We start from the raw sequence: 54944 nt of genomic DNA, 5'->3' as shown, positions 1-54944 counted from the left end.
ATGCGGCCGTAACGGTCCACCGCCGCCTGCACGATGGCGGCCGCACCGTCGCGCGTGGCCACCGAATGGGTGTCGGCCACCGCCTCGCCGCCGGCCGCCACGATCTCCCGCGCCACCTGCTCGGCCGGCCCCGCGTCCTGGCCCTCGCCGCTGCCGCTGGCGCCCAGGTCATTGACCACCACCCTGGCGCCCAGTGCGCCCAGCAACAGCGCCGTCGCCCGGCCAATGCCGTTGCCGGCGCCCGTGACCACCACCACCTTGTCTTTCATCGCTCGTTCTCCCTGTGTCTGCTGTTCGGTGCGCGCCCAGAGGCACTCACTCCGTCTTGATCTTTCCGACCCGAATCACCTGGGTCCAGCGGTCCTTCTCGGCCTGCACGAAGCGCTCGAAGTCCTCGGGGCTGCCGCCCACGGCCGTGCCGCCCTGCTGGGCAATGGTCTTGCGCACCTCGGGATCGGCCAGCACCTTGTTGAGCTCGGTGTTCAGCGCCCGCACCACGGCCGGCGGGGTCTTGGACGAAACGAACAGCCCCAGCCACACCGACACGTCGAAATCCGGGTAGCCCAGCTCCATCAGCGTGGGCACGTCGGGCAGCTCGGCGCTGCGCTCGCGCGTGGTGACGGCGATGGGGCGGATCTTGGCGCCGCGGATCAGCGGCAGCGCGGTGATCAGGTTGTCCACCATGTAGTCCACCTGGCCGGCGATCAGGTCGGTCAGCGCCGGCGCTGCGCCCTTGTAGATCACGTCCACCGCGTGGATGCCGGTGCGCTGGTTCAGCAGCGCGCCGGCCAGGTGCCCGGACGAGCCACTGGTGGACACGGCTATCGACAAGCCCTGCGGCCGCGCCTGCGCATACTGCTTCAGCTCGGCCACCGACTTCACCGGCAGCTTGGGGTTGACCACGACCACATCGGGCATGGACAGCACATGAACCACCGCCGTCATGTCCTTGTAGGCATAGGGCAGCTTGCTCTGCAGCTCGTAATTGGCCGCGTTTGGCCCCAGGCTGCCCATCACCAGCGTGCGGCCGTCCGGCTCGGCGCGCAGCATGGCCTGGATGCCCAGCACGCCACCGGCGCCCGGGTGGTTTTCCACGATCACCGGCTGGCCGGTCTTCTCGCCCAGCGACTTGGCCAGCAGCCGGCTGGTCAGGTCCAGAATGCCGCCGGGCGAGCTGGGCGCAATGATGCGGAAGGGCTTGCCCGTGGGCAGGTCGGCCGTCTGCGCCAACAGGCTGCAGGGCAGCGCGGCGGCAAGTACCGCCGCCACGGCCATCGCGAATGGACGTCGCTTCATCTTTGTCTCCTTGAGGAAGGGCTTTGCCCTTATACTGTCCGCCTAGCGGATTTATATATCCGTCTAACGGTTATTTAAGGCCATTTTCTGCAGACCGTCAATATCGCGGGCGGGGGTGGCACTTTGGGTATCGTTAAGGGGCCCTTTGCCTGGGTTCGCCAGACCCGCACGCCGGTGCGCTCAGACGCCTGCGAGCGGCGGTCCGGCAAGGGCGCAGAAAGACAGACCATGACCAATCCGGAAAACGAAGGCTTTGTGCGCGCGTTCGCGCGCGGCCTGTCCGTCATCGAGGCGCTGGGCCAGAGCGGCCCGCACACCGTGGCCAGCGTGGCCGCGTCGTCGGCGCTGCCGCGCACCGTGGTGCGGCGCATCCTGCTCACGCTGTGCGAGCTGGGCTATGCCGTGCTGGCCAAGGACAAGAGCTTCCACCTGACGCCCAAGGTGCTGAACCTGGGCACGACCTACCTCACCTCGCTGCCGTTCTGGGGCCATGCGCAGCGCGTGCTCGAGAACCTCTGCGCGCAGCTGCAGGAGTCCTGCGCGATGGCGGTGTTCGACGGCAGCGAGGCCGTGTTCGTGCTGCGCATCCCGTCCACCAAGATCATGTCGCTGCGCCTGGGCATGGGCAGCCGGCTGCCGGCCTACGCCACCGCGCCGGGGCGGGTGCTGCTGGCCCACAGCGAACCCGAAGTGCTGGCGCGCTACCTCGGCGGGCACGAGCTCAAGCCGCTGACCCCGGCCACGCTGGCCACCGAGCAGGACCTGCTGGGCGCGCTCGACCGCATCCGCCACGATGGCTTTGCCTGGGTCGAGGGCGAGTTCGATCCGCATGTGGCCGGGCTGGCCGTACCCATCTACGACGAAAGCAACCGGGTTGCCGCGGCCATCAGCGCCAACCTGCTGCGCTCGGACTTCAGCCGCGAACAGGCTGTGCAGGGCGTGCTGCCGGCGCTGCGCAGCGCCTCAATGCAGCTCGCCAGCCTGGCGCCGGCCTTTCTGCGCGCGCCGGGCTAATCAGCCGCGTTTTGCTGCCGCATCGCACCAGCGCTGGGCCACGCCCGGCGAGGTGGTGCAGACCACGCCCAGCGTGACGGTGGTCACGGCGCGCTCCAGCAGCTGGATGTCGGCCTCGTGCTGGCGGGCCACATGCGGGTCCTCGAAGAAGATGGCGCGGTGGCAGCGGCCCTCGAGCACCAGGTCGGCGATCTGCGCGTCGCCGCCCAGCGGGCCACTGTTGTAGCGGTCCACCCAGGGCTGGCCCGCGGGCCAACCCTTGCTCCAGGCCATCTCATTGAGCCTGCTGCCCGTGGTGCCGGTGCCCACGCGCCGGCGGAACCGCGACAGCAGCGCGAAGTTGCGCTCGGCAAACTCCAGCATCGTGGGCTTCATCGCATCGTGGGCGATCAGCGCCAGTGTCTGGTTCTCGTAGTCGTGCAGGCCATCGGCGCCGCGGTCGCGCGGCAGGCCGGCATGGATGCGCTCCATCTCGATCCAGTCGCGCGCGCTGGCCACGGTGGAGAGAAAGGGCTTGCCGTGGATCACGCACTGGCGCTTGAGCGCCAGCGCCTCGGGAAAGATCGACGACGGGTCCACCGGGTCCATCAGGTAGATGGCGCCGTCCAGCGTGCGGCCCTCGCCCATGCCCACCACCTCGGCCACCAGTTTCATCAGCCCGCCGTCGCGGCCGTAGGGCATGCGCACCAGGCCGGCATAGCCCTGCAGCATCTGCGCAGCGGCGATGGCGTCGTAGGTACGGCCCACCGCGTGCAGGCCCAGCTGCAGCTCGCGTATGCCGTGCTCGCAGGCGCGCAGCAGCGCGAACAGCGCGCCGTCCTCGTTGTGGTGGTGCAGGCGGTTGGCGGCAAGTCCCAGAAGCATGGCGGTCCTCAGGCAGGAAAGAAAAGGGAGTTTTTAGAGCGCAGCAGCCTCGGCCAGCGCCACGCGCGGACCAAAGCTGCCGATCGCGGGCAGCGTGGCATTGTGGTGCGCAATGATCTGCGGCGCGGCGAGCGCCGCATGGCCGACGGTGGTGTGGCCGTCGCTCACCAGCGTGACCGGGTAGCCGTGGCGCAGCGCGGCGCGGGCCGTGGTGTCCACGCAGAACTCGGTCTGCATGCCGCAGACCACGAGGCGCTTCGCCCCCAGTGCCTGCAGCCGCGCCAGCAGATCGGTTTTCCAGAACGCATCGGGCGTGGTCTTGCCCACGCGCTGGTCGCCGGGCTCCACCTGCAGGCCCTGCGCCAGCTGCCAGCCGGCGCTGCCGTGGCGGAACGCGCCGTCGGCCTCCTCGTGCTGCACCAGGATGACGGGCACGCCGCGCCGGCGCGCCTGGGCGGTGACCTGGTTGATGCGGGCGATGGTGCCCGCGCCGTCCCACACGGCCTGCGCGCCTTCGCACAGGGCCTGTTGCACATCGATCACGATCACGGCGGTATCCGGGGGCACGTCCACTCCTGTTGCGTCCATCCAGGCCGGATTCTGCCTGATGCCGCAGCGCTCAGACGCCGAAACCGCCCGCGACCGAGATGGTCTGCCCCGTCACGTAGTTCGCCCGCTCCGACGCCAGGAACACCGCCGCCTGGCCGATGTCGCGCGCCTGGCCCCAGCGCTTGAGCGGCAGCATGGCCTTGACCGCCGCCTCCCACTCCGGCGTGAAGGTGCCCGCCGCCTGGCCGGTCTTGAACTGGCCGGCATCGATCACGCCGACCAGGATGGAGTTGGCGCGGATCTCGTGCCGCCCCTCTTCCTTGGCGATGCCCTTGACCAGCGCCTCGTTGGCCGCCTTGGGCACCACCGACAGCCCGTCGAGCTGCGGCCACCAGTCGTGGCCGGCCGAGCCCAGGTGCACGAAGGAGCCACCGCCCTGCTCGCGCATATGGCCCAGCGCCGCATGCACGGCGCTGGCAAAGCCGAAGGCCTCGATGTGCATGGATTCGCGGAAAGTCGCCTCGTCCCAGGTGGAGATGGGCTGCTGCGGCACGACCGGCCCCGCGCCCCAGACCACCGTGTGGATGCGGCCGTGCGCGGCCACGGCGGCGGCAAAGGCGGCCACCACCTGCGCCCGCTCGCGCACATCGACGGGGTGGACGGACGCGGCCACGCCCAGCGCGCGGAGTTCGTCGGCCAAGCGCTCGGCCCGCTCGCGGCCGGCGCGGTAGCCGATGGCCACGGCCGTGCCGGCGCGGGCGAACTCCCGCGCCACGCCGGAGCCAATGCCGCCGCTGCCGCCATAGACGAACACAGCGCCGTCGGGAAAATCTCGTGGAATGCTCATGCTACTGTCTCTCTCCAGGGAAATTAATTGGTGCTCATCGCGCTGCCGGCGCAGCGCCGGCCGAGGCCGAGCGCCCGGCCACCACCACGCGGTCGCGGCCGTCGGCGTCGCCCTCGCGCACCAGGGTCGAGAGCTTGCGGCTCAGGCTGCGCGTGATGCGCCAGCCCTCGGGCGTGCGCACGAATTCGTCCTCGTACCAGACGGCAAGCTGCGTCTGGCGGTGGTTCAGCGTGTCGATTTGGAAGAAATGCAGGTCGAACCAGCCGCGCGCGGTGTCGCCATCGACCTCGACGATGTCGTTCTGCCCATGGTGGGTGTCGACGATGTGCGGCACGCAGCCGAATTGCTGGTACAGCGCCACGAAGGCATCGCGGCTGGTGAACAGCGGGAAGTCCTCGTAGTCGATGACGGCGTCGGGCACGAAGCAGGCCCGCACCGCCTCGGGCTGCTTGCGGTCGCAGGCGCGCAGGTAGCGCCATTTCAGCTGCCGGATCGCCTCCCGGTCTTCGATGCGCGCGATCCGGCGCTCCAGCTCAACGTAGGGTTCACTCGCCATGCCTTGTCTCCGTAGGCGGTGCAGCACTGCACCGTTTCGCGGCGATTAAAGCACATTTATGCAAATTTGTGACATTACACGTGGCTGTGCTCGCGCTCCAGCAACTGCTGCTTGCGCTCCACGCCCCAGCGGTAGCCCGAGATGTCGCCGTCGCGGCGCACCACGCGGTGGCAGGGGATGGCCACCGCCAGCCGGTTGGCGCCGCAGGCCTGGGCCACGGCGCGCACGGCGCGGGGCTGGCCGATGCGCTCGGCGATCTCGGCATAGCTGGCCGTGCGGCCGGCCGGGATCTCGCGCAGCGCCTGCCACACCCGCTCCTGGAAGGCCGTGCCGCGCACGTCGAGCGGCAGCGCCAGTCCCAGCGACGGCTGCTCGACGAAACCCACCACCTGGGCCACCAGCTGCTCGAAGCCGGCATCGGCCCCCACCAGCTCGGCCTGCGGGAACTGGTCCTGCAGGTCGCGCACCAGCGCCTCGGGGTCGTCGCCCAGGAAGATCGCGCAGATGCCGCGCGCGCTCTGCGCCACCAGGATGGCGCCCAGCAGGCTCTGGCCCACGGCGAAGCGGATGCGCGCGCCGCGACCGCCCTGGCGCCAGGCGCTGGCGTCCATGCCCAGCCGCGCGCCCGAGGTGGCGTAGAAGCGGCTGCTGGAGTTGAAGCCCGCGTCGTAGATGGCGTCGGTGACGGTGGCGGCGTCGCCGGCCAGGGCCTCGCGCAGCCGCCGCGCCCGCTGGGCCGAGGCGTAGGCCTTGGGCGTGAGCCCGGTCTCGGCCTTGAACACGCGGTGGAAGTGGAACGGGCTCATGCCCACCTGGGCGGCCAGCGCATCGAGGCTGGGCGGCTCGTCGGCGGCCTCGATGCGGCGGCAGGCGGCCGCCACCAGCGCCGCGTGCTGCTCGGCCACGGCATGGCGGTCGCTGGCGCTGCGGCGGCTGGGCCGGTAGCCGGCGGCCTGCGCCTGTTCTGCGCTGGCGAAGAAGGCCACGTTCTCGCGCCGGGGCAGGCGTGCCGCCGTGCTAGGCGCGGCGTAGACGCCGGTGGTGCTGACGGCGTAGACGAAGTGCCCGTCGGCCGCCGGGTCGCGCGCCTGCAGGGCGGCCCAGCGCTGCTCGTCGGTGGCGAAGGCCAGGGGTTCGGTGCTCATGGCAAGTCCTTGGAGTTGGCAATGGTGCCAGCTTAGAAAAACATTGCAGCGCAAGCACCCTTGTTCTTGCGCTGCAATTGGGCCTGGCATTGGTTGCGATCCGCAAGTATTATGGAATTGCGACTCGCAACCTTTATCCCGCCACCGGAGATCCCCATGGACACCACCACCACCCCACCCCGCGACCAGACGGTGCAGGAGCTGCGCGCGCTGTCGCGGCAGCTGGTGCGGGAGCTGGGCTTCATGCGCACCACGCTGGCCGACAGCGGGCTGGCGCCGTCGGCCGTGCACGCCGTGCTGGAGGTGGGCGCGGCGCCCGGCATCCAGGCGCGCGACCTGGCCGGCATCCTGCGGCTGGACAAGTCCAACACCAGCCGGCAGCTCGCCAAGCTGGAGGCGCTGGGCCTGCTGGAGCGGCGCCGCGCGGACGGCGACGCCCGCTCCGCCGCGCTGCAGCTGACCGCCGCCGGCCAGGCGCTGCGCCAGAAGATCGACCGCTTCGCCACCGACCAGGTCTCGGACGCCCTTCAGCGCCTGGTGCCCACCGAGCAGCAGGCGCTGCTGCGCTCGCTGGCGCTGTACGCCGGTGCGCTGGCGCCCGCCTCAGGCCCCACCGAGCCACGCGGTACCGCCATCGTCGAAGGCTATGTGCCGGGCTGCATCGGCGACGTGGCGGCGCTGCATGCGCGCTTCTACGCGCAACATGCCGGCTTTGGCGTGTATTTCGAGCAAAAGGTGGCCAGCGAGCTGGCGACCTTCGCCGGCTCGCTGCCCGATGCGCGCAAGGGGCTGTGGCTGTGCGTGGCGGGCGGCCGCACGCTGGCCTCGCTGGCCATCGACGCGGACATGGCCGACGACGGCAGCCGCCTGGCCCACCTGCGCTGGTTCATCGTCGACGACTCGCTGCGCGGCACCGGCATGGGCCGCGAGCTGCTGGCGCGCGCCATGCGCTTCGCGGACGCGCATTTCGACGCGACCTACCTCTGGACCTTCCGCGGCCTGGATGCCGCCCGCCATTTGTACGAATCGGTGGGCTTTGCACTCACCGACGAGGCCGAAGGCGACCAGTGGGGCGCGCGCGTGACCGAGCAGCGCTTTCTGCGGCGCAGGCCGGCGGCTTGATCGAATTTGATAGCTTTTAGCGCTTACTACAAGCCATATTCAAATAGTTTTGACGTGAAAATCAAGACACAGAAAGCGCTAGCAGCTATCTATTTCGATATCCGCAAAACCCGCTAAGCTTGGCGCCCATGTCCACCGCCCCGCTGTCCACCCCCCGCGCCGCGCGCGCCCGCGCGCTGCTGGGCCAGCTCAGCGACATGGACCTGCGGCTGCTGCAGGTCTTCAAGAGCGTGGTCGAATGCGGCGGCATGGCGGCCGCCGAGCTGGAGCTGAACATCGGCACCTCCACGCTCAGCCGCCACATGAAGGACCTGGAGACGCGCCTCGGCATGGTGCTGTGCCGGCGCGGGCGCGCGGGCTTCGCGCTCACGCCCGAGGGGCACCAGGTCTACGAGGCCACGCTGCAGCTCTTGGGCGGGGTGGACCTGTTCCGCAGCCGCATCGACGACATCCACGCCCGCATGGGCGGCAACCTGGAGATCGCCGTCTTCGACAAGACTGCCGGCAACCCCGAGGCGCGCATCCACCAGGCGCTGCGGCTGTTCCACCTGCAGGCGCCCGACGTGAACCTGCAGCTGCACGTCAGCTCGATCAACGCCATCGAGCGCGGGCTGATGGACGGGCGCTTCCACATCGGCATCATCCCCGCGCACCGCAGCTCGGCCAGCCTGGTCTACCGCGACCTGTTCGGCGAGAACATGCTGCTGTACTGCGCGCCCGGCCATGCGCTGTTCGGCGGCGACCACGCCGCGCTCGACTGGGAGGCGCTGCGCCGCTACCCCTTCGCCGGCCTGGGCTACCACTCGCCCAACATGGAGCTGAGCCACCAGGTGCGGCTGGCGCGCCAGGCCACCGGCTTCGACCAGGAATCCATCGCCACGCTGATCCTGTCGGGGTGCTTCCTGGGCTTTTTGCCCGACCACTATGCGCGCAGCTTCGTCGAACAGGGCCAGATGCAGGCCGTGCGGCCCGAGCTGTTCCACTACCACTGCCAGTTCGTCGCGCTGTGGCGATTGTCGCCCGCGCCCAGCCGGGTGGCCCAGGCCTTCATCGACTGCCTGCAACAGACCCATTCCGTCGCGTAGCTGGCGATTTATACACAGATTTGGCGCAGCGGCTGTGGATTGTTCCTCCATAGCTGGCTGCTCCTGTGTTGCAAGTGCATATGTTCGGTTTTCCCACAAAGTTATCCACAAGTTGAAGAGTTATTCAACAGCCGCGAAAATGGCAAGCGCCACGCGGATTTGACTGCCTGCCGGGTCCGTCTGGGTTACGCTGTCGCCCTTTCCCTCCAGGTTTTCCCGTGCCGCCCACCGCTCCCGCCCCAGCTCCACGCCGCGCCGCGCCGGCGCGCGCCACGATCGCCGACGTGGCGGCGCAGGCCGGGGTGTCCAAGGCCACGGTGTCGCGCTTCCTCAACGGCCGCACCGAGCTGCTCACGCCCGACATCGCCGAGCGCGTGCGCGCCGCCATCGCCGAACTGCATTACCACCCCAGTCCCATGGCCCAGGCGCTCAAGCACGGGCGCTCGCGGCTGATCGGCCTGGTGGTGGCCGATGTGACCAACCCCTTCTCGGTGGCCGTGCTGCAGGGCGCCGAGAAGGCCTGCCAGGCCGCCGGCTACCTGCTGGTGCTGTTCAACCTGGGCAACGAGCCAGGGCGCGAGCGCGAGGCCCTGCAGGCGGTGCAGGCCTACCAGCTCGACGGCCTGATCCTGAACCGCGTGGACACCAACGTGCAGCTATGGCAGCCCGCCACCGAGCACGGCAAGCCCATCGTGCTGGTGGACCGCTTCCAGGCCGGGCTGGATGCCGACTTCGTCAGCGTGGACAACGCCGCCATCGTGCACCTGGCGCTGGAGCACCTGCTGGCCAACGGCTTCGGCGAGCTGCTGCTGGTGAGCGAGCCGACCGAGGGCGTCAGCTCGCGCGCCGAGCGCCGCACCACGTTCGAGGCCGCCCAGGCGGCCCAGCCCGCCCCGGGCCGCTGGCGCGGCGACTACTGGGAAAGCCCCGGCAACGAGCCCGCCGACGTCGCCCGCCTGGCCGAGCGCCTGCGCCGGCTGGTGGACCAGGGCCGCGCGCGCGGTGCGATGCCGGCGGTGCTGGCCAGCAATGCCATCGCCACGCTGCGCGTGGCCACCGCGGCGCAGCACGCGGGGCTTGCGCTGGGGCGCGACCTGGGCTTCGTCGGCATCGACGAGACCGACTGGGCCGGGCTGATCGGCCCCGGGCTCACCACCATCGCCCAGCCCACCGACGCGCTGGGCCAGGCCGCCGCGCGCTGCCTGATCGAGCGCCTGCACGGCCTGCAGGAGCCGGCGCGCACGCTGGCGTTACCGGGCACGCTCATCGCCCGCGGCTCGTCGCAGCCGCTAAACCATTGATTTTCTTCGGCTCATTTTTCGATAGCGACCCAACCCAGGGTAAATACCAGTAACACCCTGGTAACCCGCGGTCTTAAACTTTGCGCTACTGAAACCGGTTTCAACACCATCCCCATGACCTACCAATTCCAGTTTGACCAGGTGCTGGCCGCATGGCCCCAGCTCTTGCACGGCACCTGGATCACGATCCAGCTCTCGCTGACGGCCACGGTGCTGGGCCTGGGGGTGGCCATCGCCTGCGCCTGGGGCAAGACCTCGGGGCCGGGCTGGCTGCGCTTCGTGATCAACGCTTACATCGAGCTGATCCGCAACACGCCCTTCCTGGTGCAGCTGTTCTTTTTCTTCTTCGCGCTGCCGGCCATCGGCCTGCGCTGGACGCCGCACACCGCCGCGCTGGTGGCCATGGTGGTGAACCTGGGTGCCTACGCCACCGAGATCATCCGCGCCGGCATCGAGGCCATCCCCAAGGGCCAGATCGAGGCGGGCCTGGCACTGAACCTCAAGCGCTGGGAGATTTTCCGCTTCATCATCCTCAAGCCCGCGCTCAAGACCATCTACCCGGCGCTGACCAGCCAGTTCATCCTGCTGATGCTGAGCTCGGCCGTGGTCTCGGTGATCTCGGCCGACGACCTGACCTCGGTGGCCGCCAACATCCAGTCCGAGACCTTCCGCAGCTTCGAGGTCTACATCGTCGTCGCCGCGATCTACCTGCTGCTGTCGCTGCTCTTCAACGCGCTGTTCAAGCTGGTCTACCAGGCCTGCCTGAACTACCCCGACCGCCGCTGAACCCGAGGAACAAGACATGCGTACTTTTGGCTGGCCCGAGTTGTGGTTCATCGTGGAAGCGGCGAAGTGGACGCTGGCGCTGTCCGTCATCGCCTTCGCCGGCGGCGCCATCGTCGGCCTGCTGGTGGCGCTGGCGCGCACCGGCGGCAACGCGGCGCTGGCGCGCATCGCCACCGTGTTCACGCAGATCTTCCAGGGCACGCCGCTGCTGCTGCAGCTGTTCCTGGTGTTCTTCGGCGCGCCCATCCTGGGCTTCGAGATCAACCCCTGGATCGCCGCCGCCGCCGCGCTCATCCTCAACAGCGGCGCCTTCCTCGGCGAGATCTGGCGCGGCTGCATCCAGGCCGTGCCGCGCGGCCAGTGGGAGGCCGCCGAGGCGCTGTCGCTGTCGTATTACTGGCGCATGCGTTCGGTGGTGCTGCCCCAGGCGCTGAAGATCGCCGTGCCGCCCACCGTGGGCTACCTGGTGCAGATCATCAAGGGCACCTCGCTGGCGGCCATCATCGGCTTCACCGAGATCACCCGCGCCGGCCAGATCATCAACAACGCCACCTTCCAGCCGCTGATCGTGTTCGGCGTGGTCGGCGCCGTCTACTTCATCCTCTGCTGGCCGCTGTCGCTGTGGGCCGGGCGCCTCGAAAAGCGCCACGCCAAGGCCCTGGCCCGCTGATTTCCCCCGTTTTCCGCCCATCCACCTTCAGGAGACACGCATGTTGAACCCCCAACGCCGCCACTTCACCCTCGGCATGGCCGCCCTGGCCGCCGCCGGCCTGCTGCCGGGCATGGCCTCGGCCCAGAGCCTGGCCGACCTGAAGAAGAAGGGCAAGATCACCATCGGCATGCTGGTGGACTTTCCGCCCTACGGCATCATGAGCAGCAGCAACCAGCCCGACGGCTACGACGCCGACGTGGCCAAGCTGCTGGCCAAGGACCTGGGCGTGAACGCCGACATCGTGCCCGTGACCGGCCCCAACCGCATCCCCTTCCTGCTCACCGGCAAGGTGGACATGCTGATCGCCTCGCTGGCCATCACGCCCGAGCGCGCCAAGCAGGTGCTGTTCTCCAAGCCCTACTCGGCCGCCTCCATCGTGCTGTACGGCAATGCCAAGACGCCCATCAAGACCGCCGCCGACCTCAAGGGCCAGCGCGTGGGCGTGGCCCGCGCCTCGACCCAGGACGTGGCCGTGACCAAGGCCGCGCCCGAGGGCACGCAGATCCGCCGCTTCGACGACGACGCCTCGGCCATGCAGGCCCTGCTGTCGGGCCAGGTCGATGCCATCGGCTGCTCGGTGACCGTGGCCGCGCAGATCGCCAAGCGCGCGCCGGCCGGCCAGTTCGAGACCAAGTTCCAGCTGCTGCAGCAGAACATGGCCGTGGCGCTGCGCCCGGGCGAAGACGAGGTGGCCAAGGCCGTCAACGACTTCATCGCGAAGAACACCGCCAACGGCGAGCTGAGCAAGCTCTACCAGAAGTGGCTGGGCGCCCCGCTGCCCAAGCTGGACTGACCGCTGTTTTCCCCGCTGGAGCCCGCATGACCACCCCCACCGCGCAAGAGCCCATCATCCGCCTGCAAGGCGTAGAGAAATGGTATGGCAGCTTCCAGGTGCTGACCGACATCAACCTGGAGGTGCGCGCCGGCGAGCGCATCGTGATCTGCGGGCCCTCGGGCTCGGGCAAGTCCACGATGATCCGCTGCATCAACCGCCTGGAGGCGGTGCAGAAGGGCAGGATCACCGTCGACGGCATCGACCTCACCGCCGGCGGCCACAACGTGGACAGCGTGCGCCAGGAAGTGGGCATGGTGTTCCAGCAGTTCAACCTGTTCCCGCACCTGACCATCCTGCAGAACTGCACGCTGGCGCCGATGCGCTCGCGCGGCCTGTCCAAGGCCGAGGCCGAGGAGCGGGCCATGCAGTACCTGACCCGCGTGCGCATCCCCGACCAGGCGCACAAGTACCCGAGCCAGCTCTCGGGCGGCCAGCAGCAGCGCGTGGCGATCGCGCGCGCACTGTGCATGTCGCCCAAGATCATGCTGTTCGACGAGCCCACCTCGGCGCTCGACCCCGAGATGGTCAAGGAAGTGCTGGACACCATGATCGGCCTGGCCGAGGACGGCATGACCATGCTCTGCGTGACGCACGAGATGGGCTTCGCCCGCAGCGTGGCCGACCGCGTGATCTTCATGGCCGACGGCAAGATCATCGAGCAGGGCCCGCCGGGCGAGTTCTTCGGCAACCCGCAGCACCCCAAGACGCAGGCCTTCCTGGGCCAGATCCTGAGCAATCACCACGCCTGAGCCGGTGGCACGCCTACTCCTCGATTGATAGCTGCCAGCGCTTGACCATCAAGCGCTGGATGCCAATTTGACTGATATATGTCCCTCTCCACCTCCGCCACCGATTTCCCGGCCCTGATCTCGCTGACCTCGTTCGGCGCCGCCGAGGTGCTGCGCCACGGCCAGCCCTGGTTCGCCCGCCTGTCGCAGGCCGCCGGCGCCGATGGCGTCGAGGTGCGCGAGGAGCTGCTGCGCGACGCCGCCCGCGAGCTGCCCGAGCTGGCAGCCTGGGCGCGCGACGCCGCCATGGAACTGGTCTACTCGTGCCCGCAGCCGCTGTATGCGGAAGGCGGCACGCTGGCGCTGGCCACGCTGCAGCACGCCATAGACGCCAGCCACCGGCTCGGCGCCGGCTGGCTCAAGATGTCGATCGGCGGCTTCGGCGCGCCATCGCACGGCTTTGATGCCATCAAGCAAGCGCTGGCCGGCAGCGGCATCACGCTGCTGATCGAGAACGACCAGACCGTGGCCGCCGGCACGCTGCAGGCGCTGGAGCGCTTCTTTGCCGCGGCCGACGCCGCCGGCCTGCCGCTGCCCCTGACCTTCGACATGGGCAACTGGGCCTACCAGGGCGAATGCGCGCTGCAGGCCGCCCAGCGGCTGGGCCCGCGCGTGGGCTACGTGCATGCCAAGGGCGTGCAGCGCCTGCCCGCCAAATGGGTGGCGGTGCCGCTGGCCGAATCGGCCCTGCCCTGGCGCGCCACGCTGCGCGCGCTGCCGGCCGGCGTGCCGCGCGCCATCGAATACCCGCTGGTCGGCGACGACCTCGAGGCCGTCACCCGCCGCGAACTGCAGATCCTGCGCGATGCCACCGCCCTGCTGGCGTAGCATTGCATTCCCACCCCACGCCCTCCTGATTCCCCATGACCACCGCCGCCAAAACCTTCGATGTCGCCGTCTTCGGCGAAGCCATGCTGCTCTTGATCGCCGACCGCTCCGGTCCGCTGGAGCTGGCCGAGGCCTTCACCAAGCGCATCGCCGGCGCCGAGATCAACGTGGCCACCGGCCTGTCGCGCCTGGGCTTCGACGTGCACTGGGCCAGCCGCCTGGGCGCCGACTCCATGGGCCGCTACCTCGTCAACCAGATGAAGAAGGAAGGCGTGAACTGCGACCACGTGGTGCTCGATGCCGCGCAGCGCACCGGCCTGCAGTTCAAGAGCCGCGTCGATGACGGCAGCGATCCCTTCGTCGAATCGCACCGCAAGGGCTCGGCCGCGAGCCTGATGGCGCCGGCCAACATCGACGAGCCCTGGCTCGCCGGCGCGCGCCACCTGCATGCCACCGGCGTGTTCCCGGCGATCTCCGAGACCGCGCTGGCCACCGCCAAACGCACGCTGCAGATCGCCCGCGCCAGCGGCAGCACCATCTCGTTCGACCCCAACCTGCGCCCCGCGCTGTGGAAGAACGAGGCCACCATGCGCCGCGAACTCAACGCGCTGGCCGCCGGCGCCGACTGGGTGCTGCCCGGCGTGGCCGAAGGCGAGCTGCTGACCGGCCACAAGAGCCCCGAGGCCATCGCGCGCTTCTACCGCGACCAGGGCGCGAGCCTGGTCGTCGTCAAGCTCGGCGCCGAAGGCGCCTACTACGACCACGCCACGCTGGGCTGCGGCCATGTGCCGGGCAGCCCGGTCGAGAAGGTGGTGGACACCGTGGGCGCGGGCGACGCCTTCGCCGTCGGCGTGATCAGCGGCCTGCTCGACGGCCTGGCCGTGCCCGACGCCGTCAAGCGCGCCTGCTGGATAGGCGCCCGCCAGGTGCAGGTGCTGGGCGACTCCGAAGGCCTGCCCACCCGCGCCGAGCTGCAGGCCGCTGGGTATTGAGGCTTGTACACCCCCTTCTGTCTGCGCCTGGGGCGTGGCGTTTGCGGGGTGGCATGCGCGTCGGAGCGCGCATGCTTCGTCATCTGACTCGCCGCGGTTGTCCGAACGGAGCGCCTTTGGGCGCGAAGAGAGTTCTGCGGCGCACCCCGCAAACGTCACGCCACAGGTTGCCCCAACGCATGGCGTTGGGGTCGCAGACAGTCGGGGCGTGTTCTTTGCCTACTTTCTTACACGAGTAAGAAAGTAGGTCGCCCGCCGGGGCGAGTCCCGGCCTCTGCACGCAAATTCTGAGAGCCACCCCATGACCCCCCAATCCACCGCTTCCAGCCAGCAGGTACTCGTCTTCCGCGAACTGCCCGACGACCTGCTGGTAAAGCTGCAGGCCGCGCACGACGTGACCGTGGCCAATCCGCGCAAGCCCGAACAGCATGCCGCCTTCATGGCCGCGCTGCCCACAGCCGAGGCGCTGATCGGGTCGAGCTATCCCATCACCGACGAGCTGCTGGCCCAGGCCCCGCGCCTCCAGCTCATCTCCAGCATCTCGGTGGGTGTGGATAACTACCCGCTGGCCTCGCTGAAGGCGCGCGGCATCGCGCTGTGCCACACGCCAGGCGTGCTGACCGAAACCACGGCCGACACCATCTTCACGCTGGTGCTGGCCACCAGCCGCCGCGTGCTCGAACTCGCCAGCCTGGTGCGCGAGGGCCGCTGGACCAGGAACATCGGCGAGGAGCTGTTCGGCTGGGACGTGCACCACAAGACCATCGCCATCCTCGGCTTCGGGCGCATCGGCCAGGCCGTGGCGCGGCGCGCGGCGCTGGGCTTCGGCATGCAGGTGCTCTACACCAACACCAGTCCCGTCGATCTACCCGAGCTGCAAGGCCACGCGCGCCAGGTGCCGCTGGCCGAGGCGCTGGCCGGCGCCGACATCGTGGTCAGCACGCTGCCGCTGACGCCCGCCACACGCCACCTCATCAACGACGCCACGCTGGCGCAGATGCGCGCCGGCGCCTTCTTCATCAACGGCTCGCGCGGCGGCATCGTCGACGAGGCAGCGCTGCTGCGCGCGCTCGACAGCGGCCGGCTGCGCGGCGCGGGGCTCGACGTGTTCGAGCCCGAGCCGCTGCCGCTGGATTCACCGCTGCGCACGCACCCGCGCGTGACGCCGCTGCCGCATGCCGGCTCGGCCACGCACGAGACGCGCCGCGCCATGGCCGGGATGGCGGTGGCCAACCTGCTCGCGGCGCTGCGCGGCGAGCGGGCGGCGGGGGCGTTCGATCTGTCGAGGATCTAGTCAAAAACAGGAGCTTCCAGCGCTTTGCATGCAAGCAATTCAAATAGTTTTGAATAGCAATTGACCATACAGCAATCGCAGGCAGCTCTATTTTTTATAGTAACGCCGCACTCGCGGAACGCGCCTGCGCATACTCCTGCGCCAGCGTGTCGACCAGCTCGGCCACCGGGCGCACGCGGTCCACGCCCGACACGCTGTGGCCCGCGCTCCAGATGTCCACCCAGCGCCTGGGGCCGCCCGCGGCCTCCTGGCCATGCGCGCCGAACAGCTCACGCGCCCGCTCGGGCGAGACCTTGCCCTGCAGCGCCTGCGGGTCCAGCCCGGCCGCGACGATGGAGGGCCGCAGCATGTTCGCGTCCAGCCCGGTGAAGGCCTGGGTCAGCAGCACGTCGTCGAGCCGGCTGTCCACCAGCATGTGCTTGTAGGGGTCGGAGCCCAGGCTCTCGGGCGTGGCGATGAAGCGCGTGCCCATCATGCCCAGGTCGCAGCCCAGCGTGCGCGCGGCCCACAGCGCGGCGCCGTCCGACATGCCGCCCGACAGCACGATGGGCCCGTCGAACATGCGGCGCACCGCGCGCACGAAGGCGAAGGGATTCGCCCAGCCGGTCTGCCCGCCGGCGCCGGCGGTGAGCAGCACCAGGCCGTCGGCGCCCACCTCCAGCGCCTTCTCGGCGTGGCGGATCGAGGCCACGTCGGCCAGCACCAGGCAGCCGATGTCGTGCAGCGGCTTGACCACCGCCTCGGGCGAGCCCACGCTGGCGATCACCATCTCCACGCGGTGGCGCAGCAGCACCTGCAGGTCGTCGACCAGCGTGGCCTGGCGGCGCATGATGATGTTGGGGCAGATGGGCGCGACCGGGCCGTCGGCCTCGGCGCAGTCGGCCTTGATCTGGCTCAGCCAGGCGTCGAGCTGTTCGGCGCCGCGGGCATTGACCGTGGGAAAGGCGCCGACGACGCCGCTGCGGCAGGCGGCCGCCACCAGCGCGGGGCCGGACACGCGCAGCATGGGCGCGGCGATCAGCGGCAGGCGCAGCCGCGACGCCAGGGAGGAAGGCAGGCTCATGCGGTGCGCTCCCTCAGACCGTGTAGCCGGTCTTGTCGATCAGCGCGGCGAAGCGCTTGCGCTCCTCCTGCACGTAGGCGCGGGTCTTGTCGGCATCGAAGTCGATCAGCTCGGAGCCGGCGCTGGACTTCTCCATGTAGCTCACGTATTCGGGCGACTTGAGCGCAACGGAGAAGGCCCGGTACAGGCGCTGCACCACCTCGGGCGGCGTGCCGGCCTTGACGGCGTAGCCGATCCACACATAGGCCGTGAGCCCCGGGTAGCCCAGCTCGCGGAAGGTGGGCACGTCGAGGAAGGCCTGGGGCCGGCTCTCGTGCGTCAGCGCCAGGATCTGGGTCTTACCGGCGCGGAAGAATTCGCGCGCGGCGCCGGCGTCGATGACCATGGCATCGACGTTGCCGCCCACCACGTCGGCCATCGCGGGCGCCGGGTCCTTGTACTGCACGCTGTTGAGCTCGATGCCCAGCTCGTGCTGGATCAGCAGCGCCAGCAGCTTGTAGTAGTGGCCGCCATAGGTGGCCACCGACAGCTTGCCCGGGTTGGCCTTGGCGTCGGCGACGAACTCCGCCAGCGTCCTGTGCCTGCCGGCCTTCACGATCAGCGCCGCGCCGCCGCGCACCGACAGGATCACGGGCTGCAGTTGGGTCTCGGGCTTGAACGCCAGCTTCTTGTTGACCAGCGGCACCAGCACCATGTTGCTGGGCGAGATCAGCAGCACGCGCGAGCCGTCGGTGGGGCCGTTGAGCACATGCTGGGTGGCGATCATGGTATCGGCGCCGGGCTTGTTCTCGAGGATCACCGAGCGCTGCAGCTCGCGCGAGACCACATCGGCCAGGATGCGCGTGCTGGTGTCCACACCGGTACCGCCGCCCACCGGCATGATGATGCTGATCGGCGACTTGTCCTGCGCCCACAGCGGCGCATGCATGGCCAGCGCCGCGGCCGCGCCGGTCTGCAGAAAGCTTCGTCTTTGCATGTCTTGTCTCCTGTTCTGCTTGGCGATGGCCGGCGCTACTCGCCCGACCAGACTGGTGCGCGCTTGGCGGCGAAGGCCTGCAGCCCCTCGATGCGATCCCTGGAGTTGAGCGCGGCCTGGGCGATGGGCATCTGGTTCTCCCAGGCCTCCAGCTCGGGCCACTCGAAGGCCTTGGACATGATGCGTTTGGACGCGGCCAGCGCCGTCGGCCCGTTCACCAGCAGCAAGCGGGCCAGCGCCAGCGCGGCCTCCAGCGCCGCGCCCGGCTCGACCACGCGGTTCAGGATGCCGTAGGGCTGCAGGAAGCCGGCGTCGTGGATCTGACCGGTCAGCGCCATCTCGAAGGCGACGTTGTACGGGATCTTCTTGGGCAGGCGGAACAGCGCGCCACCCACCGCGACCAGGTTGTGCCGCACCTCAGGCAGGCCGAACTTCGCGCTCGAGGCCGCGACCACCATGTCGGCCGTCAGGCACAGCTCGAAGCCGCCGCCCACGGCATAGCCCTCCACCGCGGCAATCAGCGGCTTGCGCAGCGGGTGCACGAAGCAGCCGAAGCCGCCGCGGCGCAGCTTGCTGCGCTTGACGCCGCTGGCCGCCTCCTTCAGGTCGGCGCCGGTCGAGAAGTTGCCGCCGGCGCCGTGGATCACCGCGGCGAAGCAGCGCCTGTCCTCGTCGATCTCGTCCATGATGTCCTGCAGCGCCACGGCCATGGCGTTGTTGCAGCAGTTCTTGACCTCGGGCCGGTTCAGCGTGATGACGGCGATGCCGTCGTGTTTTTCCAGCAGGGCAGCGGGTCCGGTGCTCATGGCGCGCTCCTCACAGGTTGAACGAATACCCGCCGTTGACGGGGTAGGTCTGGCCGGTGATCCACGAACTGGCATCCGACGCGAGAAACAGCACCATGTTGGCGATGTCCTCGGGCTGGCCCACGCGGCGGATCACGTAGTTGGACAGCACCTTCTTCTTGCGCTCGGGATCGGCCTCCAGGCGCGCCGCGATGGCCGGCGTGGACGTGGCGGAGATGGCCACGCAGTTGGCGGTGATGCCGTAGCGCCCCAGGGCCTTGGCCGCGCCGCGCATGAAACCCGCCGCCCCGGCCTTGGCGCCCGAATAGACCTCGAGGTGGGCCTCGCCCACGCGGCCCGCGTCGGAGATGATGGTGATGATCCGGCCGGCGTTCTTGTCGATCATGCCGGGCACCGCCGCCGCCGTGCAGTTGATGACGCCATAGAAGTTGACGCGGATGAAGCTGTCCCATGCGGCCTCGCCCACCTCCCAGAAGTGCTTGCGCGCATCGGGGTCGGGGTTCACGCCCGCGTTGCCGGCGTTGTTCACCAGGATGTCGATGCTGCCGCCGGCCGCCTCGGCCGCCTGCGCGAACGTGGCCTTGACCTGGTCGTGGCTGGTCACGTCGCAGACGGCGGCCACGGCCTTCACGCCCAGCGCCTCGATCTCCTGCACCACGGACTGGGCGCGCTCGGCATAGAAGTCGTTGACGATGATGGCGCTGGCGCCGCTCTTGGCGAAGTGCAGGGCCACCTCGCGGCCCACGCCCTGGCCCGCGCCGGTCACGGCGGCGATCTTGCCGGTCAGGCCGGTGATGTTCAAAGTCATACGTTGCGCTCCTGGTGGTTCCAATGGGGTTGGCGAAGCTCGCGCTTCAGGATCTTGCCGACGGCGTTGCGCGGCAGTTCGGCGACGTGCACGAAATCGCGCGGCCGCTTGTACGAGGCCAGGTGCGCCTGGCCCAGCGCGGCCAGCTCGCCCTCGGCGATGGGCTGGCCGCTCTTCGATTCGTAATAGGCGACGACCTTCTCGCCGAACTCCTCGTCGGGCAGGCCGACCACCGCGATGTCGAGCAGGCCCGGGTGCTGGTAGAAGGCGGATTCGATCTCGGCCGGGTAGATGTTGACCCCGCCCGAGATGATCATGTCCTTGGCGCGGTCGGTGATGTAGAGGAAGCCGTCCTCGTCGAGCCGGCCCATGTCGCCGGTGCGAAAGAAGCCGCGCGCATCGCGCGTGTCCTCACCCAGCGGCGGCGCGTTAAGGTAGCTGGTGATGACCACCGGCGTGCTGACCCAGATCTCGCCCACCGCGCCGCAGGCGCAGCGCCGGCCGGCCTCGTCGCGGATCTCGATCTCCACGCCCTCGTAGGGCTGGCCGCTTGCGCCCGGCTTGCGCAAGTGGTCCTCGGGCTTCATGCCGGCCACCATGCCGGTCTCGGTGGAGCCGTAGCCCTCGTGCAGCACCGTGCCGAACACGTCCTGCACCCAGCGCTTGATCGCCATGGGCACGGGCGCGGCGCCTATGCCCATGCTCCTGAGCCGCGGCGCGCGCCGGCCGCTGGCCTCCTGGTAGCTCTTGAGCCGCTTGTACATGGTGGGCACGCCGGTCCAGTGCGTCACGCCATGGCGCTCGGCCAGGTCGAACCACTGCGCCGCGTCAAAGCGCCTTTGCAGCACCAGCGTGGTGCCGTTCTTCATCGCCATGCGCACCTGCGACGGGCCGGAGCCGTGGTGCAGCGGCATGGACACCAGGGCCACGTCGCTGGCCTGGTAGCGCTTGTAGCCGCCGACCTGGGCCTCGAGGTAGCGGTTCAGGCGCTCATTGCCCGGCTCGGGCCGCGAGTTCAGCTGCACGCCCTTGGGCCGGCCGGTGGTGCCCGAGGTGTAGATGATCTGCTCGCACAGCGCTTCCATGGCGAGGGGCGGCCCGCCGGCGGCGGTTAGCGCGCCCCAGTGGCTGTCCGGCCAGGCCTTGGCCACGGGGAGGATGGCCTCGCGCGGCAGCGCGGTGATCGCGTCCATCAGCGCCTGCGGCTGCTCGTCGTCCAGGATCAGCAGTTGGGCGCGGGCGTTCTCCAGCACGTAGTCGACCTCCTCGGCCACCAGGCGCCAGTTGACGCCTAGCAGCCGCGCGCCCAGCTTGGACAGCGCCAGCATCAACGCCACCCACTGGGCGCCGGTCTGCATGCGCAGCGCCACCACGTCGCCGGCGGCCACGCCGCGCCGCGCCAGCTGGTGGGCGAGGTGGTCGGCCAGCGCATTGAGTTCGCGCCAGCTCAGGGTTTCGTCGTCGGCCAGCACGGCGGGGCGCTCGGGCTGGATGCGGGCCCAGTGCTCGGGCAGGGTGGGGGTCGTGGTCATAGCGGTTTCCATGGCTCAGCGGAACAGGTGGCGGGCCAGCACGTGGTACTTGTGCACCTCGGTCGGGCCTTCGTAGATGCGGGCGGGGCGCTGCGAGCGCCACCAGTGGGCGATGGGGTTGTCCAGCGAGACCCCGGCCGCGCCGAAGATCTGCACGCCGCGGTCGAGCACGCGGCCGACCACCTCGGTGGCCTGCATCTTGATCAGGCTGGCCTCCACGCGCGTGTCGTGGCCGGCGTCAGCCTTGCGCGCGGCGGCGTACATCATCAGACGGCACTGGTTGATGTCCACCCACGAGTCCACCACCATGGCCTGCACCGCCTGCTTGTGCGACAGCGGCGAGCCGAAGGCCTCGCGCTGTCTGGCGTAGCCGGCCATCATCTCCAGCGTGCGCATGGCAATGCCCAGGGCGCGCGCGCCCACGCTGAAGCGGGCCTGCGAGAGGATGATCTGGGCGTTGCGGAAGCCCTCGCCGCTGCCGCCGATCAGGGCGTCCGCTGGCACCTCGCAGTCGTCGAAGACCAGCTCGTTGATGACCGAGCCATCCAGCACCGGGATGTCGCGCGAGATTTTCATGCCGGGGTTGGACTTGTCCACCGCGAACATGGAGATGCCGCCGCGCTGGCGCTTTTCGGGGTCGGTCACCGCGACGACAAAAACCACCTCGGCCGGGCCGACGTTGGAGATGAAGACCTTGGTGCCGTTGAGCACCCATCTGTCGCCGCGCTGCACGGCCCGCGTCTGGATGGCGTTGCCCGGATCGGCCCCGCCCGAGGGCTCGGTCTGCGCGAAAGCGTACTGCAGCCGGTCGTGCAGGCAGGGATCGAGGTAGCGCTCCTTCTGCACGCCGACGGCGCCCAGCAGGAAGGGCGGCACCCGCCCGCCGATGCGCAGCGGCACCAGGCACTTGAAGTTCTCCTCGGTCACCGCGAGCTGCTGCACCACGGTGAGCCGGGCGCCGCCCACCTCCTCGGGCAGCGACAGGCCCCACAGGCCCACCTCCTTGGCGGCCCGCGTGCCGGCGCGCAGGTCCTGCACGGTGATCTCACCGCCCTGCAGCTTTTTGGCCTCGAGCGGCATCTGGTGCTCGCGCACCAGCCGGGCGGTGAGATCCACGATGGCGCGCGTGTCCTCGTCGAACTCGACCATGTAGTCGATCATGGGTAGTCTCCTGGAATGCGGTGTTCTGGTTTCAGATGCCCAGCACGTGGGCGTAGCAGACCGCGCCCACGCCCACCATGTGGGCCAGGCCGGTGCGGGCGCCGGGCTGCTGGCGCGCGCCGGCCTCGCCGCGCAGCTGCAGCGCGATCTCGGCGATCTGGCCCACGCCGGTGGGGCCGATGGGGTGGCCCATGGCGATGAGTCCGCCCGAGGGGCTGACGGCCACCCGGCCGCCGATGTCGAACTCGCCGGCCTTCAGCGCGGCAATGGCCTGGCCCGGCTTGCACAAGCCCATGGCCTCGACGTAGAGCACCTCCTCGATCGAGAAGGCGTCATGCAGCTCCACCACGTCGAGCGCCGAGGGCGCGACGCCCGCCTCGCGCAGCGCCTGCAAGCAGGTAGCCTGCGTGAGCAGCTCGTCGAAGGCCGTGGCGTCCTCGTAGACCGCCTGGCTCTGCGCGGCCGACGACAGCACGCGCACCGCGCGGCCGGGGGCTATGCCATGCGCGCGGATCGCGTCCTCGGACATCAGCACCACCGCCGCCGCGCCCTCGCCCACCGGCGTGCACTGCAGCACGGTGAGTTCGCCCGACACCCGGCGGCCGGCCAGCACCTCGTCGAGCGAGCGCGCCTTCTGGCGCTGGGCGTTGGGGTTGAGCGCGCCGTTGCCGTGGTTCTTGACCGCGACCCGGGCGATGTCGCGCATGTCGGCGCCCGAGCGGTGCACATACTTGTCGGCCAGCAGCGCAAAGTGGGTGAACGGCGCGATGTAGTCGCTGGCCAGTTGCTCGATGCCGGCCTGCGACTCGCCGCGCACCACCGGCGCGCGCTTGTCCACGCCCAGCACCAGCGCGGTGTCGGCGATGCCGCTGGCCACCTCGATGCAGGCGTTGCGGAAGGCCGTGGAGCCGGATGCGGAAGCGTTCTCCACATGCGTGATGGGCAGGCCCGTTGCCCCCAGGTGGCGCAGGATGGGGCGGCCGCAGGCCATGCCCAGCAGCGCCTGCGCCACATAAGCCGTGTCCACGCCGGCCAGCGGTACGCCGGCATCGGCCAGCGCCTGGCGGGCCGCGGCAAGGCCCAGGGTGACATAAGAGGTGTCCGAAGGGTCCTGGTAGCGGTGCCAGCCTATGCCGACGACGTAGACGGGACGCAGGTCCTGGAGGTTCTTCTTCATGCCGCCACCCCGAAGCGGAATTCGAGCACCACGGGGTCCTGCCCGCGCTCCTTCAGCACGCCATGCACGCGCCGGCCATGCCAGTCGCCGGCCTCGGGGCCCACGTCGAGCAGCGCTCGCACCACCGGCCCGGCGTCGAGCCGGACCTCGGCCACGGTGAAAGGCACGGCCGGCTCGGGCTGGGTATGGATGTGGACCTGGCTGCTGCCCAGCACCACGCCCTGCGCGGCGAGCTCGACATCGGCCAGCGCGCCACTGCCGCAGCGCTCGCAGCCGTAGTGCTGCGGCGGAAACGCCACTTCGCCACAGGCCGTGCAGCGCACGCCCTTGAGCATGGGGTGGTGGTCGGCGTCCCAGCCGCAGAGGCTGGGCTTGCCGAGGGGAGGAATGGAGGGGTTGGTCTTCATACTTACCGTATGGTCAGTAAGTTTTATAATCGCGGCAACAGGGTTTCCACGTAATCTCGGGCCACGCGATCGCGCCCCCCATAATTCGTATCACCTGATATGCCCCGGCACAGCAGAATCCATCCAGCCATGACGACCACGACCCCCACGCCCACCCGCACCCGACGCACCCAGGAAGAGCGGCGCGCCAGCTCGGAACTCGCGCTGATCGACGCCGCCGTGAAGGTGATGCGTGTCAAGGGTGTCACCGGACTGACGCTGGCCGAGGTGGCCGAGATCGCGGGCGTCAGCAAGGGGCTAGTGGTGCACCTCTACGGCAGCAAGCAGGGCCTGCAGCTGGCCGTGCTCGACGCGCTGCGCACCGAATTCTCCAAGCGCCTGCGCGGCAACGAGCGCGGCGCGCGCAGCATGGAACTGCTGCGCAGCTTCATACGCATGTTCGTCGGCAGCCTGGGCAAGCCCACCTCCAACACGCGGGTGTTCTCGGCGCTGCTGTCCGAGGCGATCTTCCAGGACCAGGAGTTCGCCGCCGGCGTGGCCGCGATGAACGACGCGACGATAGACTTCGTGCGCGAATGCTTGGCGGCCGAGCAGGCGCGTGGCCTGCGCTTCATCGATGATGACCTGGACAGCCTGGCCACGCTCATCGTGGCCCACCTGCGCGGCATCGCGCAGATCTTCTCCATCAACGCCAGCGCCCAGACCCGGCCGCTAGACACGCAGAAGCTGCTGCAGCTGAGCGAGGCCCTGCTGGACCGCATGGTGGATGCCGGCTAGTCAAAAATCATAGCTGCTGGCGCTTTCCACTCAATACAGTGCAATACAAATGCATTTGAATCGCTTGTCTATCAAGCGCCAGCCGCTCACTTTTTCTTCATGACCCCGGCTGCGGCTCGCAGCGCACCTGGTTCATGTAGATCGAGCATTGGTAGCGCTTGCCCTGGAACGTGGCCTGGTAGCGGGTCGATTCGCGCTGGCGCTCGAAGCCGAACACCTGCACGTGCGCCTCGGTGCTGCCGAAGTAGGCGGCGGTCTTGTCGGCGATGGCCTGGTCCGACAGCACGGCGTTGGTGCCGATGGGACCCACCACATCGCAGCCCGGCAGCGCCAGCACCAGGGCGCACAGGGCCGGCAGGCCGGTCAGAAAACGGAGGGGTGTCGCGCGCATGGAGTTTCCCGGGTCGAGTGCATGGCAGATGCGCCAACTGTCGCACAAGCCATGGCCCGCGGGCTGCAAACAAAGGTATCTGCGCGCAACGCCTACGCCGCCTGCGCCATGCCCGCCAGGCGCTGCAGCGCCCACTCCACCCAGGCGTCATGCTGCATGGGGCACTCCCGCTTCCATGGCCGCGGCCTGCCTGCGCGCATGCCAGCGCTGCCAGGCTTTTTCGTGGAAGAAGAAGGCGAAGGCCTGCACGGTCGGCTCCAGCAGGCTGAGCGTGAGCGAGGCGATCAAATTGCCGGTGACGGCATAGGCCACCAGGGCCGCCACGGTGATGTGGATGACGTAGTAGCTGGCGGTCTTGCTCAGGGTCTGGCGGTTGTTGCGCAGCAGGTTGCGGACGTGGGACATGGCAGGCTTTCCGAAAGGGTGCGGGACAGGCCTTTAATGATGCGCATTCTCATTGGCGACGTCCAATGGATCGTCGCTACGCCGGGCATAGCCAGGCCTTATGGCGCATGCAATGCCGCTATGATGCACGGCAGCCGGGGCAGCCCTGTGAGGGACATGGGCCTGCGGCGGCCGACCCACTGCGCGCACCACACACCTACAACCAGTCATGACCCGGGACCAGCAACGCAGCTACACCGCGCCCTGCCCCGGCTGCGGCGCGCCTGTCGAGTTCGCCAGCGCGCAGTCGGCCTATGCCGTGTGCCCGTACTGCCACAGCGCCATCGTGCGCAATGGCGAGGTGCTCAAGCGCCTGGGCCGCATGGCCGAGATCTTCGAGAACTACAGCCCGCTGAAGATAGGCCAGAGCGGCCAGATCCCGGCCGACAACGGCCAGGGCGGCCCGCAGGGCTTCACGCTGGTGGGCCGGTTGCAGCTCAAGGGCGACACCGGCCTGTGGAACGAGTGGCAGGCGCTGCTGGACGACGGCGAGATCGCGGTGCTGAGCGAGGACAACGGCCAGTTCGTCCTCAGCCGCGAATACAAGAAGGCCGCGCGCAACGTGCCCGGCGCCACGGTGTGGAAGCTGGGCCAGAGCGTGACCATCAGCGAGGTGCGCTACACCGTGGCCAGCGTGGTGCAGGCGCAGCTGATGGCCGCCGAGGGCCAGATGGCGCACCAGCCCGCGCTGGGCCAGCCCTTCACCGTGGTCGAGCTGCGCAACGAGCAGGACGAGCTGCTGTCCATCGATTACAGCGAGGCCGCGCCCGCGATCTACCGCGGCCGGCCGGTGGCGCTGGCCGACCTGAAGATCGCCGGGCTCGACAAGGCCTCGGCCAAGAAGGAGAAGGGCCGCCACTTCAACTGCCCGCAGTGCGCGGCGCGCATCGAGGTCAAGCTGCAGACCACGCAGAGCCTGACCTGCCCGAGCTGCGGCAGCCTGATCGATGTGAGCGGCGGCATCGGCGGCGAGCTGCGCGCGGCGCTGCAGGACGAGCCGGTGGAGCCGCTGATCGCGCTGGGCCGCATCGGCAAATTCGGCGGCGCCTCGTGGCAGGTGGTGGGCTTCCAGCACCGCATGGGCGTGGAGGCCGGCGACGACGAGCATTTCGGCTGGGACGAGTACCTGCTGTTCCACAAGCACCAGGGCTTCCAGTTCCTGGTGAGCGCCAGCGACGGCTGGAGCCTGGTCAAGGTCATCACCGGCGCGCCCACCTACCAGGCCGGCAAGGCGACCGCCACCTACCAGAAGAAGAAGTACACGCAGCAGTCGGCCTACCGCGCCGAGGCCACCTATGTGCTGGGCGAGTTCTACTGGCCCGTGGTGCGCGGCCAGCGCACCGACAATATCGACTTTGCCGCCGGCCAGAACCTGGACCAGCTGCTGTCGCGCGAGGAAGACCGGGGCCGCGAGGTGACCTGGTCGCAGGGCCGCAAGCTGCCGCCCGAGGCGGTGGCCGCGGCCTTCGGCATGATCGACCAGCTGGACAAGTTCCGGAACACCTCGGTGCTCGATGCCTTCAAGGGCAAGCTGGGCGGCAAGCCGCTGTGGATAGGCCTGGTCGTGCTGGCGCTGCTGGTCTTCTGGCTCTGGCCCAAGGGCTGCGACGCCAGCGCCGAGCGCCTGGCCTATGCCAACGACCCGAACTACGTGAGCAAGTGCAGCAGCACCAGCGGCTCGCGCTCGTCGGGCGGATCGTGGGGCGGCTACAGCTCGGGCGGCAGCCACAAATAGTCAACCAACGAAGGAGTTGCAAATGCATATGGATATCGAATGGCTGCGCCCCGCGGCGCTGGTGGGCTCCATCCTGTTCGCGCTGATCGGCGTGGCGGTCTTCTGGATCTGCTTCCTGATCGTGGACAAGATCACGCCGGTGGACATGTGGGCCGAGATCGTCGAGAAGCAGAACCTGGCGCTGGGCGTGGTGGTGGCGGCCATGTGCCTGGGCATCAGCATCATCGTGGCTGCGGCGATCGGGTAGGCGTCACTATCAATAAATGAGCATCTGGCGCTTGCTGCATAAGCGCCAGCAACGTATTCCATGGAATTTTCTGCCCCGACCAGCCCGCGCCGCGCCAGCCCGCTGGAGATCGCCATGCTGGCCAGCGTGTTCGTGGTGGCGGCCTGCGGGCTGCTGTACGAGCTGGCCGCGGGCGCGCTGGCCTCGTACCTGCTCGGCGACTCGGTGCTGCAGTTCTCCACCGTCATCGGCACCTACCTGTTCGCCATGGGCATTGGCTCGTGGCTGTCGCGCTACCTCGAGCACGAGCTGCCCGCGCACTTTCTGCGCATCGAGCTGATGGTGGCGCTGGTGGGCGGCGCGCTGCCGGCCGTGCTGTCCATCGCCAACGCCTACGTGCCCAGTGGCTTCCAGCTGCTGCTGTACGGCATGGTGCTGCTGGTGGGCACGCTGGTGGGGCTGGAGATCCCGCTGGTCATGCGCATCCTCAAGCGCAACGTGGCGCTCAAGGACCTGGTCTCGCAGGTGCTGACCTTCGACTACCTGGGCGCGCTGGCGGTGTCGCTGGCCTTTCCGCTGCTGCTGGTGCCGCACCTGGGGCTGATCCGCACCGGCCTGGTCTTCGGGCTGATGAACGCGCTGGTCGCGGTGTGGGCGCTGTTCCTGTTCCGCGGCGAGCTGCGGCGCTGGGGCGGGCATGCGCTGACCTGCGCGCTGGTGCTGGCCGCGCTGGCCGGCGGCCTGGTCTGGGCCGACCGGGTGACGCAACTGACCGAGGACCGCTTCTACCAGGAGAACATCGTGCTCGCACGCAGCACGCCCTACCAGCGCATCGTGGTCACGCAGGGCAAGCGCGGCGCGCGGCTGTACCTCAACGGCAACCTGCAGTTCGCGCAGAGCGACGAGTACCGCTACCACGAGGCCCTGGTGCACCCGGTGATGAGCCGCTTCGGCCACCCGCGCAAGGTGGCGGTGCTGGGCGGCGGCGACGGCATGGCGGTGCGCGAGGTGCTGAAATACCCGTCGGTCGAATCCGTCACGCTGGTGGAGCTGGACCCGCAGATGACCGCGCTGTTCCGCGAGCACGAGGGCATGCGCAGGCTCAACGGCGACGCGCTGAACCACCCCAAGGTGAAAATCGCCAACGCCGATGCCTTCCAGTGGCTGCAGCAGAGCGACGAGATGTTCGACGTGGTCATCGTCGACTTTCCCGATCCGACCAACTTCGCCGTGGGCAAGCTCTTCACCAACAGCTTCTACGCGCTGCTGGGCCAGCACCTGTCGGCCAGTGGCTTCGCCGTGGTGCAGACCACCTCGCCGCTGATCGCGCGCCAGAGCTTCTGGACGGTGGTGTCCACCATCGAGGCCGCCGGGCTCGCGGCCACGCCCTACCACGCCCATGTGCCGAGCTTTGGCGAATGGGGCTTCGTGATCGCCAGCCGCCGGCCCTGGAGCATGCCCACGGCGCTGCCCGAGGGCCTGCGCTTTTTGAGCGCGCCCACGCTGCCGCTGCTGTTCGACTTTCCGCCCGACATGGCGCGCGTGCCCACCGAGGTCAACCGCCTGTCCAACCAGGTGCTGGTGCACACCTACGAGCGCGAATGGGGCCGCATCCACTGAACCGCCGCGCCTGGCTGCAGGCCGGCGCCGCGCTGGCCGCCGGCTGGGGCCTGGGCGGCTGCACGCCGGCGGCGCCCAGCGCCTCGGTGGCGCACATCGCCGGCGGCTTCATCGGCGCCAACATCGATCGCGGCCACGTGATGCGCGACCGCCTGCGCCAGGGCCTGCCGCTGCCCGCGCCCGCCGCCACGCGCCGCGCCCAGGTGGTGATCGCCGGCGGCGGCATCGCCGCGCTGGCCGCGGCCCGGGCGCTGCGCCTGGCCGGCGTGCACGACGTGGCCGTGCTGGAGCTGGAAGACAGCGTGGGCGGTAACAGCCGCGCCGGCCAGGTGGCCGGCCTGCCCTGCCCGCTGGGCGCGCACTACCTGCCGGTGCCGGGCGACGACGCCGCCGAGGTACAGGACCTGCTGGAAGAGCTGGGCGTGCGCGAGCGCGTGGCCGGCCGCTGGCAGTACCGCGACGAGTACCTGTGCTTCAGCCCGCAGGAGCGGCTGTTCCGCGACGGCGAATGGCTGGAGGGCCTGCTGCAATCGCAGCACGCGGCGCCCGCCACGCTGGCGCAGTACCGGCGCTTTGCCGCGCTGGTCACGCAGGCCATGGCCACGCAGCGCTTCAGCATGCCGGCCTTGCGCAGCTGGTTGCCCGGCCAGGGCCTGGCGCCTGCGCATCAGGCGCTGGACGCCATCAGTTTTGACACCTGGCTGGGCCAGCAGCAGCTCCATGATCCGCAGCTGCGCTGGTACCTGGACTATGGCTGCCTCGACGACTTCGGCGCCGGCGCGGCGCGGGTCTCGGCCTGGGCCGGGCTGCACTACTTTGCCAGCCGCCACGGCTTCCAGGCGCCGGGCGAGGATGGCGAGCCACACGACAGCGTGCTCACCTGGCCCGAGGGCAACGGCTGGCTGGCCCGGCGGCTGGCCGCACCCGCGCAGCAGGCCGGCTGGCTGCACACCGGCCGCACGGTACTGGCCATCGCCGAGGAGCGCCACGGCGTGCAGGTCGATGCGCTCGATGCCGCCACCGGCACCATCGAGCGCTGGCAGGCCGCGCACTGCATCGTGGCGCTGCCGGTGTTCATCGCCCGCCAGGTGGTGCAGAACCCGCCGCCCTTCGTGGCCGCCGCCGCCCAGGCGCTGGACTGGGCGCCGTGGCTGGTGGCCAATGTGCACATCCGCGCGCCGCTGGCCGACCGCCCGGGCGCCGAGCCGGCCTGGGACAGCGTGTTTTACGACGACGTGGCGAACGGCGGCCTGGGCTACGTGAACGCCGGCCACCAGCGCCTGAACGCCCAGCAGCAGTTGCCCACGGTGCTGACCTGCTACCGCGCGCTGGCCGGCGCCCAGGGCGACCCCGGCGCGGCGCGCGCAGCGCTGGCACGCCTGGCCTGGCCCGGGGCGCGCGACGCCGCGCTCGCGCCGCTGGCCCGCGCCCACCCAGACATCTTCGAGAAGGCCACGCGCATCGACGTCATGCGCTACGGCCACGCCATGGCCATCCCGCGGCCGGGGGCGCAGGCGGTTTTGAGCCAAATCGGCCTCCAGCGCTCATCCAGCAAGCGCCAGCAGCTATTGAATGGTGAGCAGACCACGCTGCTGCCCACGCCCGGCACCGCGCGGCTGCACTTCGCACACGGCGACTGGTCGGGCTATTCGGTGTTCGAGGAGGCCTTCACGCGCGGCCACCATGCGGCGCTGCACGCACTTCAAGCAGCGTAGATTGCCTCGACCGTGCGAAAGCCCTTGACCTCGATGGGATTGCCGAAGGGGTCGCGGAAGAACATGGTCCACTGCTCGCCCGGCTCGCCCTCGAAGCGCACCTGGGGTTCGAGCACGAAGTCCGTGCCAGCCTCCTTCAGGCGCTGGGCCAAGGCCTGCCAGGCCGGCAGCAGCAGGATGATGCCGAAGTGCGGCATGGGCACCAGGTGCTGGCCGACCTTGCCGGTGGCCGCGGTGGCGAACGGCGTGCCCAGGTGCAGCGAGATCTGGTGGCCGAAGAAATCGAAGTCCACCCAGGTGTCGGTGCTGCGCCCTTCCTGGCAGCCGAGCACGCCGCCGTAGAAGCGCCGGGCCGCGTCCAGATCGGTGACGTTGAAGGCGAAATGGAAGATGGAGGGCAGTTGCATCGTGTTCATCGCCCGCAGCGTACCAGAGGCGCTGCCCCTGGCCGCCGACTTGTGCACAGATCCAGAACGCCTGCACATGCCGGCGGCGATGGCCGGACTGCGGCATGGGCATGCCGTCATCATCAAACGAGAATCATTCTCAATATCTATGATGGGCCCATCTTTGACGAACACCCAAGCGCCATGCCCTTGCAACTGAGCCTCCCGACCCCGCCCACCCCCGAACAGCTCGAAGCCCGCGCCACGCGCCGCGAGCGCCATGCTATCGCCGTCCGCCGCGTGCAGGTGGCGCGGGTGCAGCGCCTCACGCCGCACATGCTGCGCGTCACCGTGCAAGGCGACGAGCTGCAGGGCTTTGTGAGCAGCGGCTTCGACGACCATGTGAAGCTGCTCTTTCCCGATGCCGGCGGCCGGCTCGACCTGCCGCCGCTGACCGAGCAGGGCCTGCCGCCCGGCCCGCTGCGCGACGCCATGCGCGACTACACGCCGCACTCGTTCGACGCCGCCGCACGCACGCTGCAGCTCGACTTTGCCGTGCACGAGGCCGGCCCCGCTACCGCCTGGGCGCTGCAGGCCGCCGAAGGACACCAGCTCGGCATCGCCGGGCCGCGCGGCTCCATGGTCGTGCCCACGGCGTTCGACGGCTATCTGCTGGTCGGCGACGACACCGCGCTGCCGGCCATCAGCCGCCGCCTGCGCGAGCTACCCGCCGGCAGCCAGGCCATCGCCGTGGTCGAGGTGGACAGCGCCGCCGACGAGCTGCCGCTGCAAAGCGCCGCCCAGTTGCAAGTGCACTGGGTGCACCGCAATAGCGGCCCCGGCGGCCAGGCCTCGGGCCTGCTGCAGGCGCTGGAGCGCATAGCGGCCCCGGCCGGCGACTACCACGTATGGATCGCCGCCGAAGCCGCCGTGGCCAAGGCCTTGCGCACGGCCGCCATCACGCAGCACGGCGCCCACCCGGCATGGACCAAGGCCGCTGCCTACTGGCGCCGCGGCAGCGCCGCCGCGCATGAGGTGATTGAGGGCTGAGGCGCCCCCGTCACTTTCTGGCCAGCGGACAGGACGACTCGGCCAGCGGCACGAAGGCCTTGTCCGCCGGCACGGTGCCGACGAGCTTGTAGTAGTCCCAGGGGTATTTGGACTCGGCCGGCGACTTGACCTGGAACAGGTACATGTCATGCACCATCATGCCGTCCTCGCGCAGCCTGCCGCTCTTGGTGAACACGTCCTGCACCGGCAGCTCGCGCATCTTGGCCATCACGGTCTTGGCCTCGGTGGTGCCGGCCGCCGCCACGGCCTGGAGGTAGTGCCGCACCGACGAATACGCGCCCATCTGGCTCATGTTCGGCATGGCGTTGACCTTGGCGAAATACCGCTTCGCGAAGGCCCGGGTCTCGTCGTTCAGGTCCCAGTAGAAGGCCTCGGACAGCAGCATGCCCTGCGCGGTCTTGAGGCCCAGCGAATGCACGTCGTTGATGTACATCAGCAGGCTGGCCAGCTTCTGCTGGCTGTCGGGCTTGATGCCGAACTCGCGCGCGGCCTTGATGGAGTTGACCAGGTCGTTGCCGAAGTTCGCCAGCCCGACCACCTCGGCCTTGCTCGACTGCGCCTGCACCACGGCCGACGAGAAATCGGAGGCGTTCAGCGGGTGCTTGGCCTCGCCAACCACCTTGCCGCCCACGGTGGCGATGGCCGCGGTGGTGGCGCGCACCACGTCCTGCCCGCCCGAGTAGTCGGCGCTGATGAAGAACCAGTGCTTGCCCACGCGCTCCGCTGCGGCCTTGCCCACGGTGTTGGCCAGCGAGTACGAGTTGTAGGCCCAGTGCGCCACGGTGGGCGCGCAGAGGTCGCCAGTGATGCGATTGCTGGCCGGGCCGCTCATCACCAGGACCTTGCCCTTTTCCTTGGCGATGTTGAGCACCGCCAGCGCCGCGGCCGAGCCGCCCACGTCCTGGATGGCATCGACGCCGCTGTCGTACCACTCGCGCGCCTTGGCCGCCGCCGAGTCGGCCTTGCTCTGGTGGTCGAAGGTCAGCAGCTCGACCTTGCGGCCCAGCACCTTGCCTCCCAGCTCGTCGATGGCCATCTGGGCCGCGACGACGCTGCCCTTGCCGGTGATGGCGGAGTAGACGCCGGACTGGTCGGCGATCAGGCCGATGCGCACGGCCTGCTGCGCGTGCGCGAGGCCGGCGCTGCAGGCCAGCGCCACGGCGGCGGCCAGCACTCGGGGAAGGGGGAATGGGCGAACAACTGCGGTCATGGGAGTCTCCTTGCTCTGGTTCAGATGCGCGTGGCGCTGATGGTCAGGCCGCCGTCGATGTGCAGGGTCTGGCCGGTGAGATAGCCGGCCAGCGGGTGCAGCAGGAAGCCGATGGCAAAGGCCATCTCGGCCGGCTCGGCCACGCGCTGCAGCGGCACGGCGGCCAGCAGGGCCTCGGTCTGCGCCGCGCCGGGCGGGCTGGCCTGCTTGAACAGCTCGGTGGCCACCGGCCCGGGCGCGATCACGTTGACGGTGATGTTGTGCGGCGCCAGCTCCAGCGCCCAGGTGCGGCTCATGCCGATCAGCGCGGCCTTGCTGGCGCTATAGGCCGTGCGGTTGGGCTTGCCCAGCGCGGCCCGCGACGAGATATTGACCACCCGGCCCGCGCGCGCCTGCACCATGCCGGGCATCAGGGCCTGCAGGCAGACCAGGGCCGCGTTCACGTTCAACGCCATGGCTTCGTTCATGGCGGCCACGCTGGTGTCGGCGATGCTGGTGGTGTGGGCCAGCGCCGCGTTGTTGACCAAGCCGTAGAACGGGCCGGCGCGCAGCAGCCCGGCCAGCACGGCGCGGGTGGCCTCGGGGTCCGCCAGGTCGCAGGGCACGAAGTGCTCGCGCGGGCCGAGGTTCGCCGGGGCGCTGCGCGCCAGGCCGGTGACCTCGTAGCCGGCTTCGGCCAGGTGACGCATGGTGGCGCGGCCTATGCCCCGGCTGGCGCCGGTCACGAGTACCCGGGCGTCGGGAGGGAGGGATGTCGTCATGGCGTTCCTTTCAGGATCTGGCGGCCCACGATGGTCTTCTGCACCTCGGTGGCGCCTTCGTAGATCCGCATCGGCCGTATCTCGCGGTACAGGCGCTCCACCACCGTGCCGCAGGTGATGCCGAGGCCGCCCCATAGCTGGACCGCGGCGTCCACCACGCGGAAGGCGGCCTCCGTGCCCTGCAGCTTGGCCATCGCGGCCTCGGTGGTGATGCGGCGCCCGCGCACGTCGCGCGTCCAGGCCGCCTGGTGCACCAGCAGCCGCGCCGCCTGCAGCTGGGTGGCCATGTCGGCCACCTGGTGGCGCACCGTGTCCATCTCGGCCATGGGCCGGCCGTACAGCTGCCGGGTGGTGACGCGGGCCACCGTCTCGTCCAGCGCGCGCTGGCCTATGCCGATCGCCGCCGCGCCCACCGAGCTGCGGAAGATGTCCAGCACCGCCATCGCGGCCTTGAAGCCCTCGCCCCGCTCGCCGATGAGCCGGTCGGCGGCAATGCGGCAGTCCCGGAAGTGGATCTCGGCGAGCGGGTGCGGTGCCAGGATGTCGATCTGCCGGTGGATGCGCAGGCCGGGCGTGTCCGCATCCACCAGGAAGGCGGACAGGCCGCCCGCGCCGTGGCCGGGCTCGGTGCGGGCTATGACGACGTAGAAATCCGCGATGCCGCCGTTGGAGATGTAGGACTTGGCGCCCTCCAGCACATAGGCGTCGCCGTCCAGCGTGGCTGTGGTGCGGGTGGCGGCCACGTCCGAGCCGCCCTCGGGCTCGGTGAGCGCGAAGGCCGCGACCTTGCGGCCCTCGGCGCAGGCCTGCACATAGGGCGCGCACAGCGCGGGCAAGCCCTTTTGCCACAGCGCCGCCGCGCCTATGCCCTGCATGCTGAACACGAAGTCGGCCAGCGGCGCGTAGTAGCCCAGGCATTCGCGCACCAGGCAGATGGCGCGCAGGTCCACCGCCGGCGCCTGTCCGGGGTAGGCGGTGGGCACGGCATGGCGCAGCAGGCCCGCGTCGGCCAGCGAGCGCAGCCAGTAGGCGCATTGCGCGTTCAGGCCGCCCTCGGGCTCACCGTCCAGCATGGGGCGCTGGCGCGCTATCCACAGATTCAGCGCCTGCACCACCTCGGCGTGCGAGCCGTCGAAGAACGGGGTATCGGGCAGGGCCCATTCGGCTTTCATGGCGCCTCCTCGCGGTCCAGCAGCGACTGGGCCAGGTCGCGCAGCTCGTTGCGCTTGACCTTCATGCCATTGGGGCCCATGGTGTAGGGAAAGCTGTCCACGCTGAAGATGCGGATGGGCACCTTGTAGCGGGCGATCTGCCGCTGCAGCGCGGCCTTCACCGCCTCCGGGTCCATCGCCTGCCCCGCGGCGGCAATGACGAAGGCCACCGGGCGCGAGCTGCCCGCGGCATTCACCGCCACCACCTGGCAGGCCGCGGCGCCGCTCTGCTGCAGCACGGCCTCCTCGATCTCGGCGGGGTTGACCAGGAAGCCGCCGAGGCGCAGCACGTCGCCCAGGCGCGAGACATGGGTGAAGCCGCCATCGCCGTTGAGGTAGCCGAGATCGCCCGAGCGCAGGAAGCCATCGCCGGTGAAGGCCTGGGCCGTGGCCTCGGGATTGCCCAGGTACTCCTGCAGCAGGTAGGGGCCACGGAACTCCAGTTCGCCCGGCTCCATCGGCGCGGCCAGCTCGTCCGTCTCCAGCACCCGCACGCGCACCTGTGCGCTGGCCGTGACCGGAAAGCCGCCGGACTGGGCCCGGCGCGGCAGCGGGGCCGCCGCATCCTGGTGCGCGAACAGCGCCAGGATCTCACTCATACCGAAGCAGCCGACCATCGGTATGCCCAGCGCCTGCGCGCGGGCCGGCAGCGCGTCCAGCCCCGGCACGAAGTTGGCATGGCCGAAGAAGCGCAGCGCCTGGGGGCGCCAGCCGGGGGCCAGCGGCGCGATCATCTTGTCCACCATGTCGTTGGTGCCGAACATGTGGGTGATGGGCTCGCGCGCCAGCGTGGCGGCGGCCTGCGCGGGGTCGAACACCTCGTGCAGCACCAGCCGCGCGCCGGCGGCCAGGGTCATCATCGCAGCGGTGTAGCCGAAGGCGCCGCACAGGGGCAGCGCCAGCAGGGTGCTGCAGCTGCCGTCGACGGCGAAGCCGGGCGCCGCGTCCTGCGCGTGCAGCGCCACGTTGGACTGGCTGTGCACGATCAGCTTGGGCTGGCTGGTGGTGCCCGACGACGACAGGATGATGCAGGGCCGGCGCTCCAGCGCCGGCGCGCCGACCGCCCCGCCCTCGTCGGCGTGGACCAGCTCGCTCCACAGGGCGATACGCGGCAGGGGCCGGGCCTGCAGCGCATCGCCTTCGACGGCACCGCGCGAGGCATCGACCAGCAGCTCGACCGAGCCGGCATGCTGCTGCCAGACCTGCTGCAGGCCGTCGGCTCCGGCAACCGCCCGGTCGAACGCCAGGGCCTTGCAGCGCGAGCGGTCGATGAAGTTCGCCAGCTCCTTGACGCCCAGCTTCAGGTTGAGGCTCAGCGTGGCGATGCCCAGCGCCGCGCAGGCCAGGTGCAGCACCAGCCAGCGCGGCGTATTGGGCAGCCAGATCCCCAGCACATCGCCCTCGCCCAGCCCCAGGCGCTGCAGGCCGCCGGCCACGCGGCCCACCTGCTGCCGCAGCTGGGCGTAGCTCAGATCGGTGCGATCGAAGTGGATGGCCACGGCCTCTTGCGGCGCCTGCGTCAGCATTCCGGCGAGGGTGGCGGGCCGTGCATGCATCGCAGTTTCCCTCATACCGTAGCCACCGGCGTGACGGGCGAGCCGACGGCGCCTGGCAGGCGCAGCGCCGGCGCGGTGAGCATGAAGCGGTGGCGCCCGGCCGCACGCAGCCACTGCGCCAGCTCGTGCAGGTACCACAGCTCGCCGAACGGCATGCCCAGCTTGAACAGGCACAGCTCGTGCAGCGGCAGGAAGGCGCAGGCACCATCCACCGGGCGGCCGGGCACGGCCTCGACGCCGTAGTTGTCGGCCACCAGGCTGGTGATCTGGCTGTCGATGATCCACTGGTGCAGCTCGGGGTCGCGGCCGTCGAGCACGGCACCGACGGTTTCGGGCATGTCGGCCCGGGGTTGGCCCTGGCAGGCCACCAGCAGGTCGCTAAAGCCGGTGTACAGCGCCACGATGTCGCCCTGGGTCACGGAGATGCCGTCCTGCTGCATCACCTGCTGCAGCATGCGGCCCGACACCAGGGTGTGGCCGTCGCCGAAATGCCGGCGCAGGTCGACCAGCACGCCGCGCCCCTGGATGGCCTGCTCGGCCAGGCGCTCCACGCCCAGCGCCCGGGCGCGCGATTCGCCATCCAGGCCGGGCAGATCCTGCGGCGCGAGGATGTCCACGCCCGCCTGGAAGCCGTTGTAGTACACCAGCTCGTCGATGCCGTCGCCGTTCACGTCGAAGTGGCTGCCCACGTGCGACAGCGCGTCCCACTGCGTCGAATACTGCAGGTAGATCTGCGCGTAGTCGTCGCAGACCACATCGGTGTAGCTGGGGTTCTCGCGCGACAGCGCAAAGTTCATGCCGGGCCCGAGCGGGCGCCGCGACGGCTTGATCACCGGCGGATGGCGGCGCGGATTCAAAGCGTTGCCGCCAGGCAGGTCCAGCGGCAGGCTCAGGCAGAAGCGCTGGCCGGTCTGGATCTCGAGCGCCGCCTCCTTCACCTTCTCGGCGGTCAGGTAGTTCAGCCGGCCCAACTGGTCGTCGGGGCCGAAGTCGCCCCAGTTCGACTGCGGCGGGCGCCTCGTCCACCGCGGGGTCGCGCTGCTGCCCACCCTGGGCGGAACATGGGGCATGTGTACCGGTCGGTATGCATTCATCTCTGGCTCCTGGTCGCGTGTGAAGCGGCCTGCCGCGCTATCCTGTGCAGCGTTTTGGGCAAACCGCGCCGTGTCATGAACGGCGCCCACTATCGGCGGCAGGACGGCAGGATGACAAAGGCAAACGGCGGCGATGTTCACGATATGAACTCGGGGTTTCCCGGAGCGCAGAGCCCCGCGCGCCTGGTGGCCGTGCTGCAGCACATCGCCCGGCACCATGTGCAGGGCCTGTCGATCCGGGAGCTGTCCGAGCTGTCGGCGCTCGACCGCTCCACCGCCCGGCGGCTGCTGATGGTGCTGGTGCAGACCGGCTTTGCCGCCAAGGACGAGCAGACGGGGCGCTACCGCCTCGGCGTCGAGGCCATGCTGACCGGCATGGCGGCCATGGCCAAGGCGCCGGTGTTCGAGGCCTGCCACCCCGCAATGGTGAACATCGCCCGGCGCACGGGGGACACGGTGTTCCTGATCATCCGCATCGGCGACTTCGCGCACTGCCTGCACGTGGAGGTGGGCGGCAGCCCCTTGCAGGCCCACAGCCTGATGACGGGTCAGATCCGGCTGCTGGGCCAGGGCACGGCCAGCCTGGCGCTGGCCGCCACGCTGCGCGACCGGGAGCTCGACCAGATCTACCAGCGCCGCCGGCTGGACTACGAGGCCGCCGGCATCAGCCAGGAGCGCCTGCAGGACATGGTGCGGCAGACGCGCCGGCTGCAGCACTCCGAAAGCGTGAACCTGCTGACCTCGGGCGCAACCGGCGTGGGCCTGGCCATCGCCTTCCAGACCAGCCACGTCGCGGCGATGAGCGTGGCCACCCACCACACCCGGATGACACCGGAACACAAGGCGCTGGCGCTCGATGTGCTGCAGCAGGAGCTGGGCCGGGTGGGCATCCGGCCCCTCGCCGTCGACGTTTGAGGTTGGTCAGGCCTGCGGCAGCGTGGCCTGCAGCGATGGCCGCGCGCCCACCTGCGCAAACCATGCGGCTACCTTCGGCGCCTGCTGGCGCCAGGCCCAGTCCGCGAAGCGGAAGTCCAGGTAGCCCAGCGCGCAGGCCAGCGAAATCGTGCCGATGTGCCAGTGCGCCTGCAGCTCGTCCACGTGCTGCTCCATCCACTGCAGGCCCGTGGCCGCCTTGTCGAGCTGCGCCGCGCGCCAGTCGGCCCAGCGCAGCGCCTCGGGCCGTGCCACATCCTCGTAGCGCGCCAGCAGGCTGCCGGCCAGCATGCCATCGGCCAGCGCCTGCTGCGTCAGCGCCGCAAAGCGCAGCCGCGCATCGGCAGGGAACAAGCCGCCCTGCGCCAGCGCATCCAGGTATTCGCAGATCACCCGGCTGTCGTACAGCACCTGGCCGTCGTCGGTGAGCAGGGTCGGCACCTGCCCCAGCGGGTTGTCGGCGATGATGGAACGGTCGCGGTTGACCGGGTGGGCACTGGAGGGCAGCTTCTCGATGCGATCAACCAGCCCCAGTTCGTGGGCAACGACCATGCATTTGCGGACGTAGGGGGAGGCGGGCGAGAAATACAGTTTCATCAAAGTCTCCGGTCGGAATGGGCCAGCCCGGCCCATGGCCGGAAACCGCCATTGTCTCCTCGGGTTTCAGGGCGCCATCTGAGAAAATGTGAGCGCGGCTCACCCGTGGAAATGCCGCCGATCCTGCGCCGAGCCGTTATGATCGCACCCAGTCGTCTGAAACAGTTTGTGTCGTGATTTCCAGCCCCTCTGCGGCCCAGTCCGTACCCACCCCACCATCGCAGTGGGCATTGCTTTGGCGCGACATCCGGGAGTCCGTGCGCCTGTGGCGCCTGTGGACCCATCTGGGCTGGGGGGACATCCTCAAGCAGTACCGCCGCTCATTCCTCGGCCCGATATGGCTAACGATCAATTCGATGATTTTCATCGTGGTCTTCAGCCTGATCGGTGCCCAGCTGTTCGGCATGTCGCTGGACAACTACCTCAGCTATTTCTGCCTGGGCCATACCTACTTCGCCTTCTTCTCGGCCACCATCAACGATGGCTGCCAGACCTATATCGCCGCCGACGCTTTCCTCAAGCAGACCCCGTACCCGAAGATGGTCTTCGTGTTCCGCGTCATGTGGCGCAACCTGCTGATGCTGGCGCACAGTGCGCCCATCGTGCTGGGCGTGCTGTGGTGGACCGGCCTGCTGTGGAAGATCCAGCTCGGCTGGTGGCTGCTGGGCGTGGCGCTCACCGTGCTGGCCGCCACGCTGATGGTGGCCCTGCTCGGCGCGCTGGCGGCGCGCTTTCGCGATGTGGCCATGATCGTCACCAGCATCATGCAGATCGCGCTTTTCGTCACGCCGGTCATGTGGCAGGCCCAGCAGCTGAGCGAGCGCGCCCAGCTGGTGGTGCACTGGAACCCGCTGGCGGCCTTCCTGGAGCTGCTGCGCGCACCGCTGCTCGGGCAGGCTCCCAGCACCGCGTCGCTCGCCATGGCCGCGGGCGTGATTGCGCTGCTGGCCGCGGTCTATGCCGTGGCCTATGTCCGGGTGCGCCGCCGCATCGTCTACTGGCTCTGATCGACATGGCGCACATCACGCTGAACCAGGTATCGGTGGATTTCCCGATCTACACCGCGCAGTCCAAGGGCCTGCTCAACACGCTCATGGGCTTCAAGGGCATGAACCAGGGCCGCGTGGCCTCGCTGGACCATGGGCGCCATGTCAGCGTGCGCGCGCTGCGCGACATCAACCTGACGCTGGAGCATGGCGACCGCGTGGGCCTCATCGGCAAGAACGGTGCGGGCAAATCGACCCTGCTGCGGGTGCTGTCCGGCGTCTACGACCCGACGGCCGGCCATATCGGCAGCAGCGGGCGCATTTCGGCGCTGACCGACCTGATGCTGGGCATGGACCCCGAGGCCAACGGCTACGAGTTCATCGTGACCCGCGGGATCGTCATGGGCCTGACCACGGCCCAGGCCCGCAACCTCACGCCCGACGTGGAGCGCTTCACCGAGCTGGGCGAGTACCTGCACCTGCCCGTGCGCACCTATTCGTCGGGCATGCTGCTGCGCCTGGCCTTTGCCGTGGCCACCGCCATCCAGACCGACATCCTGCTGATGGACGAGATGATCGGCGTCGGCGACCAGGCCTTTCTCGCCAAGGCCGGCCAGCGGCTGGAGACGCTGATGAACAGCGTGGACATCATGGTGCTGGCCTCGCACAACGAGGACATCCTGCACAAGTTCTGCGACAAGGGCGTGCTGCTGTTCGAGGGCCGGATCGTGATGGCCGGCGCGCTGGACGACTGCCTCAAGGCCTACCGCTCGGGCGCCTACGGCTGAGCCGGGCCCGGCCCGAGCCTCACTTGCCGATACAGAAGCTGCTGAAGATCACCCCCAGCAGGTCGTCCGAGGTGAACTCGCCAGTGATGGCGCTCAGCGCCTGCTGGGCCAGGCGCAGTTCCTCGGCCAGCAGGTCGAGCGCGGGGCTGTCGGTGTTCAGCTGGGCGTCGGCCATGTCAAAGTGAGCATCCACTTTCTGGAGTGCCTGCACGTGGCGGGCGCGGGCGATGTAGGTGCCTTCGGCGGCGGACTGCCAGCCAGCCACGGCCAGCAGGCGCTGGCGCAGCGCGTCGAGGCCGTCGCCGGTCTTGGCCGAGAGGCGCAGGCCGGCCTCGGGCGCGGCGTGGCCGGCGGCAGCGGCCGCATCGGCCTTGTTCCAGACGTCGATCACCGGTACATTTTTGGGTAGTTTTTGGCCTAGAACGCTTGCTATGTCAGCGTCACCAGCTACGTAATCAGGAGCATCCTGGCGCGTCAGGTCGTGCAGGAAGAGCACGGCGTCGGCGCCGGCGATCTCTTCCCAGGCGCGGGCGATGCCGATGCGCTCCACCTCGTCGCTGCTCTCGCGCAGGCCGGCGGTGTCGATCACGTGCAGCGGCACGCCTTCGATCTGTATGGTCTGCTGCACCTTGTCGCGCGTGGTGCCGGCGATGGGGGTGACGATGGCCAGCTCGGCGCCGGCCAGCGCGTTCAGCAGCGAGCTCTTGCCGGCATTGGGCTGGCCAGCGATCACCACCTTGATGCCTTCGCGCAGCAGCGCGCCCTGGCGCGTGCGCTGCATCACCTGCGCCAGCATCTGGCGCAACCGCGCCAACTGGCCCCAGGCATCGGCTTTCTGCAGGAAATCGATCTCTTCTTCGGGGAAATCCAGCGTGGCTTCGACCAGCATGCGCAGGTGCACCAGCGCATCGCGCAGGCCGTGGATCTCGTGCGAGAAGGCGCCGGTCAGCGAGCGGCTGGCGCTGCGCGCCGCGGCCTCGGTGCTGGCGTCGATCAGGTCGGCGATGGCCTCGGCCTGGGCCAGGTCGATCTTGTCGTTGAGGAAGGCGCGCTCGGTGAACTCGCCAGGCTCGGCCAGGCGCAGGCCGGGCAGCACGGCGCTGCCGCCCGCACCCTGGGCCTGCGCAGCCTCGAGGCAGCGCGCCAGCAGCAGTTGCAGCACCACGGGGCCGCCATGGGCCTGCAGCTCCAGCACGTCTTCGCCGGTGTAGCTGTGCGGCGCGGGAAAGTACAGCGCCAGCCCCTGGTCGATGGCCTGGCCGTCGGCCGCGCGGAACGGCAGGTAGCTGGCCTCGCGGGGCCTGAGCGCCTTGCCGCATAGCAGCTCCACCAGCGGGCCGATCCCCTTGCCCGACACGCGCACGATGCCGACGGCGCCGCGCCCGGGCGCGGTGGCAATGGCAACGATGGGATCGTGGTGGCGGGCGAGCATGGGCGGGGCTTTCAGGTCAGGGGCACAAGCGCTGGATTATCGCCCGCCCCTGCCACCGGCCGCCGGGTGCTATTTCAGGTCGACGTTGTCGAAGTTGAAGCTCTGGTCGGGCATCACGTAGAAGCCCGAGAGGTTGCGCGCGCGCACCGAGATCAGCTTGAGCGTGACCAGCGGCGCCCAGGGCGCGTCCTTCCAGACGCGCTGCTGCGCGTCGGCGTAGAGCTTGGCCTTCTCGGTGGGATTGGTGGTGGCCAGGGCCTTGGCGATGGCGCTGTCGACCTCGGCGTTCTTGTAGTACGCGGTGTTGAACTGCTTGGGCGGGAAGGACTCGGACGCCAGCAGCGGGCGCAGCGCCCAGTCGGCCTCGCCGGTGGACGACGACCAGCCCACGTAGAACAGGCGCACCGGTGCGGTGGCCGGATCGGGCGCGTTCTCGACCCGCTCGACACGCTGGCCCGACTCCAGCGCCTGCACCTGCAGCTTGATGCCGACCTGCGCCAGCTGCTGCTGGATGAACTGGATGGCCTTCTGCGAGGTGGTGTCGTTGAAGGCCGACCACAGCGTGCTTTCGAAGCCGTTGGGGTAGCCCGCCTGCTTGAGCAGCTCGCGCGCGATGCCGGGGTTGTAGGGCCAGGGCGTCTGCTTGGCGGCGTACTGCACGCCCTGCGGCACGATGCCGTCGGCCGGCGTGGCAAAGCCGTTGAAGGCCACCTTCACCAGCGCGTCGCGGTTGATGGCGTAGTTGATGGCCTGGCGCACCTTCGGGTTGTCGAAGGGCTTGTGCTGCACGTTCATCGACATGTAGCGCTGCACGATGGAGGCCGAGGCCACCACTTCCAGGCTGGGCTTGGCGCGCAGCGCCGCCACCGACTCGGGCGGCAGCGGGTAGGCGAAGTGCGCCTCGTTGGTCTGCATCATGGCCGCGCGGGTGTTGTTGTCCACCACCGGCCGCCAGGTGATGCTGTCCACCTTGGGGAAGCCGGGCTTCCAGTAGCCGTCCCACTTGGCGACCTTGAGGTAGTCGGTGGCCTTCCACTCGGCCAGCTTGAAGGGGCCCGTGCCCACCGGGTTGCGCCCGATGTCCTTGCCGTACTTGGCCAGCGCCGCCGGCGAGATGATCGCGGCCGACGGGTGCGCCAGCGTGCTGATGAAGGGCGAGAACGCCTCCTTTAGCGTGAAGCGCACGGTGGCTTCGTCCACCGCCTCGGTGCTGGCGATGTTCTTGTAGAGGCTGTAGCGCTTGAGCCGGTTGTCGGGGTTGGTCACGCGGTCGAAGTTGGCCTTGACCGCGGCGGCGTTGAAGTCGGTGCCGTCCTGGAACTTGATGCCGCTGCGCAGCTTGACGGTGTAGGTCAGCCCGTCCTTGCTCACCGTGTAGCCGCTGGCTAGCACCGGCGCGATGTTCAGCTCCTTGTCGAAGTCGAACAGCCCCTGGTAGAAGGACTTGGCCACCGCCTGCGACAGCGTGTCGTTGGCGTCGTAGGGGTCGGTGGTCGTCAGGTTGTACTGGATGGCCACCACCACGTCCTTGGCGGCATGGGCCGGAAGGGCGGCGGTGCCGGCCAGCGCGGCGGCGGCCAGGGCAACGAGGGAATGCGGGCGGCGAACGGACATGGGCAGGGCTTTCTGAAAAGGACACTATCAATTCAGTAGCTATCAGCGCTTGTCCATCAAGCGCTGCAAGGCATTTTGCCTAAAAACCACTACCCAGGATTATGGCGGCAGATCGGCGCGCATGGCGGCCTGGCCGCGGCCGGCCCCACGCCGGCCGGGCGAATCAGCCGCCGTAGGCCTTGCGCGCCAGCGCGGCGGCCAGGATGGCGCTGGGATCGACCAGCACCCAGCCTTGGGCCGCGGGCGCCTGCGGCAGCGCCAGCGGGATCTCGGTGCAGGCCATGACCAGCGGGATCTCGCCCTGCGCGGCGCGCAGCTGCGCGCCCACGGCGGCAAAGCGCTCTTGCGCCAGCGCCAGGTTGCCGGCCTTCACGCCGTCGTAGATGCCCTGCATCAGCGCCTCGCGCGCGGCTTCGTCGGGCAGCACGCAGTCGATGCCCGCATCGGCAAAGGCGGCGTCGTACAGGCCCTGGCGGTAGGTGCCCTGCGTGGCCAGCAGCGCCACGCGGGCCTGGCCCTGGCGGCGCAGCGCGGCGGCGGTCTCGCGCGGCATGTGCAGCAGCTCGATCTGCGGCACGCGCTCTTGCAGCGCCGCATGCCAGGCGTGGGCGGTGTTGCAGGGGATGGCCGCGGCGCGCGCGCCCAGGCCGGCGAGCCGGGCCAGGCCGCGCACCATGGGCTCCAGCGGCTGGGGCGCGCCGGGGTCGGCCAGCGCGCGGCTGCGGTCGGGCACGGGCAGCTGGGCCATCCAGTGCTCGGGGTAGGCCTGGTCGGTGACCGGCCGGCCCTGGGCGCGCAGCCAGTCTTCGCAGGCGGCAACAAACAGGCGCACGAAATCGACGCCCGCGGCGGGGCCCATGCCGGCGAGGATGGCTACGGGTTGGGGTGCGGTGTTGGCGTTCATCGGAGCATGCTCGACATGGCCGAGAGGCAGTTGATCATGCGCACGGCCGATTCGGTGTCGGGCGCAGTGAAGCGCAGCGCGTCACCATCGGTGCGCTCGAGCGTGGGCCACTGGCAGAACAGCTCGGCCAGCGCCGGGCTCTGCGCGACCAGGTCGACGGTGATGGGGCCGGCGATACGCAGCGGCGCCACGGCCTTGGCCTGCGGCACGGCCTGGGCCACGCCTTCGCGGATGGCGGCGCAGGCGCGTTCGGGCGACAGGCTGATGCCGCTGGAAAAACCGGTGGCGCGCTTGACCTGCACGAAGCGGGTCTGCGGGAACAGCGGCTGGTGCTCGGCGATGAATACGTCGTCGCCCGACGCGGCGATCACCGGCGCGCCATAGGCGCCGGCCAGCGCGCCGTACAGGCCCATCTCGCCCAGCTCCTGGCCATTGAGGCGGATGCGCGCGAACGCAAAGCTGTTGATGGTGTGCGCCAAGATGCCGCGGCCCTGGGCGCGCGAGTGGTAGCCGATCATGCACACGCCATCCACGCCCAGCTCCACGCCGGCCACCATGCTCAGGTAGCGCGGCTTGCCCTGGATGACCTGGGCGCGCGCGTCGAGCAGGTCGGGCGGCATGTTGCGAAAGCTGCCGTGCGAGTCGTTCACGTAGACCTCGGCGGCGCCGCCGTCGAAGGCGCCGGCGATGGCGGCATTGGCCTCGGCGGCCATCAGGCGGCGGGCGCGCTCGAACTCGGGGTTGCCCGGGCGCACCTGCTCGGCGTGGTAGACGCCGGCCACGCCCTCGATGTCGACGGAGATGAGGATTTTCATGGATGGCTTTCGCGTTTCAAGCAAAATCGGCCTCCAGCGCTTATCCAGCAAGCGCTAGCAGCTATTGTTTTTGATAAATACTTCGCGCAGCGATGCGCGGTGGTGGCCGTCGCGGCCGGTCACGGCCTCGGCATGCCACAGCGCGTGGGCTATGGCCTGCTCCACGCTGTCGGCCGCGGCCTGGAACAGCCCGTCGAGCCGGGCCTCGTGCACCATCGCCACGGCGGGCATGGGCTCGTCAGGTGACTGCGGCAGCGTGTACGCGGTGGAAAAGGCCAGCGCGATGTCGCCGCTGCCGTGGCCGTAGACCGAGCCGGTGCGCGCCAGGCCCGCGGCCGCGCGCAGCGCCAGCCGGCCAAGCTGGCGCGCGTCCAGCGGCGCATCGGTGGCCAGCACCATGATGATGGAGCCCTTTTCTGCCGCCGCTTCCTGCTGCGCCGCCAGCCTCTCGCCGAGGCGTTCACCGCCCCAGACCAGGTTGGCCTGCACGCCGTAGTTGGCCAGCACCAGCGCGCCCACGGTGTGAGCGCCAGTCCGGCGCGATGCCGTGCCTATGCCGCCCTTGAGCTGGAAGCTCGACATGCCGCGCCCCGCGCCAACCGCGCCCTGGGCCACATCCGCACCCGCACAGGCGCAGGCCTGCTCGTAGTGCTGCGCGGTCACGGCCATGCGCTGGATGTCGTTCAGGTAGCCGTCGTTGCACTCCAGCACCAGCGGGTTCACCGTCGGCAGCGCGCGGCCGGTCTCGGGATTGGCGCGCACGCACTGCGCGATCTGGGCCTGCGCCACGGCGCTAACCGAGAAGGTGTTGGTCAGCGCGATGGGCGTCTCGAGCTGGCCCAGCTCGGCGAGCTGCAGCAGCCCCACGCTCTTGCCGAAGCCGTTGATGATGGCGGCGGCCGCGGGCAGCTTGTGGCGGAACGGGTCTTGCGCGTGCGGATGGATCACGGTGACGCCGGTCTGCACATCGCCGTCGGCCAGCGTGGTGTGGCCCACGGTGACGCCGGCGACGTCGGTGATCGCATCGCGCGGGCCGCTGGGCAGGCGGCCGATGCGGGGCAGCTGGAGCGTCATGTCTGGCGGTCTATCTTCGGGTCCAGCGCGTCGCGCAGGCCGTCGCCCAGCAGGTTGAAGGCCAGCACGGTGAGGAAGATGGCCAGGCTGGGGAACAGCGCGACGTGCGGCGCGTTGACCATGTCGGCGCGGGCCTCGTTCAGCATCGCGCCCCACTCGGGCGTGGGCGGCTGCGCGCCCATGCCGAGGAAGGACAGGCTGGCCGCCGTGATGATGGAGGTGCCCACGCGCATGGTGAAGTACACGACGATGGACGAGATCGTGCCCGGCAGGATGTGGCGGGTGATGATGGTCCAGTCGCTCGCGCCGATGCTCTGCGCCGACTCGATGTAGGTCATGTGCTTGAGCACCAGCGTGTTGCCGCGCACCAGGCGCGCGAAGGCCGGCACGCTGAACACCGACACGGCCACGACCACGTTGGTCATGCTGCTGCCCAGAATGGCCACCACGCCCAGCGCCAGCAAAATGCCGGGGAAGGCGAACAGCACGTCCGAGATGCGCATCACGATGCGGTCCCACCAGCCTTCGTAGTAGCCGGCGAGCAGGCCCAGCGCGGTGCCGATCACGCAGCCGATGGCCACCGACAGAAAGCCCGCGGCCAGCGAGATGCGCGCGCCCATCAGGATCCGGCTGAAGATGTCGCGCCCGAGCGGGTCGACGCCGAACCAGTGCATGGCCGACGGGCCTTCGTTCAGGCGGTCGTAGTCGAAGTAGTTCTCGGCGTCGAAGGGCACGAGCCAGGGCGCCAGCACGGCCACCAGCACCAGCAGCGCCACGAAGACCAGCGCGGCCACGGCCACGTGCTGCTTCTTGAACTTGCGCCAGAACTCGCGCCACGGCGTGCGCACCTGCTCGGACGCGGCAGCTGCGGTGGAAGTCACGGAGGTAGTCATACGGCTGGCCTTACTTGTAGCGGATCGTGGGGTTGATGAAGCCGTAGAGCATGTCCACCACCAGGTTGATGAGGATGAACTCCAGCGAGAACAGCAGCACCAGCGTCTGGATCACCGGGTAGTCGCGCATGGTCACGGCATCGACCAGCAAACGGCCCAGGCCGGGCCAGTTGAACACCGCCTCGACCACGATGGAGCCGCCCAGCAGGAAGCCGAACTGCAGGCCCATCATCGTGACCACCGGGATCAGCGCGTTGCGCAGGCAGTGCTTGAGCACCACGACGCGCTCGTTCAGGCCCTTGGCGCGCGCGGTGCGCACGAAGTCTTCCTGCACCACCTCGACGAAGGAGGCGCGGGTGAAGCGCGCCATCACCGCGGCCACGGCCGCGCCCAGCGTGAGCGAGGGCAGGATGTAGTGTTTCCAGCTGTCGGCGCCCACCGTGGGCAGCCAGCCGAGCTGCACCGAGAAGACCTGCATCAGCACCATGCCCAGCGCGAACGCGGGGAACGAGATGCCCGAGACCGCCAGCGTCATGCCCAGCCGGTCGGGCCATTTGTTGCGGTAGACGGCCGAGATGATGCCGATGCCCATGCCGATGACGACCGACCAGGCCATGCTGGTGACGGTGAGCAGCAGCGTAGGCATGAAGCGCTCGGCGATCTCCGTCGACACCGGGCGGCGCGTGCGCATCGAGAGGCCGAAGTCGCCCTGCACCATGCGCGAGAAGAAGTGCACGAACTGCTCGGGCAGCGGCTTGTCCAGGCCCAGCTCCTGGCGCACGAGCTGCACCGTGGCCTCGTCGGCGTCCTGGCCCGCCGCCAGCCGCGCCGGGTCGCCGGGCAGCATGTGGACGAACAGGAACACCAGCACGGCCACGATCAGCAGCGTGGGCAGCAGCCCCAGCAGGCGTTTGAGAAAGTAGTTCAGCATGGGTGTGAGGAATAGGAGGGTTCGCGCCCTCCCCCGGGGGCGGGGGAGGGTTGGATGGAGCCGGGCTTACTTCAGCGCGATCTCGTCGCTGTTGATGTTGCCGTCGGGCATCACGTGCACGCCGGACAGGCGCTTGGCGTGGGCGTAGAGCACGTCCTCGGTCACCAGCGGGATGCGCGGCAGGTCCTTGGCCAGCTGCTCCTGCGCGGCCTTGTAGAGCGCGGCGCGCTCGGAGCCGTTGGTGGTCAGCAGCGCCTTGGCGATGGACTCATCCACGATCGGGTTGCTGTAGAAGGCGTAGTTCGCCAGCTTGGGCGACCACGACTCGGTGGAGAACAGCGGGCGCAGCGCCCAGTCGGCCTCGCCGGTCGAAGACGACCAGCCGATGTAGTACAGGCGCGCCTTGGCGGTCTTGGGATCGGGCCAGGAATCGACCAGCTCCACGCGCTTGCCGGGCTCCAGCGCCTCGACCGACACCTTGATGCCGACCTGGGCCAGCTGCTGCTGCAGGAACTGGATCACCTTCTGGCTGGTGGTGTTGTTGTAGCCGCTCCACAGCGTGGACTCGAAGCCGTTGGGGTAGCCGGCTTCCTTCAGCAGCTCCTTGGCCTTGGCCACGTTGTAGGGGATGGGCTGCATCTTCACCGCGTACTCCACGCCCTGCGGCACGAAGCCCTGGGCCGCGAAGGCGTGGCCGCTGAAGGCCACCTTGGCCAGCGCGTCCTTGTTGATGGCGTAGCCGATGGCCTCGCGCACCTTGGCGTTGTCGAAGGGCTTCTGCAGCATGTTGAACGTGAGGAAGCGCTGGATGATGGACGGCGCGGACACCACTTCCACCTTGTCGCTCTTCTTCAGCGTGGCGATCTGCTCGTAGGGCAGCGTGAAGGCGAAATCGGCCTCGCCCGTCTGCAGCATGGCGGCGCGGGTGTTGTTCTCGGTCACCGGCTTCCAGGTCACCTGGTCGACCTTGGGGTAGCCGGGCTTCCAGTAGCCGGCGAACTTCTTGCCGACGATGGCTTCGGTCTGCTTCCACTCGACGAACTCGAACGGGCCGGTGCCCACGGGGTGGAAGGCGATGTCCTTGCTGCCCCACTTCTTCAGCGCGGCGGGCGAGATCATGGCGGCCGAGGCGTGGGCCAGCGCGTTCACGAAGGGGCCGAAGGGCTCCTTCAGCGTGATGCGCAGGGTCTGCGGGTTCACGGCCTCGACCTTGGCGACGCGGTTGAACTGGTTGGCGCGCAGCAGGCGGTTGGCCGGGTCCATCACGCGGTCGAGGTTGGCCTTGGCGGCGGCGGCGTTGAACTCGGTCCCGTCGTGGAACTTGACGCCCGAGCGCAGCTTGAAGGTGTAGGTGAGGCCGTCCTTGGAGACTTCATAGCTCTCGGCCAGCACGTTCTTGACCTTCATGTCCTTGTCGAACGCGAACAGACCTTCGTAGAAGCTCTTGGTCACGGCCGTGGTGATGGTCGTGTTGGTGTTGTAGGGGTCCAGCGTCTCGGGCTGCTGGTAGATGGCCAGCACGGCGTTGCCGGCAGCCAGTGCAGCGCCGGATGCGGCGATGGCGACCAGGGCCAGCAGGGCCTGGGCGGAGCGACGGACGGAAGCGGTTTTCTTCATGGATGAACTCCGGGTTGGAAAAACAGGTTGACAAAAACAATAGCTGCTGGCGCTTGTTGTTCAATGATTTCAGGTATTTTTTATATTCAAACCATTGACTGAAAAGCGCTAGCCGCTATCTTTATTCATGCATTGGCGGGCGCCACGAAATGACCGGGGCCCACCTGCACCATGGGCGGCACCACGGGCTCGTCGCCGGCGGGGCGGATGGGGCTGGGGATCTCGCCTTCGAGCAGCGCGCGCTTGAGGTGGCGGCGCGCCGGGTCGGCGATGGGCACGGCGGCCATCAGCTTCTTGGTGTAGGGGTGCTGCGGGTTCTCGAAGATCGCGCGGCGCGGGCCGATCTCGACGATGCGGCCCAGGTACATCACCGCCACGCGGTGGCTGATGCGCTCGACCACGGCCATGTCGTGCGAGATGAAGAGGAAGGCCACGCCCAGCTCGCGCTGCAGGTCGAGCATGAGGTTGACGATCTGCGCCTGGATGGACACGTCGAGCGCCGACACCGATTCGTCGGCCACCACCACCTTGGGGTTCAGCGCCAGGGCGCGGGCGATGGCGATGCGCTGGCGCTGGCCGCCCGAGAACTCGTGCGGGTAGCGCTGCGCATGCTCGCGCGGCAGGCCCACTTTTTCGAGCAGCCAGTCCACGCGGGCTTGGGCCTCGGCGGGCGTGCCGATCTTGTGCACCAAGAGCGGCTCCATGATCGAGAAGCCCACCGTTAGGCGCGGGTCCAGCGACGCGAACGGGTCCTGGAAGATGAACTGGATGTCGCGGCGCAGCGACTGCACCTGGCTGCGCGGCAGCTCGAGGATGTTGCGGCCGCCGAACTCGATGGCGCCGCGCTGGCTCTCGACCAGGCGCAGCAGCGAGCGGCCGGTGGTCGACTTGCCGCAGCCCGATTCGCCCACCAGGGCCAGCGTCTCGCCGGGGTAGAGGTCGAAGCTCACCTGCTCCACTGCATGCACGCGGCGCGTGACCTTGTTGAGCAGGCCCGAGCGCAGGTCGAAGCGCGTGACCAGGTTCTTGACGCGCAGGATGGGCTGGGCATCGGCGGCCCGGGTATCGAGGGGCGTGGACTGGCCGGTGAGCATGCTGCCATCCGGGCGCAGCAGGTCGAACTGGCGCGGCAGGTCGGTACCCTGCATGGCGCCGAGCTTGGGCACGGCCGACAGCAGCGCGCGCGTGTAGGCATGCTGCGGCGCGGCGAAGACCTGGTCGGAGCCGCCCTCTTCCACCTTGTCGCCGCGGTACATCACCAGCACGCGGTCGGCCACCTCGGCCACCACGCCCATGTCGTGGGTGATGAAGATCACCCCCATGTGCATCTCGTCCTGCAGCTGGCGGATGAGCTGCAGGATCTGCGCCTGGATGGTCACGTCCAGCGCGGTGGTGGGCTCGTCGGCGATTAGCAGCTGCGGCTTGCACGACAGCGCCATCGCGATCATCACGCGCTGGCGCATGCCGCCCGAGAGCTGGTGCGGAAAGCGGTCGAGCACGTTCTTCGCCTCGGGGATGCGCACCAGCTCGAGCATGCGCAGCGCCTCGGCGCGCGCGGCCGCCCGGTCCATGCCCTGGTGCACGCGGATGGACTCGGCGATCTGGTCGCCCGCGGTGAACACCGGGTTCAACGAGGTCATCGGCTCCTGGAAGATCATGGCCACGTCGGCGCCGCGCACGCTGCGCATCTGCGCCTGCGAGGCCTTCGCCACGTCCAGTACCTGGCTACCCTGGCCACGGTCGCGGCGGCGCAGCAGCGCCGAGCCGTTGACGATCTTGCCGCCGCCATGCTCCACCAGCCGCATCAGGGCCAGCGAGGTGACGGACTTGCCCGAGCCGGACTCGCCGACGATGGCCAGCGTCTCGCCACGGTCGACGTGGAAGGACAGGTTGCGCACCGCCTCCACCGTGCGCTCGGAGGTGGCGAAGCGGATCGTCAGGTCGCGGGCGTCCAGCACGCGCTGCTCAGGCAGGGCCAGGGGTGATGTGGATGTCATGGTCATGGGCGGATTCAAGCAAGACAGGTGCCAGGGACAGGCGCCGGTCAGCGGTAGATGAAGGATTCGGGCGCCTGCCCCACGCGCGCAACACCACGGTACATGCCCTCGGTGTTGAATGGCAGGCAGACATTCCCGTAGCGGTCCACGGCGATCAGGCCGCCGCTGCCGCCAATGGCCGGCAGCGCGCCATGCACCACGGCCGCCGCCGCGGCCTGCAGCGACAGGCCGCCGTAGGCCATCCGCGCGCACAGATCGTGCGCCGCGGCCACGCGGATGAAGCTCTCGCCATGGCCGGTGCAGGACACGGCCGCCGTGCGGTCGTCGGCATAGGTGCCGGCGCCGATCAGCGGCGTGTCGCCCACGCGGCCGGGGCGCTTGTTGGTCAGGCCGCCGGTGGAGGTGGCTGCCGCGAGGTGGCCCTGGGCATCGAGCGCCACGGCGCCGACGGTGCCCATCTTGCGGCCTTCGTGCAGCGGACGATCTGCCAGGGCGGCTGCACCGTCATGGTCCAGCACCGCGCCGGCGGCGCTGGCCTGGGCGGCCTGCAGCTGCGCCCGCCGGGCCTCGGTGGAAAAGTAGCCAGGCTCAACCAGGTCCAGCCCGGCCGCACCAGCCAGCCGCTCGGCGCCGTCGCCGATCATCAGCACATGCTGGCCGTCCTGCATCACGGCGCGCGCCGCGAGCACGGGATTGCGCACCCGCGTCACGCCCGCCACCGCGCCGGCCGCAAGCGTGGCGCCGTCCATCACGGCGGCATCGAGCTCATGCGTGCCATCGGCGGTGAACACCGCGCCATGGCCGGCATTGAAGAGCGGGCAGTCCTCCAGCCCCTGCACCGCCACGCAGACGGCTTCCATCGCGGAACCGCCCTGCTCCAACACCGCCTGGCCGGCATGCAGCACGGCCTGCAGCGCGGCGTGGTAGGCCAGCTCCTGCTCGGGGCTGATGTTGGCGCGGCTCAAGGTGCCCGCGCCGCCATGGATGGCGATCACGGGGAGAAAGGAATGGCTCATGGTGTGTGGGGGGTGTGGGGTTGGCCACCGCCGTGCAGCCAGGGCAGCACGGCCTCGGTGACGGACGCCGCGTTCTGCACCGAGGCGCTCGCCTGCAGTGCGACGGCGCTGGTCAAGGCCTCGATCAGGGCCAGCACGGTGGCTTCGGAGTTCGAGGCGTAGTGGCTTTCGGTCTGTGCGAACAGGCTGAGGTGCGCAACCTCTGCCAGCGGTGACTGGGGCCCGTCGGTCAGGGCCAACACGCGCGCGCCGCGCTCGGCCGCGCCGCGCGCGAGCCGGGCAGTCTCGCTGAGGTAGCGCGGAAAGCTGATGCCGACGAACAGGTCCTGCGCCCCCATGCGCGACAGCAGGCGCGCGCCGTGCGAGGCACCGCCGGCGCTGGCCAGCAGGTGCACGTTGTCGCAATGCGCCACCAGCCCGTGCTGCAGCAGGCCGGCCAGCCAACCGCTGGAGCCGAAACCCGCCACGTATACCCGCCGAGCCGCCAGGATGGCACGCACCGCCTCTTCGCAGGCTGCAGGCTGCAGTGCCTCGCGCGTCGCGGCGATGTTGCGCTGGCTCTCTTCCAGCACGGCCACGAAGGCGTCATGCGCCGAGCCGGGCTTCTCGAGCCGCACGCGTAGCTTCTCGACCGGTGCCAGCATGGCCTCGAAGCCCCTGACCAACTCCGCGCGCAGCATCGGGTAGCCATCCAGGCCGATCGCACGGGCAAAGCGGTTAGCCGTAGCCACGGACACGCCCACCGCCGCCGCCAGCTCATCGATGGGCATGGTCGCAGCCTGCAGCGGACGGGCCAGCACATAGTCCGCCATCTGCTGGTGCGAGCGCGTCAGCGTCGGCCGAGCTCGGCCGATGCGCGCGGCAATCGATACCGTTTCCGACGGGGAATCCTGCAACGTGGGCATGGCGACAAGCGTGCTTTGATAAAAAATTTACAAGCTTGTATCTTAAAGATAATTTTCCATCATTCAAGATGCTGAAACCGATTACAGCCTAGGGTAATCACCAGGGCGTAGATCGGCCAGGCCCAGCAGCACGGCATGCTTGGCGTCCCAGCAGGAGCACATGGAGGGGGCGGGAAATGATTGGCAGCGGTGTGACGCAAGACCTCACCGCGCCTGGAGGTGGCTTTTGGCACCACCAAAACACAAAACCCCCCGGCCTTGAGGGCACGGGGGGTGTTGCAGGATAAGAGCCTGACGATGA

The 54944-nt window shown here is 69.4% G+C and carries 55 protein-coding genes (1 of these 55 running past the window's edge); 20 read left to right on the top strand and 35 right to left on the bottom strand.

Features of this window, described 5'->3' with window-relative positions:
• Both ACYVKR_RS16200 and ACYVKR_RS16195 read right to left on the bottom strand, forming a co-directional pair.
• On the bottom strand, positions 1 to 269 hold the 5' end (the start) of the coding sequence (locus ACYVKR_RS16200) for a Rossmann-fold NAD(P)-binding domain-containing protein (protein WP_460481970.1). It extends 634 nt beyond the left edge of the window; the window shows 269 of its 903 coding nt (coding positions 1–269); the start codon lies at positions 267 to 269; the stop codon falls past the left edge of the window.
• 46 nt (positions 270 to 315) lie between these two features.
• On the bottom strand, positions 316 to 1296 hold the full coding sequence (locus ACYVKR_RS16195) for a tripartite tricarboxylate transporter substrate binding protein (protein ID WP_460481969.1): 981 nt from the start codon (positions 1294 to 1296) through the stop codon (positions 316 to 318).
• Between the two features lie 228 nt (positions 1297 to 1524).
• On the opposite strand from ACYVKR_RS16195, the gene ACYVKR_RS16190 reads away from it, so the two are divergent.
• A complete protein-coding gene (locus tag ACYVKR_RS16190; protein ID WP_460481968.1) occupies positions 1525 to 2310 on the top strand; it encodes an IclR family transcriptional regulator domain-containing protein in 786 nt (261 codons plus the stop codon).
• On the opposite strand, the gene ACYVKR_RS16185 is transcribed toward ACYVKR_RS16190, so the two are convergent.
• From ACYVKR_RS16185 to ada, 5 genes are all read right to left on the bottom strand, one after another.
• Positions 2311 to 3174, bottom strand: coding sequence for a methylglyoxal synthase (locus ACYVKR_RS16185; protein ID WP_460481967.1), 864 nt, complete (start codon positions 3172 to 3174; stop codon positions 2311 to 2313).
• Positions 3175 to 3207: 33 nt separating this feature from the next.
• Complete coding sequence (locus tag ACYVKR_RS16180; protein ID WP_460481966.1) at positions 3208 to 3762, bottom strand: cysteine hydrolase family protein; 555 nt, start codon at positions 3760 to 3762, stop codon at positions 3208 to 3210.
• A 31-nt stretch (positions 3763 to 3793) separates the two neighbouring features.
• Positions 3794 to 4570 carry an SDR family NAD(P)-dependent oxidoreductase gene (locus ACYVKR_RS16175; protein ID WP_460481965.1) on the bottom strand — a complete coding sequence of 259 codons (777 nt, stop codon included), beginning with the start codon at positions 4568 to 4570 and terminating at the stop codon, positions 3794 to 3796.
• Positions 4571 to 4604: 34 nt separating this feature from the next.
• Positions 4605 to 5126, bottom strand: coding sequence for a nuclear transport factor 2 family protein (locus ACYVKR_RS16170; RefSeq protein WP_460481964.1), 522 nt, complete (start codon positions 5124 to 5126; stop codon positions 4605 to 4607).
• 74 nt (positions 5127 to 5200) lie between these two features.
• Positions 5201 to 6271 carry an Ada family protein gene (gene ada, locus ACYVKR_RS16165; protein WP_460481963.1) on the bottom strand — a complete coding sequence of 357 codons (1071 nt, stop codon included), beginning with the start codon at positions 6269 to 6271 and terminating at the stop codon, positions 5201 to 5203.
• A 156-nt stretch (positions 6272 to 6427) separates the two neighbouring features.
• Here ada and ACYVKR_RS16160 point away from each other — a divergent pair, with 156 nt between their 5' ends.
• From ACYVKR_RS16160 to ACYVKR_RS16115, 10 genes are all read left to right on the top strand, one after another.
• A complete protein-coding gene (locus tag ACYVKR_RS16160; protein ID WP_460481962.1) occupies positions 6428 to 7393 on the top strand; it encodes a bifunctional helix-turn-helix transcriptional regulator/GNAT family N-acetyltransferase in 966 nt (321 codons plus the stop codon).
• A gap of 128 nt (positions 7394 to 7521) precedes the next feature.
• On the top strand, positions 7522 to 8478 hold the full coding sequence (locus tag ACYVKR_RS16155) for a LysR family transcriptional regulator (protein ID WP_460481961.1): 957 nt from the start codon (positions 7522 to 7524) through the stop codon (positions 8476 to 8478).
• A 218-nt stretch (positions 8479 to 8696) separates the two neighbouring features.
• Positions 8697 to 9779 carry a LacI family DNA-binding transcriptional regulator gene (locus ACYVKR_RS16150; RefSeq protein WP_460481960.1) on the top strand — a complete coding sequence of 361 codons (1083 nt, stop codon included), beginning with the start codon at positions 8697 to 8699 and terminating at the stop codon, positions 9777 to 9779.
• Between the two features lie 114 nt (positions 9780 to 9893).
• Positions 9894 to 10565, top strand: a complete 672-nt coding sequence (locus tag ACYVKR_RS16145; protein WP_460481959.1) for an amino acid ABC transporter permease — start codon at positions 9894 to 9896, stop codon at positions 10563 to 10565.
• Between the two features lie 16 nt (positions 10566 to 10581).
• Positions 10582 to 11235 carry an amino acid ABC transporter permease gene (locus ACYVKR_RS16140; protein ID WP_460481958.1) on the top strand — a complete coding sequence of 218 codons (654 nt, stop codon included), beginning with the start codon at positions 10582 to 10584 and terminating at the stop codon, positions 11233 to 11235.
• A 40-nt stretch (positions 11236 to 11275) separates the two neighbouring features.
• Positions 11276 to 12070, top strand: coding sequence for a transporter substrate-binding domain-containing protein (locus tag ACYVKR_RS16135; protein WP_460481957.1), 795 nt, complete (start codon positions 11276 to 11278; stop codon positions 12068 to 12070).
• Positions 12071 to 12096: 26 nt separating this feature from the next.
• Positions 12097 to 12861, top strand: a complete 765-nt coding sequence (locus tag ACYVKR_RS16130; RefSeq protein WP_460481956.1) for an amino acid ABC transporter ATP-binding protein — start codon at positions 12097 to 12099, stop codon at positions 12859 to 12861.
• 78 nt (positions 12862 to 12939) lie between these two features.
• Positions 12940 to 13728, top strand: a complete 789-nt coding sequence (locus tag ACYVKR_RS16125) for a sugar phosphate isomerase/epimerase family protein (protein ID WP_460481955.1) — start codon at positions 12940 to 12942, stop codon at positions 13726 to 13728.
• 35 nt (positions 13729 to 13763) lie between these two features.
• Positions 13764 to 14720, top strand: a complete 957-nt coding sequence (locus ACYVKR_RS16120; RefSeq protein WP_460481954.1) for a sugar kinase — start codon at positions 13764 to 13766, stop codon at positions 14718 to 14720.
• 301 nt (positions 14721 to 15021) lie between these two features.
• Positions 15022 to 16014 (top strand): 2-hydroxyacid dehydrogenase, encoded by a 993-nt coding sequence (locus ACYVKR_RS16115; RefSeq protein WP_460481953.1) that lies wholly within the window; start codon positions 15022 to 15024, stop codon positions 16012 to 16014.
• Between the two features lie 94 nt (positions 16015 to 16108).
• On the opposite strand, the gene ACYVKR_RS16110 is transcribed toward ACYVKR_RS16115, so the two are convergent.
• From ACYVKR_RS16110 to ACYVKR_RS16075, 8 genes are read right to left on the bottom strand one after another with little or no spacing between them, the layout of a single operon-like run.
• Positions 16109 to 17077, bottom strand: a complete 969-nt coding sequence (locus ACYVKR_RS16110) for an NAD(P)H-dependent flavin oxidoreductase (protein ID WP_460481952.1) — start codon at positions 17075 to 17077, stop codon at positions 16109 to 16111.
• 13 nt (positions 17078 to 17090) lie between these two features.
• Positions 17091 to 18053 (bottom strand): Bug family tripartite tricarboxylate transporter substrate binding protein, encoded by a 963-nt coding sequence (locus ACYVKR_RS16105; RefSeq protein WP_460481951.1) that lies wholly within the window; start codon positions 18051 to 18053, stop codon positions 17091 to 17093.
• A 35-nt stretch (positions 18054 to 18088) separates the two neighbouring features.
• Entirely contained in the window at positions 18089 to 18859 is a 771-nt protein-coding gene (locus tag ACYVKR_RS16100) for a Clp protease/crotonase-like domain-containing protein (RefSeq protein WP_460481950.1), read from the bottom strand.
• 10 nt (positions 18860 to 18869) lie between these two features.
• Positions 18870 to 19667: an SDR family NAD(P)-dependent oxidoreductase gene (locus tag ACYVKR_RS16095; protein ID WP_460481949.1), complete on the bottom strand. Its 798-nt coding sequence runs from the start codon at positions 19665 to 19667 to the stop codon at positions 18870 to 18872.
• The gene (locus ACYVKR_RS16090; protein WP_460481948.1) at positions 19664 to 21199 is read right to left on the bottom strand and encodes a class I adenylate-forming enzyme family protein; all 1536 of its coding nucleotides are present in this window, start codon (positions 21197 to 21199) and stop codon (positions 19664 to 19666) included. The genes ACYVKR_RS16095 and ACYVKR_RS16090 overlap by 4 nt, the downstream gene beginning before the upstream one ends.
• 15 nt (positions 21200 to 21214) lie before the next feature.
• The gene (locus tag ACYVKR_RS16085; RefSeq protein ID WP_460481947.1) at positions 21215 to 22360 is read right to left on the bottom strand and encodes an acyl-CoA dehydrogenase family protein; all 1146 of its coding nucleotides are present in this window, start codon (positions 22358 to 22360) and stop codon (positions 21215 to 21217) included.
• A 31-nt stretch (positions 22361 to 22391) separates the two neighbouring features.
• A complete protein-coding gene (locus ACYVKR_RS16080) occupies positions 22392 to 23537 on the bottom strand; it encodes a thiolase family protein (protein WP_460481946.1) in 1146 nt (381 codons plus the stop codon).
• A complete protein-coding gene (locus tag ACYVKR_RS16075) occupies positions 23534 to 23944 on the bottom strand; it encodes a Zn-ribbon domain-containing OB-fold protein (protein WP_460481945.1) in 411 nt (136 codons plus the stop codon). Before ACYVKR_RS16075 ends, ACYVKR_RS16080 begins: the two co-directional genes overlap by 4 nt.
• A 129-nt stretch (positions 23945 to 24073) precedes the next feature.
• On the opposite strand from ACYVKR_RS16075, the gene ACYVKR_RS16070 reads away from it, so the two are divergent.
• A complete protein-coding gene (locus ACYVKR_RS16070) occupies positions 24074 to 24721 on the top strand; it encodes a TetR/AcrR family transcriptional regulator (protein ID WP_460481944.1) in 648 nt (215 codons plus the stop codon).
• 97 nt (positions 24722 to 24818) lie between these two features.
• On the opposite strand, the gene ACYVKR_RS16065 is transcribed toward ACYVKR_RS16070, so the two are convergent.
• Together ACYVKR_RS16065 and ACYVKR_RS16060 are read right to left on the bottom strand one after the other, a co-directional pair.
• A complete protein-coding gene (locus ACYVKR_RS16065) occupies positions 24819 to 25112 on the bottom strand; it encodes a hypothetical protein (protein WP_460481943.1) in 294 nt (97 codons plus the stop codon).
• A 147-nt stretch (positions 25113 to 25259) separates the two neighbouring features.
• On the bottom strand, positions 25260 to 25517 hold the full coding sequence (locus ACYVKR_RS16060) for a DUF2061 domain-containing protein (RefSeq protein WP_460481942.1): 258 nt from the start codon (positions 25515 to 25517) through the stop codon (positions 25260 to 25262).
• Between the two features lie 208 nt (positions 25518 to 25725).
• Here ACYVKR_RS16060 and ACYVKR_RS16055 point away from each other — a divergent pair, with 208 nt between their 5' ends.
• The 4 genes from ACYVKR_RS16055 to ACYVKR_RS16040 are packed head-to-tail and all read left to right on the top strand — an operon-like array spanning position 25726 to position 30852.
• Positions 25726 to 27291, top strand: coding sequence for a DUF4178 domain-containing protein (locus tag ACYVKR_RS16055; protein WP_460481941.1), 1566 nt, complete (start codon positions 25726 to 25728; stop codon positions 27289 to 27291).
• Positions 27292 to 27319: 28 nt separating this feature from the next.
• Positions 27320 to 27538, top strand: coding sequence for a DUF350 domain-containing protein (locus ACYVKR_RS16050; RefSeq protein ID WP_460482215.1), 219 nt, complete (start codon positions 27320 to 27322; stop codon positions 27536 to 27538).
• Between the two features lie 60 nt (positions 27539 to 27598).
• Positions 27599 to 29137, top strand: coding sequence for a spermidine synthase (locus ACYVKR_RS16045; protein ID WP_460481940.1), 1539 nt, complete (start codon positions 27599 to 27601; stop codon positions 29135 to 29137).
• Entirely contained in the window at positions 29119 to 30852 is a 1734-nt protein-coding gene (locus ACYVKR_RS16040; protein ID WP_460481939.1) for a flavin monoamine oxidase family protein, read from the top strand. The genes ACYVKR_RS16045 and ACYVKR_RS16040 overlap by 19 nt, the downstream gene beginning before the upstream one ends.
• On the opposite strand, the gene ACYVKR_RS16035 is transcribed toward ACYVKR_RS16040, so the two are convergent.
• Positions 30840 to 31253: a VOC family protein gene (locus tag ACYVKR_RS16035; protein ID WP_460482214.1), complete on the bottom strand. Its 414-nt coding sequence runs from the start codon at positions 31251 to 31253 to the stop codon at positions 30840 to 30842. The genes ACYVKR_RS16040 and ACYVKR_RS16035 overlap by 13 nt on opposite strands.
• A gap of 189 nt (positions 31254 to 31442) precedes the next feature.
• Between ACYVKR_RS16035 and ACYVKR_RS16030 the strand changes: the two genes are divergently transcribed.
• Positions 31443 to 32288, top strand: coding sequence for a siderophore-interacting protein (locus tag ACYVKR_RS16030; protein ID WP_460481938.1), 846 nt, complete (start codon positions 31443 to 31445; stop codon positions 32286 to 32288).
• 10 nt (positions 32289 to 32298) lie between these two features.
• Here the strand turns inward: ACYVKR_RS16030 and ACYVKR_RS16025 are convergent, their stop codons facing one another.
• From ACYVKR_RS16025 to ACYVKR_RS16005, 5 genes are read right to left on the bottom strand one after another with little or no spacing between them, the layout of a single operon-like run.
• Positions 32299 to 33519 (bottom strand): ABC transporter substrate-binding protein, encoded by a 1221-nt coding sequence (locus ACYVKR_RS16025; protein WP_460481937.1) that lies wholly within the window; start codon positions 33517 to 33519, stop codon positions 32299 to 32301.
• A gap of 20 nt (positions 33520 to 33539) precedes the next feature.
• Entirely contained in the window at positions 33540 to 34280 is a 741-nt protein-coding gene (locus tag ACYVKR_RS16020) for an SDR family oxidoreductase (RefSeq protein WP_460481936.1), read from the bottom strand.
• Entirely contained in the window at positions 34277 to 35452 is a 1176-nt protein-coding gene (locus ACYVKR_RS16015) for an acyl-CoA dehydrogenase family protein (RefSeq protein WP_460481935.1), read from the bottom strand. Before ACYVKR_RS16015 ends, ACYVKR_RS16020 begins: the two co-directional genes overlap by 4 nt.
• Complete coding sequence (locus ACYVKR_RS16010; RefSeq protein WP_460481934.1) at positions 35449 to 37047, bottom strand: AMP-binding protein; 1599 nt, start codon at positions 37045 to 37047, stop codon at positions 35449 to 35451. The genes ACYVKR_RS16015 and ACYVKR_RS16010 overlap by 4 nt, the downstream gene beginning before the upstream one ends.
• Before the next feature lie 11 nt (positions 37048 to 37058).
• On the bottom strand, positions 37059 to 38117 hold the full coding sequence (locus ACYVKR_RS16005; protein ID WP_460482213.1) for a cyclase family protein: 1059 nt from the start codon (positions 38115 to 38117) through the stop codon (positions 37059 to 37061).
• 135 nt (positions 38118 to 38252) lie between these two features.
• Between ACYVKR_RS16005 and ACYVKR_RS16000 the strand changes: the two genes are divergently transcribed.
• The gene (locus ACYVKR_RS16000; protein WP_460481933.1) at positions 38253 to 39056 is read left to right on the top strand and encodes an IclR family transcriptional regulator; all 804 of its coding nucleotides are present in this window, start codon (positions 38253 to 38255) and stop codon (positions 39054 to 39056) included.
• Positions 39057 to 39062: 6 nt separating this feature from the next.
• On the opposite strand, the gene ACYVKR_RS15995 is transcribed toward ACYVKR_RS16000, so the two are convergent.
• The gene (locus tag ACYVKR_RS15995; RefSeq protein ID WP_460481932.1) at positions 39063 to 39671 is read right to left on the bottom strand and encodes a glutathione S-transferase family protein; all 609 of its coding nucleotides are present in this window, start codon (positions 39669 to 39671) and stop codon (positions 39063 to 39065) included.
• Positions 39672 to 39844: 173 nt separating this feature from the next.
• On the opposite strand from ACYVKR_RS15995, the gene ACYVKR_RS15990 reads away from it, so the two are divergent.
• On the top strand, positions 39845 to 40678 hold the full coding sequence (locus tag ACYVKR_RS15990; protein ID WP_460481931.1) for an ABC transporter permease: 834 nt from the start codon (positions 39845 to 39847) through the stop codon (positions 40676 to 40678).
• Between the two features lie 5 nt (positions 40679 to 40683).
• Positions 40684 to 41445: an ABC transporter ATP-binding protein gene (locus ACYVKR_RS15985; protein WP_460481930.1), complete on the top strand. Its 762-nt coding sequence runs from the start codon at positions 40684 to 40686 to the stop codon at positions 41443 to 41445.
• A gap of 19 nt (positions 41446 to 41464) precedes the next feature.
• Here the strand turns inward: ACYVKR_RS15985 and mnmE are convergent, their stop codons facing one another.
• The 11 genes from mnmE to ACYVKR_RS15930 all read right to left on the bottom strand — a co-directional run bounded on the left by mnmE (position 41465) and on the right by ACYVKR_RS15930 (position 54643).
• A complete protein-coding gene (gene mnmE, locus ACYVKR_RS15980) occupies positions 41465 to 42877 on the bottom strand; it encodes a tRNA modification GTPase (protein ID WP_460481929.1) in 1413 nt (470 codons plus the stop codon).
• A gap of 69 nt (positions 42878 to 42946) precedes the next feature.
• A complete protein-coding gene (gene gsiB, locus ACYVKR_RS15975; RefSeq protein ID WP_460481928.1) occupies positions 42947 to 44491 on the bottom strand; it encodes a glutathione ABC transporter substrate-binding protein GsiB in 1545 nt (514 codons plus the stop codon).
• A 163-nt stretch (positions 44492 to 44654) separates the two neighbouring features.
• Entirely contained in the window at positions 44655 to 45395 is a 741-nt protein-coding gene (locus ACYVKR_RS15970) for an aspartate/glutamate racemase family protein (RefSeq protein WP_460481927.1), read from the bottom strand.
• Positions 45392 to 46210, bottom strand: a complete 819-nt coding sequence (locus tag ACYVKR_RS15965) for a M55 family metallopeptidase (protein WP_460481926.1) — start codon at positions 46208 to 46210, stop codon at positions 45392 to 45394. The genes ACYVKR_RS15970 and ACYVKR_RS15965 overlap by 4 nt, the downstream gene beginning before the upstream one ends.
• Positions 46211 to 46264: 54 nt before the next feature.
• Positions 46265 to 47284, bottom strand: coding sequence for a P1 family peptidase (locus tag ACYVKR_RS15960; RefSeq protein WP_460481925.1), 1020 nt, complete (start codon positions 47282 to 47284; stop codon positions 46265 to 46267).
• Positions 47281 to 48177: a glutathione ABC transporter permease gene (gsiD, locus tag ACYVKR_RS15955; protein WP_460481924.1), complete on the bottom strand. Its 897-nt coding sequence runs from the start codon at positions 48175 to 48177 to the stop codon at positions 47281 to 47283. The genes ACYVKR_RS15960 and gsiD overlap by 4 nt, the downstream gene beginning before the upstream one ends.
• Positions 48178 to 48187: 10 nt before the next feature.
• Positions 48188 to 49108, bottom strand: coding sequence for a glutathione ABC transporter permease GsiC (gene gsiC / locus ACYVKR_RS15950; protein ID WP_460481923.1), 921 nt, complete (start codon positions 49106 to 49108; stop codon positions 48188 to 48190).
• 66 nt (positions 49109 to 49174) lie between these two features.
• Positions 49175 to 50725, bottom strand: a complete 1551-nt coding sequence (gsiB, locus tag ACYVKR_RS15945; protein WP_460481922.1) for a glutathione ABC transporter substrate-binding protein GsiB — start codon at positions 50723 to 50725, stop codon at positions 49175 to 49177.
• Positions 50726 to 50850: 125 nt separating this feature from the next.
• The gene (locus ACYVKR_RS15940) at positions 50851 to 52722 is read right to left on the bottom strand and encodes a dipeptide ABC transporter ATP-binding protein (protein WP_460482212.1); all 1872 of its coding nucleotides are present in this window, start codon (positions 52720 to 52722) and stop codon (positions 50851 to 50853) included.
• Between the two features lie 47 nt (positions 52723 to 52769).
• Positions 52770 to 53738, bottom strand: a complete 969-nt coding sequence (locus ACYVKR_RS15935; protein ID WP_460481921.1) for an isoaspartyl peptidase/L-asparaginase family protein — start codon at positions 53736 to 53738, stop codon at positions 52770 to 52772.
• Positions 53735 to 54643: a MurR/RpiR family transcriptional regulator gene (locus tag ACYVKR_RS15930; protein WP_460481920.1), complete on the bottom strand. Its 909-nt coding sequence runs from the start codon at positions 54641 to 54643 to the stop codon at positions 53735 to 53737. Before ACYVKR_RS15930 ends, ACYVKR_RS15935 begins: the two co-directional genes overlap by 4 nt.
• Between the last annotated feature and the right edge of the window lie 301 nt (positions 54644 to 54944).

The organism is Comamonas humi (assembly GCF_054782535.1).
This window is presented reverse-complemented; position numbering and strand designations above follow the sequence as displayed.

Excerpts from the sequence above, each read along its gene's own strand:
- ACYVKR_RS16195 (WP_460481969.1), bottom strand. The coding sequence starts at position 1,296 with ATGAAGCGACGTCCATTCGCGATGGCCGTGGCGGCGGTACTTGCCGCC.
- ACYVKR_RS16190 (WP_460481968.1), top strand. The coding sequence starts at position 1,525 with ATGACCAATCCGGAAAACGAAGGCTTTGTGCGCGCGTTCGCGCGCGGC.
- ACYVKR_RS16185 (WP_460481967.1), bottom strand. The coding sequence starts at position 3,174 with ATGCTTCTGGGACTTGCCGCCAACCGCCTGCACCACCACAACGAGGAC.
- ACYVKR_RS16180 (WP_460481966.1), bottom strand. The coding sequence starts at position 3,762 with ATGGACGCAACAGGAGTGGACGTGCCCCCGGATACCGCCGTGATCGTG.
- ACYVKR_RS16175 (WP_460481965.1), bottom strand. The coding sequence starts at position 4,570 with ATGAGCATTCCACGAGATTTTCCCGACGGCGCTGTGTTCGTCTATGGC.
- ACYVKR_RS16170 (WP_460481964.1), bottom strand. The coding sequence starts at position 5,126 with ATGGCGAGTGAACCCTACGTTGAGCTGGAGCGCCGGATCGCGCGCATC.
- ada (WP_460481963.1), bottom strand. The coding sequence starts at position 6,271 with ATGAGCACCGAACCCCTGGCCTTCGCCACCGACGAGCAGCGCTGGGCC.
- ACYVKR_RS16160 (WP_460481962.1), top strand. The coding sequence starts at position 6,428 with ATGGACACCACCACCACCCCACCCCGCGACCAGACGGTGCAGGAGCTG.
- ACYVKR_RS16155 (WP_460481961.1), top strand. The coding sequence starts at position 7,522 with ATGTCCACCGCCCCGCTGTCCACCCCCCGCGCCGCGCGCGCCCGCGCG.
- ACYVKR_RS16145 (WP_460481959.1), top strand. The coding sequence starts at position 9,894 with ATGACCTACCAATTCCAGTTTGACCAGGTGCTGGCCGCATGGCCCCAG.
- ACYVKR_RS16140 (WP_460481958.1), top strand. The coding sequence starts at position 10,582 with ATGCGTACTTTTGGCTGGCCCGAGTTGTGGTTCATCGTGGAAGCGGCG.
- ACYVKR_RS16135 (WP_460481957.1), top strand. The coding sequence starts at position 11,276 with ATGTTGAACCCCCAACGCCGCCACTTCACCCTCGGCATGGCCGCCCTG.
- ACYVKR_RS16130 (WP_460481956.1), top strand. The coding sequence starts at position 12,097 with ATGACCACCCCCACCGCGCAAGAGCCCATCATCCGCCTGCAAGGCGTA.
- ACYVKR_RS16125 (WP_460481955.1), top strand. The coding sequence starts at position 12,940 with ATGTCCCTCTCCACCTCCGCCACCGATTTCCCGGCCCTGATCTCGCTG.
- ACYVKR_RS16120 (WP_460481954.1), top strand. The coding sequence starts at position 13,764 with ATGACCACCGCCGCCAAAACCTTCGATGTCGCCGTCTTCGGCGAAGCC.
- ACYVKR_RS16115 (WP_460481953.1), top strand. The coding sequence starts at position 15,022 with ATGACCCCCCAATCCACCGCTTCCAGCCAGCAGGTACTCGTCTTCCGC.
- ACYVKR_RS16110 (WP_460481952.1), bottom strand. The coding sequence starts at position 17,077 with ATGAGCCTGCCTTCCTCCCTGGCGTCGCGGCTGCGCCTGCCGCTGATC.
- ACYVKR_RS16105 (WP_460481951.1), bottom strand. The coding sequence starts at position 18,053 with ATGCAAAGACGAAGCTTTCTGCAGACCGGCGCGGCCGCGGCGCTGGCC.
- ACYVKR_RS16100 (WP_460481950.1), bottom strand. The coding sequence starts at position 18,859 with ATGAGCACCGGACCCGCTGCCCTGCTGGAAAAACACGACGGCATCGCC.
- ACYVKR_RS16095 (WP_460481949.1), bottom strand. The coding sequence starts at position 19,667 with ATGACTTTGAACATCACCGGCCTGACCGGCAAGATCGCCGCCGTGACC.
- ACYVKR_RS16090 (WP_460481948.1), bottom strand. The coding sequence starts at position 21,199 with ATGACCACGACCCCCACCCTGCCCGAGCACTGGGCCCGCATCCAGCCC.
- ACYVKR_RS16085 (WP_460481947.1), bottom strand. The coding sequence starts at position 22,360 with ATGATCGACTACATGGTCGAGTTCGACGAGGACACGCGCGCCATCGTG.
- ACYVKR_RS16080 (WP_460481946.1), bottom strand. The coding sequence starts at position 23,537 with ATGAAGAAGAACCTCCAGGACCTGCGTCCCGTCTACGTCGTCGGCATA.
- ACYVKR_RS16075 (WP_460481945.1), bottom strand. The coding sequence starts at position 23,944 with ATGAAGACCAACCCCTCCATTCCTCCCCTCGGCAAGCCCAGCCTCTGC.
- ACYVKR_RS16070 (WP_460481944.1), top strand. The coding sequence starts at position 24,074 with ATGACGACCACGACCCCCACGCCCACCCGCACCCGACGCACCCAGGAA.
- ACYVKR_RS16065 (WP_460481943.1), bottom strand. The coding sequence starts at position 25,112 with ATGCGCGCGACACCCCTCCGTTTTCTGACCGGCCTGCCGGCCCTGTGC.
- ACYVKR_RS16060 (WP_460481942.1), bottom strand. The coding sequence starts at position 25,517 with ATGTCCCACGTCCGCAACCTGCTGCGCAACAACCGCCAGACCCTGAGC.
- ACYVKR_RS16055 (WP_460481941.1), top strand. The coding sequence starts at position 25,726 with ATGACCCGGGACCAGCAACGCAGCTACACCGCGCCCTGCCCCGGCTGC.
- ACYVKR_RS16050 (WP_460482215.1), top strand. The coding sequence starts at position 27,320 with ATGGATATCGAATGGCTGCGCCCCGCGGCGCTGGTGGGCTCCATCCTG.
- ACYVKR_RS16045 (WP_460481940.1), top strand. The coding sequence starts at position 27,599 with ATGGAATTTTCTGCCCCGACCAGCCCGCGCCGCGCCAGCCCGCTGGAG.
- ACYVKR_RS16040 (WP_460481939.1), top strand. The coding sequence starts at position 29,119 with ATGGGGCCGCATCCACTGAACCGCCGCGCCTGGCTGCAGGCCGGCGCC.
- ACYVKR_RS16030 (WP_460481938.1), top strand. The coding sequence starts at position 31,443 with ATGCCCTTGCAACTGAGCCTCCCGACCCCGCCCACCCCCGAACAGCTC.
- ACYVKR_RS16025 (WP_460481937.1), bottom strand. The coding sequence starts at position 33,519 with ATGACCGCAGTTGTTCGCCCATTCCCCCTTCCCCGAGTGCTGGCCGCC.
- ACYVKR_RS16020 (WP_460481936.1), bottom strand. The coding sequence starts at position 34,280 with ATGACGACATCCCTCCCTCCCGACGCCCGGGTACTCGTGACCGGCGCC.
- ACYVKR_RS16015 (WP_460481935.1), bottom strand. The coding sequence starts at position 35,452 with ATGAAAGCCGAATGGGCCCTGCCCGATACCCCGTTCTTCGACGGCTCG.
- ACYVKR_RS16010 (WP_460481934.1), bottom strand. The coding sequence starts at position 37,047 with ATGCATGCACGGCCCGCCACCCTCGCCGGAATGCTGACGCAGGCGCCG.
- ACYVKR_RS16005 (WP_460482213.1), bottom strand. The coding sequence starts at position 38,117 with ATGCCCCATGTTCCGCCCAGGGTGGGCAGCAGCGCGACCCCGCGGTGG.
- ACYVKR_RS16000 (WP_460481933.1), top strand. The coding sequence starts at position 38,253 with ATGACAAAGGCAAACGGCGGCGATGTTCACGATATGAACTCGGGGTTT.
- ACYVKR_RS15995 (WP_460481932.1), bottom strand. The coding sequence starts at position 39,671 with ATGAAACTGTATTTCTCGCCCGCCTCCCCCTACGTCCGCAAATGCATG.
- ACYVKR_RS15985 (WP_460481930.1), top strand. The coding sequence starts at position 40,684 with ATGGCGCACATCACGCTGAACCAGGTATCGGTGGATTTCCCGATCTAC.
- mnmE (WP_460481929.1), bottom strand. The coding sequence starts at position 42,877 with ATGCTCGCCCGCCACCACGATCCCATCGTTGCCATTGCCACCGCGCCC.
- gsiB (WP_460481928.1), bottom strand. The coding sequence starts at position 44,491 with ATGTCCGTTCGCCGCCCGCATTCCCTCGTTGCCCTGGCCGCCGCCGCG.
- ACYVKR_RS15970 (WP_460481927.1), bottom strand. The coding sequence starts at position 45,395 with ATGAACGCCAACACCGCACCCCAACCCGTAGCCATCCTCGCCGGCATG.
- ACYVKR_RS15965 (WP_460481926.1), bottom strand. The coding sequence starts at position 46,210 with ATGAAAATCCTCATCTCCGTCGACATCGAGGGCGTGGCCGGCGTCTAC.
- ACYVKR_RS15960 (WP_460481925.1), bottom strand. The coding sequence starts at position 47,284 with ATGACGCTCCAGCTGCCCCGCATCGGCCGCCTGCCCAGCGGCCCGCGC.
- gsiD (WP_460481924.1), bottom strand. The coding sequence starts at position 48,177 with ATGACTACCTCCGTGACTTCCACCGCAGCTGCCGCGTCCGAGCAGGTG.
- gsiC (WP_460481923.1), bottom strand. The coding sequence starts at position 49,108 with ATGCTGAACTACTTTCTCAAACGCCTGCTGGGGCTGCTGCCCACGCTG.
- gsiB (WP_460481922.1), bottom strand. The coding sequence starts at position 50,725 with ATGAAGAAAACCGCTTCCGTCCGTCGCTCCGCCCAGGCCCTGCTGGCC.
- ACYVKR_RS15940 (WP_460482212.1), bottom strand. The coding sequence starts at position 52,722 with ATGACATCCACATCACCCCTGGCCCTGCCTGAGCAGCGCGTGCTGGAC.
- ACYVKR_RS15935 (WP_460481921.1), bottom strand. The coding sequence starts at position 53,738 with ATGAGCCATTCCTTTCTCCCCGTGATCGCCATCCATGGCGGCGCGGGC.
- ACYVKR_RS15930 (WP_460481920.1), bottom strand. The coding sequence starts at position 54,643 with ATGCCCACGTTGCAGGATTCCCCGTCGGAAACGGTATCGATTGCCGCG.